General features: G+C 73.3%; 47 protein-coding genes. 22 read left to right on the forward strand and 25 right to left on the reverse strand.

The genetic code is table 11. The features are described from left to right. Window positions 1-116: 116 nt before the first annotated feature. Window positions 117-1,001 (forward strand): IS5 family transposase, encoded by an 885-nt coding sequence (locus ABZW03_RS02510; protein ID WP_355251090.1) that lies wholly within the window; start codon window positions 117-119, stop codon window positions 999-1,001. 30 nt (window positions 1,002-1,031) lie between these two features. On the opposite strand, the gene ABZW03_RS02515 is transcribed toward ABZW03_RS02510, so the two are convergent. From ABZW03_RS02515 to ABZW03_RS02545, 7 genes are all read right to left on the reverse strand, one after another. Continuing rightward, window positions 1,032-2,342, reverse strand: coding sequence for a geranylgeranyl reductase family protein (locus ABZW03_RS02515; protein WP_355250974.1), 1,311 nt, complete (start codon window positions 2,340-2,342; stop codon window positions 1,032-1,034). 264 nt (window positions 2,343-2,606) lie between these two features. Next, window positions 2,607-3,302, reverse strand: a complete 696-nt coding sequence (locus tag ABZW03_RS02520) for a demethylmenaquinone methyltransferase (RefSeq protein ID WP_355250977.1) — start codon at window positions 3,300-3,302, stop codon at window positions 2,607-2,609. A gap of 54 nt (window positions 3,303-3,356) precedes the next feature. Continuing rightward, window positions 3,357-3,944 carry a hypothetical protein gene (locus ABZW03_RS02525; protein WP_355250979.1) on the reverse strand — a complete coding sequence of 196 codons (588 nt, stop codon included), beginning with the start codon at window positions 3,942-3,944 and terminating at the stop codon, window positions 3,357-3,359. 250 nt (window positions 3,945-4,194) lie between these two features. Further along, window positions 4,195-4,920, reverse strand: a complete 726-nt coding sequence (locus ABZW03_RS02530; RefSeq protein WP_355250982.1) for a hypothetical protein — start codon at window positions 4,918-4,920, stop codon at window positions 4,195-4,197. Window positions 4,921-4,969: 49 nt separating this feature from the next. Beyond that, window positions 4,970-6,190, reverse strand: coding sequence for a cyclic dehypoxanthinyl futalosine synthase (gene mqnC / locus ABZW03_RS02535; protein WP_049651178.1), 1,221 nt, complete (start codon window positions 6,188-6,190; stop codon window positions 4,970-4,972). 200 nt (window positions 6,191-6,390) lie between these two features. After that, complete coding sequence (locus ABZW03_RS02540) at window positions 6,391-8,133, reverse strand: serine/threonine-protein kinase (RefSeq protein WP_355250986.1); 1,743 nt, start codon at window positions 8,131-8,133, stop codon at window positions 6,391-6,393. Between the two features lie 273 nt (window positions 8,134-8,406). Then, the gene (locus tag ABZW03_RS02545; protein WP_355251093.1) at window positions 8,407-9,240 is read right to left on the reverse strand and encodes a menaquinone biosynthesis protein; all 834 of its coding nucleotides are present in this window, start codon (window positions 9,238-9,240) and stop codon (window positions 8,407-8,409) included. Window positions 9,241-9,774: 534 nt separating this feature from the next. Here ABZW03_RS02545 and ABZW03_RS02550 point away from each other — a divergent pair. Further along, window positions 9,775-9,978, forward strand: a complete 204-nt coding sequence (locus tag ABZW03_RS02550) for a cold-shock protein (RefSeq protein WP_189920031.1) — start codon at window positions 9,775-9,777, stop codon at window positions 9,976-9,978. 288 nt (window positions 9,979-10,266) lie between these two features. Here the strand turns inward: ABZW03_RS02550 and ABZW03_RS02555 are convergent, their stop codons facing one another. After that, entirely contained in the window at window positions 10,267-11,598 is a 1,332-nt protein-coding gene (locus ABZW03_RS02555) for a dicarboxylate/amino acid:cation symporter (RefSeq protein WP_355250990.1), read from the reverse strand. 480 nt (window positions 11,599-12,078) lie between these two features. Between ABZW03_RS02555 and ABZW03_RS02560 the strand changes: the two genes are divergently transcribed. After that, on the forward strand, window positions 12,079-13,287 hold the full coding sequence (locus ABZW03_RS02560) for an MFS transporter (protein ID WP_355250993.1): 1,209 nt from the start codon (window positions 12,079-12,081) through the stop codon (window positions 13,285-13,287). Window positions 13,288-13,361: 74 nt separating this feature from the next. On the opposite strand, the gene ABZW03_RS02565 is transcribed toward ABZW03_RS02560, so the two are convergent. The 5 genes from ABZW03_RS02565 to ABZW03_RS02585 form a co-directional block, all read right to left on the reverse strand. Continuing rightward, window positions 13,362-16,730: an SdrD B-like domain-containing protein gene (locus ABZW03_RS02565; RefSeq protein ID WP_355250996.1), complete on the reverse strand. Its 3,369-nt coding sequence runs from the start codon at window positions 16,728-16,730 to the stop codon at window positions 13,362-13,364. A 110-nt stretch (window positions 16,731-16,840) separates the two neighbouring features. Continuing rightward, on the reverse strand, window positions 16,841-17,956 hold the full coding sequence (locus tag ABZW03_RS02570) for a LacI family DNA-binding transcriptional regulator (protein ID WP_355250999.1): 1,116 nt from the start codon (window positions 17,954-17,956) through the stop codon (window positions 16,841-16,843). Window positions 17,957-17,991: 35 nt separating this feature from the next. Continuing rightward, window positions 17,992-18,336, reverse strand: coding sequence for a DUF4229 domain-containing protein (locus ABZW03_RS02575; RefSeq protein ID WP_355251002.1), 345 nt, complete (start codon window positions 18,334-18,336; stop codon window positions 17,992-17,994). Between the two features lie 82 nt (window positions 18,337-18,418). Then, on the reverse strand, window positions 18,419-18,946 hold the full coding sequence (locus tag ABZW03_RS02580) for a GNAT family N-acetyltransferase (protein ID WP_355251005.1): 528 nt from the start codon (window positions 18,944-18,946) through the stop codon (window positions 18,419-18,421). A gap of 111 nt (window positions 18,947-19,057) precedes the next feature. After that, a complete protein-coding gene (locus ABZW03_RS02585; RefSeq protein WP_355251008.1) occupies window positions 19,058-20,374 on the reverse strand; it encodes an MFS transporter in 1,317 nt (438 codons plus the stop codon). Between the two features lie 95 nt (window positions 20,375-20,469). Between ABZW03_RS02585 and ABZW03_RS02590 the strand changes: the two genes are divergently transcribed. After that, entirely contained in the window at window positions 20,470-21,513 is a 1,044-nt protein-coding gene (locus ABZW03_RS02590) for a helix-turn-helix domain-containing protein (RefSeq protein ID WP_355251011.1), read from the forward strand. Between the two features lie 404 nt (window positions 21,514-21,917). Here the strand turns inward: ABZW03_RS02590 and ABZW03_RS02595 are convergent, their stop codons facing one another. After that, the gene (locus ABZW03_RS02595; RefSeq protein ID WP_355251015.1) at window positions 21,918-22,391 is read right to left on the reverse strand and encodes an ATP-binding protein; all 474 of its coding nucleotides are present in this window, start codon (window positions 22,389-22,391) and stop codon (window positions 21,918-21,920) included. 617 nt (window positions 22,392-23,008) lie between these two features. Here ABZW03_RS02595 and ABZW03_RS02600 point away from each other — a divergent pair. Then, window positions 23,009-23,575 (forward strand): sigma-70 family RNA polymerase sigma factor, encoded by a 567-nt coding sequence (locus tag ABZW03_RS02600; protein ID WP_355251018.1) that lies wholly within the window; start codon window positions 23,009-23,011, stop codon window positions 23,573-23,575. Then, window positions 23,572-24,777, forward strand: a complete 1,206-nt coding sequence (locus ABZW03_RS02605; protein WP_355251020.1) for a zf-HC2 domain-containing protein — start codon at window positions 23,572-23,574, stop codon at window positions 24,775-24,777. Before ABZW03_RS02600 ends, ABZW03_RS02605 begins: the two co-directional genes overlap by 4 nt. A gap of 16 nt (window positions 24,778-24,793) precedes the next feature. Here the strand turns inward: ABZW03_RS02605 and purU are convergent, their stop codons facing one another. Both purU and ABZW03_RS02615 read right to left on the reverse strand, forming a co-directional pair. Beyond that, window positions 24,794-25,669, reverse strand: coding sequence for a formyltetrahydrofolate deformylase (gene purU / locus ABZW03_RS02610; RefSeq protein ID WP_355251096.1), 876 nt, complete (start codon window positions 25,667-25,669; stop codon window positions 24,794-24,796). Between the two features lie 100 nt (window positions 25,670-25,769). Next, window positions 25,770-26,285, reverse strand: coding sequence for a hypothetical protein (locus ABZW03_RS02615; RefSeq protein WP_355251023.1), 516 nt, complete (start codon window positions 26,283-26,285; stop codon window positions 25,770-25,772). A gap of 173 nt (window positions 26,286-26,458) precedes the next feature. On the opposite strand from ABZW03_RS02615, the gene ABZW03_RS02620 reads away from it, so the two are divergent. Continuing rightward, on the forward strand, window positions 26,459-27,760 hold the full coding sequence (locus ABZW03_RS02620; RefSeq protein WP_355251025.1) for an ABC transporter substrate-binding protein: 1,302 nt from the start codon (window positions 26,459-26,461) through the stop codon (window positions 27,758-27,760). A gap of 106 nt (window positions 27,761-27,866) precedes the next feature. Here ABZW03_RS02620 and ABZW03_RS02625 read toward each other — a convergent pair whose 3' ends face one another. Then, window positions 27,867-29,069 (reverse strand): hypothetical protein, encoded by a 1,203-nt coding sequence (locus tag ABZW03_RS02625; RefSeq protein ID WP_355251027.1) that lies wholly within the window; start codon window positions 29,067-29,069, stop codon window positions 27,867-27,869. Window positions 29,070-29,268: 199 nt separating this feature from the next. Continuing rightward, a complete protein-coding gene (locus ABZW03_RS02630) occupies window positions 29,269-30,645 on the reverse strand; it encodes a transcriptional regulator (protein WP_355251029.1) in 1,377 nt (458 codons plus the stop codon). A gap of 306 nt (window positions 30,646-30,951) precedes the next feature. Between ABZW03_RS02630 and ABZW03_RS02635 the strand changes: the two genes are divergently transcribed. After that, window positions 30,952-31,668, forward strand: a complete 717-nt coding sequence (locus tag ABZW03_RS02635) for a bifunctional DNA primase/polymerase (protein WP_355251031.1) — start codon at window positions 30,952-30,954, stop codon at window positions 31,666-31,668. A gap of 437 nt (window positions 31,669-32,105) precedes the next feature. On the opposite strand, the gene ABZW03_RS02640 is transcribed toward ABZW03_RS02635, so the two are convergent. Further along, complete coding sequence (locus tag ABZW03_RS02640) at window positions 32,106-32,798, reverse strand: metal-dependent transcriptional regulator (protein WP_355251034.1); 693 nt, start codon at window positions 32,796-32,798, stop codon at window positions 32,106-32,108. A gap of 221 nt (window positions 32,799-33,019) precedes the next feature. Here ABZW03_RS02640 and ABZW03_RS02645 point away from each other — a divergent pair, with 221 nt between their 5' ends. From ABZW03_RS02645 to ABZW03_RS02655, 3 genes are all read left to right on the forward strand, one after another. Continuing rightward, window positions 33,020-33,784, forward strand: coding sequence for an SIS domain-containing protein (locus ABZW03_RS02645; protein WP_355251037.1), 765 nt, complete (start codon window positions 33,020-33,022; stop codon window positions 33,782-33,784). Between the two features lie 267 nt (window positions 33,785-34,051). Then, the gene (locus ABZW03_RS02650; protein ID WP_355251040.1) at window positions 34,052-34,999 is read left to right on the forward strand and encodes a DUF4231 domain-containing protein; all 948 of its coding nucleotides are present in this window, start codon (window positions 34,052-34,054) and stop codon (window positions 34,997-34,999) included. Window positions 35,000-35,022: 23 nt separating this feature from the next. Beyond that, window positions 35,023-35,919, forward strand: coding sequence for an alpha/beta fold hydrolase (locus ABZW03_RS02655; RefSeq protein WP_355251043.1), 897 nt, complete (start codon window positions 35,023-35,025; stop codon window positions 35,917-35,919). 91 nt (window positions 35,920-36,010) lie between these two features. Here ABZW03_RS02655 and ABZW03_RS02660 read toward each other — a convergent pair whose 3' ends face one another. The 3 genes from ABZW03_RS02660 to ABZW03_RS02670 all read right to left on the reverse strand — a co-directional run bounded on the left by ABZW03_RS02660 (window position 36,011) and on the right by ABZW03_RS02670 (window position 42,502). Further along, on the reverse strand, window positions 36,011-36,979 hold the full coding sequence (locus ABZW03_RS02660; RefSeq protein ID WP_355251046.1) for a D-glycerate dehydrogenase: 969 nt from the start codon (window positions 36,977-36,979) through the stop codon (window positions 36,011-36,013). A 37-nt stretch (window positions 36,980-37,016) separates the two neighbouring features. After that, on the reverse strand, window positions 37,017-40,871 hold the full coding sequence (gene fxsT, locus ABZW03_RS02665; protein ID WP_355251099.1) for an FxSxx-COOH system tetratricopeptide repeat protein: 3,855 nt from the start codon (window positions 40,869-40,871) through the stop codon (window positions 37,017-37,019). A 149-nt stretch (window positions 40,872-41,020) separates the two neighbouring features. Further along, on the reverse strand, window positions 41,021-42,502 hold the full coding sequence (locus tag ABZW03_RS02670; protein WP_355251049.1) for a TIR-like protein FxsC: 1,482 nt from the start codon (window positions 42,500-42,502) through the stop codon (window positions 41,021-41,023). Between the two features lie 198 nt (window positions 42,503-42,700). Between ABZW03_RS02670 and ABZW03_RS02675 the strand changes: the two genes are divergently transcribed. Continuing rightward, window positions 42,701-42,895 (forward strand): DUF397 domain-containing protein, encoded by a 195-nt coding sequence (locus ABZW03_RS02675; protein ID WP_355251052.1) that lies wholly within the window; start codon window positions 42,701-42,703, stop codon window positions 42,893-42,895. 122 nt (window positions 42,896-43,017) lie between these two features. Here the strand turns inward: ABZW03_RS02675 and ABZW03_RS02680 are convergent, their stop codons facing one another. Beyond that, entirely contained in the window at window positions 43,018-44,661 is a 1,644-nt protein-coding gene (locus tag ABZW03_RS02680; RefSeq protein WP_355251055.1) for an MBL fold metallo-hydrolase, read from the reverse strand. Window positions 44,662-44,739: 78 nt separating this feature from the next. Between ABZW03_RS02680 and ABZW03_RS02685 the strand changes: the two genes are divergently transcribed. The 3 genes from ABZW03_RS02685 (at window position 44,740) to ABZW03_RS02695 (ending at window position 47,409) form a co-directional block, all read left to right on the forward strand. Beyond that, window positions 44,740-45,321 (forward strand): TetR/AcrR family transcriptional regulator, encoded by a 582-nt coding sequence (locus tag ABZW03_RS02685; protein ID WP_355251058.1) that lies wholly within the window; start codon window positions 44,740-44,742, stop codon window positions 45,319-45,321. 202 nt (window positions 45,322-45,523) lie between these two features. Further along, window positions 45,524-46,771, forward strand: coding sequence for a histidine kinase (locus tag ABZW03_RS02690; protein ID WP_355251061.1), 1,248 nt, complete (start codon window positions 45,524-45,526; stop codon window positions 46,769-46,771). Continuing rightward, window positions 46,759-47,409 (forward strand): response regulator transcription factor, encoded by a 651-nt coding sequence (locus tag ABZW03_RS02695; protein WP_355251064.1) that lies wholly within the window; start codon window positions 46,759-46,761, stop codon window positions 47,407-47,409. The genes ABZW03_RS02690 and ABZW03_RS02695 overlap by 13 nt, the downstream gene beginning before the upstream one ends. Before the next feature lie 68 nt (window positions 47,410-47,477). On the opposite strand, the gene ABZW03_RS02700 is transcribed toward ABZW03_RS02695, so the two are convergent. Together ABZW03_RS02700 and ABZW03_RS02705 are read right to left on the reverse strand one after the other, a co-directional pair. Continuing rightward, complete coding sequence (locus tag ABZW03_RS02700) at window positions 47,478-47,981, reverse strand: N-acetyltransferase (RefSeq protein ID WP_355251067.1); 504 nt, start codon at window positions 47,979-47,981, stop codon at window positions 47,478-47,480. A 134-nt stretch (window positions 47,982-48,115) separates the two neighbouring features. Continuing rightward, window positions 48,116-48,595, reverse strand: a complete 480-nt coding sequence (locus ABZW03_RS02705; protein ID WP_355251070.1) for a flavodoxin family protein — start codon at window positions 48,593-48,595, stop codon at window positions 48,116-48,118. Window positions 48,596-48,902: 307 nt separating this feature from the next. Here ABZW03_RS02705 and ABZW03_RS02710 point away from each other — a divergent pair, with 307 nt between their 5' ends. From ABZW03_RS02710 to ABZW03_RS02740, 7 genes are all read left to right on the forward strand, one after another. After that, on the forward strand, window positions 48,903-49,109 hold the full coding sequence (locus ABZW03_RS02710) for a hypothetical protein (protein WP_355251073.1): 207 nt from the start codon (window positions 48,903-48,905) through the stop codon (window positions 49,107-49,109). Next, the gene (locus ABZW03_RS02715; RefSeq protein ID WP_355251075.1) at window positions 49,093-49,614 is read left to right on the forward strand and encodes a DUF6879 family protein; all 522 of its coding nucleotides are present in this window, start codon (window positions 49,093-49,095) and stop codon (window positions 49,612-49,614) included. Before ABZW03_RS02710 ends, ABZW03_RS02715 begins: the two co-directional genes overlap by 17 nt. After that, complete coding sequence (locus ABZW03_RS02720; protein WP_355251078.1) at window positions 49,611-50,444, forward strand: helix-turn-helix transcriptional regulator; 834 nt, start codon at window positions 49,611-49,613, stop codon at window positions 50,442-50,444. Before ABZW03_RS02715 ends, ABZW03_RS02720 begins: the two co-directional genes overlap by 4 nt. Before the next feature lie 64 nt (window positions 50,445-50,508). Further along, window positions 50,509-51,411, forward strand: a complete 903-nt coding sequence (locus tag ABZW03_RS02725) for a phosphotransferase (protein ID WP_355251081.1) — start codon at window positions 50,509-50,511, stop codon at window positions 51,409-51,411. 4 nt (window positions 51,412-51,415) lie between these two features. Then, window positions 51,416-52,441, forward strand: coding sequence for a hypothetical protein (locus tag ABZW03_RS02730; RefSeq protein WP_355251083.1), 1,026 nt, complete (start codon window positions 51,416-51,418; stop codon window positions 52,439-52,441). A 10-nt stretch (window positions 52,442-52,451) separates the two neighbouring features. After that, window positions 52,452-53,126, forward strand: a complete 675-nt coding sequence (locus tag ABZW03_RS02735) for a phosphoglycerate mutase family protein (RefSeq protein WP_355251085.1) — start codon at window positions 52,452-52,454, stop codon at window positions 53,124-53,126. A gap of 9 nt (window positions 53,127-53,135) precedes the next feature. Beyond that, window positions 53,136-54,257 carry a hypothetical protein gene (locus ABZW03_RS02740; RefSeq protein WP_355251087.1) on the forward strand — a complete coding sequence of 374 codons (1,122 nt, stop codon included), beginning with the start codon at window positions 53,136-53,138 and terminating at the stop codon, window positions 54,255-54,257. Window positions 54,258-54,368 lie beyond the last annotated feature (111 nt).

Raw genomic sequence — 54,368 nt, forward strand, 5'->3', positions numbered from 1 at the left:
CCATGGCCCTGTGCGTGGCGATCGTGCGCGGGAAGTAGGACTCGACCACCACCGTCCGACCGGACTCGATGAGTGCCCGGGCGGCCTCGGACTTGGAGTCCGCGAAGATCACCGCCATGTGTGTCTGTGCGTGCAAGCCGTTGTACGACTCGTCGTTGACGGACTCCCAGTGGGCGGTGATCGAGCCGCTGCTTCCGATGCGGGATCCCCGTCGGGCGGGTCGGCGGCTGAAGTTCCCGCGGCGGCTGGTCGTGGACACGGTGCTGTACGTGCTGGTCAGTGGATGCGCGTGGCGGCTGGTGCCGCACGATCTGGCGCCGTGGGACGTGGCCTACCGGTGGTTCCGTGCCTGGACGGCGGACGGGACTTGGGGCCGGGTCCACGATGCGTTGCGCGAGCGGGTCCGGGTGGCGGACGGGCGGGATCCGCAGCCTTCGGCGGCGGTGCTGGACTCGCAGTCGGCCCGCAGCCACCAGGGCGGCGAGGCGATCGGCTACGACGCGGGCAAGCGCGTGCGGGGCCGCAAGCGGCACCTGCTGGTGGACACCTGCGGGCTCGTGCTGCGGGCGGTGGTGCATTCGGCCTCGGTGCAGGACCGGGCGGGCGCGAAGCTGGTCCTCACCGGGATCCGGGAGGAGTTTCCGCAGGTCGGGCTGGTCTGGGTCGACGGCGGCTATGTCAACGTGGTCGACGCCGGACTTGTCGCCTGGGCGGCGGAGCGGGAGGGTGTGGAGATCGTCGCGGTGCCGCGCAACGCGGATGTGAAAGGCTTCCGGGTGCTGCCCCGCAGGTGGGTGGTCGAGCGGACATTCTCCTGGCTGGGACGGTGCAGACGGTTGGCACGGGACTACGAGCGCAAGACCGCGCACGCCGAAGCGATGATCAAGGTCGCCATGATCCGGCTCATGGCCGCGCGCCTCGCCGGCGAGGAGATCGAACCACGCGGCCCCATCGAGACCGAAGCAGCCCGCCGCCTCGCCGACGACCTCAAGCACCAGTAGTCACCCGATTACCCAACACTCTCTCAGGCGTCAGGCGTTCGGGGCGACCCGGGCCAGGCCGTTGATCACGCGGTCCATCGCGTCGCCGCCCTGCGGGTCGGTGAGGTTGGCGAGCAGCTTGAGGGTGAAGCGCATCAGCATCGGGTGGGTGAGGCCGCGCTGGGTGGCGATCTGCATCACCTTGGGGTTGCCGATGAGCTTCACGAAGGCGCGGCCCAGCGTGTAGTAGCCGCCGTACACGTCCTTGAGGATGCGCGGGTAGGCCTGGAGGGCACGCTCGCGGCCGCCGTCGGTGACCCGGGCGAGGGCCTGCACGATGACCCCGGCGGCGATCTGGCCGGATTCCATCGCGTAGGCGATGCCCTCGCCGTTGAACGGGTTGACCATGCCGCCCGCGTCGCCGACGAGCAGCAGCCCGCGGGTGTAGTGCGGCTGCCGGTTGAAGGCCATCGGCAGCGCGGCACCGCGGATCGGCTCGGTCATGTTCTCGGGGGTGTAGCCCCACTCCTCCGGCATGCCGGCGCACCAGGCCTTGAGCACCTCGCGCCAGTCCAGCTCGCCGAACGCGGGCGAGGAGTTGAGGATGCCGAGGCCGACGTTGGAGGTGCCGTCGCCCATGCCGAAGACCCAGCCGTACCCGGGCAGCAGCTTGCGCTGGCCGTCGCGGGTGTCCCACAGCTCCAGCCAGGACTCCAGGTAGTCGTCGTCGTGGCGCGGCGAGGTGAAGTAGGTGCGGTAGGCGACGCCCATCGGGCGGTCCTCGCGCCGGTGCAGGCCCATGGCGAGCGAGAGCCGGGTGGAGTTGCCGTCGGCGGCGACCACCAGCGGGGCCCGGAAGGTGACCGGCCGCTTCTCGTCGCCGAGCTTGGCGGTGACGCCGACGATCCGGCCGGTGCGCTCGTCCAGGACCGGCCCGCTGACGTTGCAGCGCTCGTAGAGCCGCGCGCCGGCCTTCTCGGCCTGACGGGCCAGCAGCTCGTCGAAGTCGGCGCGCTTGCGCACCAGGCCGTAGTCGGGGAAGGAGGACAGCTCGGGCCAGTCCAGCTCCAGCCGGACGCCGCCGCCGATGATGCGCAGGCCCTTGTTGTGCAGCCAGCCGTTCTCGGTGGAGACGTCGATGCCCATGTCCACCAGCTGCTTGGTGGCACGCGGGGTCAGGCCGTCGCCGCAGACCTTCTCGCGCGGGAAGGCGGTCTTCTCCAGCAGCAGCACGTCCAGCCCGGCCTGGGCCAGGTAGTACGCGGTGGTGGAGCCGGCCGGGCCCGCACCGACCACGATGACGTCGGCCGTGCTCTCCACGGGGCTGTCCGGCTTCGTCAGATCGGCTGCGGTCTCGGACACGTGGACACACTCCTGGAACTGCGGCGGGGGGACGGCGGCTCTGTCTCCGGCAGTCTAGTTCCGCTCACGCCACCGGACGCGCCCCCGCCCCCGTCCGCCGGCACCACGCGGCCACCGACCGCCGGAAACACCAACCACCGACCGCCGACACCACCAACCGCCGACAGCACCGACCACCGGACCGAGCCACGGCCCGGGACCGAACCGGGAACCGGGAACCGAACCGATCCGAAAACCGACCGCCCCGCCCCCGCCCCCGCCCGGCTACGCGGTCTTGTACGCCCGGTGCAGCGCGACGATCCCGCCGGTCAGGTTCCGCCAGGCGACCTTCGACCAGCCGTTGTCCTGCAGCTTGGCGGCCAGCCCCGGCTGGTCCGGCCAGGCCCGGATGGACTCGGCGAGGTAGACGTACGCCTCCGGGTTGCTGCTGACGGCGGTGGCCACCGGCGGCAGCGCGCGCATCAGGTACTCGGTGTAGACCGTCCGGAACGGCGTCCAGGTCGGGGTGGAGAACTCGCAGATCACCAGCCTGCCGCCGGGCTTGGTGACCCGCTGCATCTCGCGCAGCGCCGCGTCGGTGTCCTGGACGTTGCGCAGCGCGAAGGAGATCGTCACCGAGTCGAAGGTGTCGTCCGCGAACGGCAGCCGGGTGGCGTCGCCGGCGGTGAGCGCCAGCTCGGGGTGGCGGTGCTTGCCCTCGGTGAGCATGCCGACCGAGAAGTCGCACGGGACGACCCGCGCCCCCGCCTCGACGAAGGGCAGCGAGGAGGTGCCGGTGCCGGCCCCGAGGTCGAGCACGAGGTCCCCCGGTCCGGCGTCCACCGCCTCGGCCACCGCCCGGCGCCAGGCGCGGGCCTGGCCGAGGGAGAGCACGTCGTTGGTGCGGTCGTACTTGGCCGCGACGTCGTCGAACATGGCGGCGACTTCGTGCGGCTGCTTGTCCAGAGAGGCTCGGGTCACGCCCCCATTGTTCACCCTCGCACGGACACCCCGGCCAACGGGGCACGCCCCCCGTCAGTGCTGGGCGCGCCGCCCGCCCGCGCGCCGCCGTCGGCGCGACCGCTTCCCGTGGGTTATCGCGGGCATCCCGTCCGCCAGCGCCCCCGTCGCCAGCGCGAGGTTGGCGGCCAGCTTCCCCTGCCCGCCGCGGACGGCGAGGGCCTTGTGGTGCCGCCGGATGCGCAGCACGCAGATCACGAAGAGCACGACGGCCACCGGCACGCTGAACCGGGCCAGGCCCACGCCGACCGGCTGCGGGTAGGTGTCGCCGCAGATCCGCACCGCGCCGGGGTCGTCGGCGGCGTGCTCCAGGCAGACCCGGTCGCCGACCCTGGCGCCGTCCGAGAGCGGCAGCGCGGCCGCGGTGTGCGGCTCGCCGCCGGCCCGGTAGCTGACGGCGCTGTAGGTGCCGCCGCCGGTCGGGAGCTGGGTGACGACCCCCTCGACTCTCACCGGGTGCGCCTCGATCCGGTCGGCCTGGTCGGCCTGGCGCCAACCGAGCAGGCACATGCCGACGGCCAGCACGGCGCTGAGCACGGCGGCGAGGTACCAACCACGGCCCAACCGCGGGGTGCGCGGCGGGGGAACGGTCGCGGTTCGCATGCTTCCTGTCCTGGCTTGCCTTCGGGGCCGGGGACACGGCCCCGCCGCCCGCGGGCGCGGGCAGTGGTGTGGTGAGGGTACGGAGTGAGCTGTCCGGGATCGTATCCGCTGGCGGCCCCTCAGGTCACGACGAAGGGGCAATCACTCCCCGGGACCGGCACCGGAGTTCGGGTGCACACGAAGGAAGTCCCGTACGTCACAAGGAAATCCGTCTACTGACGAGTACGTCACACCCGCCGTGACGACCGTCTCACCGCCGGCGGTACACCAACCGCCCGCCCAGCACCGTGGCCAGGCACCCGCCCACCACCGGTTCGGCGCGCCCGCCGCCCGCGGCCGCGAACACCGCGAAGTCCGCCCGGCCCCCGGCCGCCACCCGCCCGTGCACGGCCTCCGCCAACGGCAGGACGGCCAGCGGGTCCAGCGGCCCCTCGCCCGCAGCGCACACACCACCCGCGCCGTCCGCGCCACCAGCGCCACCAGCGCCACCAGCACCAACCGCGTCACCCGCGCCGCCGGCCCCCCGGAGCGGCGCGGAACGACCGGGCAGCCCCACGACCCCCGACCGCGCCACCGCCGTCCGCACCGAGGCCCGCTCGAAGGGCCCGGCCACCGCCGTCACCCCGTACCCGAGCATCCGCTGCAGCCCCCGCCGCGCGCTGGCCCCGCACCGCACCTCGTCCGCGGACCCGACCAACCCGTCCGCCACCGGTTCGAGGCCGATCTCCTCCCGCGGATCCGGGTGGTACGCGCGTTCCAGCAGCCAGTGCCCGTACGGGTTGCACAGCCCGGGGGCGAGCACGGCCGCGCCCCAGTCCCGCACCCGCGCGCCCGGGTGCGCGGCCGCCAGCTCCCCGTACGGACCGACCGCCTCCACCAGCTCGCCGCGCACCACCACCGCCCCGTCGGCGATGGACGGGGCGGTGGGATCGGCGGGGTCGGGCAGCACGAACGCCGCCCGGTGCAGAGTCAGCACGACAGCGCCTTCGGCTTCGACGGCAACGACACCGGGAGGGGGGGAGGACTCAGTTGTCCAGGATCTTCAGCTCCGGGTGCGCGGTGCCGCCCTCGATCGCCGTGGAGGCGATGTGCGAGGCGACCCGCGGGTCGACCGGGTCGTTGGCCGGGTCGTCCAGCACCCGCAGGTGCTCGTACGTGGTCGAGCGCTGGGCCGGGACGCGGTCGGCGGCCCGGATGAGGTGGATCAGCTCGGTGAGGTTGGAGCGGTGCTTGGCGCCCGCCGCCGAGACGACGTTCTCCTCCAGCATCACGGAGCCGAGGTCGTCCGCACCGTAGTGCAGCGACAGCTGGCCGGCCTCCTTGCCGGTGGTGAGCCAGGAGCCCTGGATGTGGGCGACGTTGTCGAGGAACAGGCGGGCGATCGCGATCATCCGCAGGTACTCGAAGACGGTGGCCTGGGTCGAGCCCTTCAGGTGGTTGTTCTGCGGCTGGTAGGTGTACGGGATGAAGGCCCGGAAGCCGCCGGTGCGGTCCTGCACGTCACGGATCATCCGCAGGTGCTCGATCCGCTCGGCGTTGGTCTCGCCGGTGCCCATCAGCATGGTGGAGGTGGACTCCACGCCGAGGCCGTGGGCGATCTCCATGATCTCCAGCCAGCGCTCGCCGGACTCCTTCAGCGGGGCGATCGCCTTGCGCGGCCGCTCCGGCAGCAGCTCGGCGCCGGCGCCGGCGAAGGAGTCCAGGCCCGCCTTGTGGATCCGGGTGATGGCCTCCTCCACGGAGACGCCCGAGATCCGCGCCATGTGCTCGACCTCGGAGGCGCCCAGCGAGTGGATCACCAGCTGCGGGAAGTCGGCCTTGATCGCCGAGAACGCGCGCTCGTAGTACTCCACGCCGTAGTCCGGGTGGTGGCCGCCCTGGAACATGATCTGGGTGCCGCCCAGCTCGACCGTCTCGGCGCAGCGGCGCAGGATCTCGTCGAGCTCGCGGGACCAGCCCTTGTCGCTCTTCGGCGGCACGTAGAAGGCGCAGAACTTGCACGCCGTCACGCAGACGTTGGTGTAGTTGATGTTGCGCTCGATGATGTACGTCGCGATGTGCTCGGTACCCGCGTAGCGGCGGCGGCGCACCGCGTCGGCGGCGGAGCCGAGCGCGTGCAGCGGCGCCGAGCGGTAGAGCTCCAGCGCCTCCTCCGGGGTGATCCGGCCACCGGCGGCGGCCCGGTCGAGCACGGCCTTCAGGTCGGTGCTGGACGCATCGAGGGTGGTCGCTGCGAGCTCGGTCACCTGGCGGCCTTCTCTCTCTCAAGTGCTACGGGGGTACGGCCGAACCAGCCTACGCCAGCACATTCCGCCGCCCGCGTCAGCCCGCTGACCCGCGCACGGGCCGCCCGGAACCTCGCCCGGCCTCCTGCCCCGGACCCCGTCCGACGTCCCCACCCGGGCCCGCGTCCGCCGACCCGCCCGGACGTCCCCACCCGGACGTCTCAGCCGTCCGCCCCCTCCGCCTCCCCCGCCCCGTCCACCCGGCGCATCGTGCCGGTCGGGTTCCCGGCCGGCGGGTCGGCGGAGACGAACCGGACCGTCCCGTCGGCCCGGAGGGTGAGCGTCTCGGCGTTGGCGCCGCCGGTGCAGGCGCCGGGGATCGAGGAACGGACCAGCCGGGACCGGAACACCAGCTCGGTGGCGGAGGCCGACGTGAGCGTCCAGGCGCCCTCGCAGCTGATCGGGATCAGCCCGGAGACGGCGTTGCGGCTGGTGGTGCTCTCCTGGCCGATCGCCGCCGGACGGACGGTGATCGTGGTGGTCCCGGCGGGCAGCCCCTTGTTGGTGACCATGTCCCCGCGCCAGGTGCCCAGGAAGGCGGCGGGCACCACGCTCGGCCCGCCGGTCCCGGACGCCGGGGCGGAGGCGGAGGCGGAGGCGGAGGCCGTCGGGCTCCCCGTCCCCGTCGACGCGAAGGCCCCGGGCGACGCGAAGGCCCCGGGCGAGGTGACGGCGTCGCCCGGGTCGACGGACGGCACCGGCAGCGGCCCCACCGTCGGCCCCGACACCACCGGATCGGGCCCGGGGCGGTGCCACCACGCGTACAGCCCGTACCCCGCGCCCCCGAGCACCCCGAGCGCCAGCGCCGCGGCCCCCGCCCGCCGCCGCCACGGATGGGCGGGCTCCGGCGGCTTCCGCCACTCCGGCGGGTAGTAGCCCTGCGGCACGAAGGTCGGCGTCCGCACCGGCTCGTCGTCCGCCACCCCCTCCCCCCGCGCCCCCGGATCCCCCAACGGTCCCGCATCCCCCAACAGCCCCGGCTGCCCCGGCTCCCCCGCATCCCCGTCCAGGTCCAGCAGCTCCACCGCGCTGCGCCCCACCCCCGCCGCCAGCTCCGCCGGCAGCCAGCCGCCCCGCGCCAGCCGGGTGCCGGCCGCGCCGTCCGGGTCCAGCCGGTCGCGCAGCTGCCGCGGGGTGGGCCGGGCGGCCGGGTCCTTGGCCAGGCAGTCGAGCACGATCCCCCGCAGCGGCCCGGGCAGCCCGGCCACGTCCGGTTCCTCGTGCAGCACCCGGTAGAGCAGGACGGCCGCGCTGACCCCCTCGCCGAAGGGGTGCACGCCGGTCGCGGCGAAGGCGAGGACGGCGCCGAGCGAGAAGACGTCCCCGGCCGGCCCGACCGTCTGTCCGTTCGCCTGTTCGGGTGACATGAAGCCGGGCGATCCGACCACGTAACCGGAACGGGTGAGGCCACCGGCGGCGTCCAGTGCCCGGGCGATCCCGAAGTCGATCAGCCGCGGCCCGTCCAGGGTGAGCAGCACGTTGGAGGGTTTGACGTCCCGGTGCACCAGGCCGAGCCCGTGGACGTGGGCGAGCGCCTCGGTGAGCCCGACGCCGAGCGCGCGCACGGCCGGTTCGGGCAGCGGCCCGTACGTCCGGACGGCGTCACCGAGCGCGGGGCCCGCCACGTAGCCGGTGGCGACCCAGGGCCGACCGCCCTCGGTGTCGGCGTCCAGTACGGGCGCGGTCCAGGCGCCGCCGACCCGCCGGGCGGCGGCCACCTCCTGCCGGAACCGGGCGCGGAACTCGGCGTCGTCCGCGAGTTCCGACCGCACCACCTTGACGGCGACGGTGCGCCCGCCGGCCGTCCGGCCGAGGTAGACCCGGCCCATCCCGCCCGAGCCGAGCCGCCGCAGCAGCCGGTAGCCGCCCACCTGGCGCGGATCGTCCGACCCCAGTGCCCGCATCCCCGTACGCTCCCCTCGCCCGCTCGGCCACGCGCCCGGCCGACCGACCGGTCAACCGGTCAACCGAGCCGGTGAACCGGTAGACCCGTCGACCGAGCGGCCGCCGGACGCGCCTCGGGTGCAGACCGTACCGGGCCCGGCCGAGCCCCGCCCGGGCCCGCGCGGGGGCACCACCCCCACGCGGGAGCACCCCCTCGGGCAGGACGAGGCCACGACACGACCCGGGTCGAACACGTGCGGCCCGGCTCGAACGCCTACGGCCCCGACGGCGCCCTACGGCAGCGGCAGCGCCGCCGGCTCCAGCAGCCGCACCGCGACGTCCGGGGCGAACCCGCTGTCGTGCGCGACCCGCCGGGCGAACTCCGTGACACCGGCCAGCTGCCGCTCGCCGAGCGAGAAGTCGAGCGCCTCGCTGAAGTACCGCTCCAGCACGTCCGCCCCGAAGGCCTCCCAGCGGGCGGCCTGCTCGGCGACCTTGGCGGCCTCCACCAGCGACAGGTCGCGGGACTCCAGGAACGCCCGGTGCACCGCGGCGGTCAGCTCGGGGGCGCGCTCGGCGAACTCGCGCCGCACCGCCCAGACGGCGAAGACGAACGGCAGCCCGGTCCACTCCTTCCACATCTCGCCGAGGTCGTGGACGGTCAGCCCGAGGTCGGCGGCCTGCCCGAGGTAGGCGCGCAGGGCCGGGTCGCCGATCAGGACGGCGGCGTCGGCCTCGGCGAGCATCGCGCTGAGGTCCGGCGGGCAGCTGAAGTAGTCCGGCCGCACGCCCTCGCGCTCCTCCAGGAGCAGCCGGGCGAGCCGTACGGACGTACGGCTGGTGGAGCCGAGGGCGACCCGGCGGCCGTCGAGGTCGGCGAGCGGCACCTTGCTCACGATCAGGCAGGACATCACCGGGCCGTCGCTGCCGACCGCGATGTCCGGCAGGACCAGCAGGTCGTCCGCGTTGCGCAGGTACTCCACGGAGGTGATGGGGCCGATGTCCAGGTCGCCGTCGACGAGCTGGTCGCTCAGCTTTTCGGGGGTGTCCTTGGTGAGGTCCAGGTCGAGCAGATTGCCGGTCCTGGCGAGTCCCCAGTAGAGGGGGACGCAGTTCAGGAACTGGATGTGGCCGACCCGCGGCCTGACCGGGGTGTCCTGCCGGGGCTCCCGCGTCCGCGCGTCCGGTGTTCCCGCTTCCGGTGCTGCCACTGCGCCGCTCCCTTGCTGTTCGTGCCTCCACGCAGCGTATGCCTGCTGTTCGCGGCGGCTCGCACCGGCCACCCGACACGCCCTGACACACCGCCGAGGCACCGCCGGAGCACCGCCGGAGCACGGACGACGCACCGCCGGAGCGCCCCCGAAGCACCGCCAACGCGCCACCGGGGAGCCCTTTCCGCGCCCGCTCCCGCCCTTACGACACGCGCCTTCCACGCCGTAAGTGACCTCTGGTCGTCACAGCGGCCGCATGCTAGCGTTGCCCTCAGTTGCAGTTTGATTCCCCTTGCAGTACTTGAAGCCTGCGGAGCATGTAACCGCAGGCTTTTTGTAGTTTTTCAGCAATATCGAAAAATTTCGGACACGTCCGGAGGCAGGGCGATCAGCGCAGCGGACCGGGTGTCACACGGTGTGGCCCCCGACACGCATCGCAAGGAGAACGGCATGGCTCAGGGAACCGTCAAGTGGTTCAACGCTGAGAAGGGCTTCGGCTTCATCGCCCAGGAGGGCGGCGGCCCCGACGTCTTCGTTCACTACTCCGCCATCAACGCGAACGGCTTCCGTTCGCTGGAGGAGAACCAGACGGTCACCTTCGACGTCACCCAGGGCCCGAAGGGCCCGCAGGCGGAGAACGTCACCGCTGTCTGACCATCCTCTGATGATCTGATCGCTCGGGACCCGAACGGGTCCGCCGGCGGCTCCCGACAGCCGCCACCATGAGCACAAGAGCAGTACCCAAGGGGGCCCGCCCATCCGGCGGGCCCCCTGCCTTTTTCCGAAAACCGCGGCCCGGGCCCACGAGTGGGCGGCGGCACGGCGGCATGAGTTCGGGCACGGAACGAGGAAATGCGGAAAGGGCCCCTCCCGTCGCCGGGAGAGGCCCTTTCCTTCATGCCGGTCGAACGCCCCCTCTGACGTCCGCCCGCACGTTCACCCTCAGGCCGCCACCGGGGTCGCTCCGGCGGCCGGCTTCGCGTCCTCGTCGTACAGGTCCGCGGAGGGGTTGTTGTACGCGGTGACGTCCAGGATCTTCTCCCGGGCCGCGACCACGATCGGCACGACGACCTGGCCGGCGACGTTGGTCGCGGTGCGCATCATGTCCAGGATCGGGTCGATGGCGAGCAGCAGGCCGACGCCCTCCAGCGGCAGGCCCAGGGTGGACAGGGTCAGCGTCAGCATGATGATCGCGCCGGTGAGGCCCGCGGTGGCGGCCGAGCCGACCACCGAGACGAAGGCGATCAGGATGTAGTCCTTGACGCCCAGCTCGATGTTGAAGACCTGGGCGACGAAGATCGCGGCGACGGCCGGGTAGATCGAGGCGCAGCCGTCCATCTTCGTGGTGGCGCCGAACGGGACCGAGAAGGACGCGTACTCGCTCGGCACGCCGAGCCGCTCGGTGACGCGGCGGGTGACCGGCAGGGTGCCGACCGAGGAGCGGGAGACGAAGGCCAGCTGGATCGCGGGCCAGGCGCCCTTGAAGAAGTGCAGCGGGTTGAGCCCGGCGGCGAAGCGCAGCACCAGCGAGTAGACGACGAACAGCACCAGGGCGCAGCCGAGGTAGATGTCCAGGGTCAGCGTGGCGAAGGGCTTCAGCAGGTCCCAGCCGTACTTGGCGACGGACTTGCCGATCAGGCCGAGGGTGCCGAGCGGGGAGAGCCGGATGACCCACCAGAGCGCGGTCTGGGTCAGCTCCAGCACGGACTCGCTGAGCTTGAGGACCGGCTCGGCCTTGGCGCCGAGCTTGAGGACCGCCGCGCCGACCACGACCGCCAGGAAGACGATCTGGAGCACGTTCACCTTGGCGAAGGAGTCGACGATGTTGGTCGGGAAGATCCCGGTCAGGAAGTCGATCCAGGTGCCCTTGGAGTCGAGCGCCTTGAGGCCCTCGGTCTTCAGGTCGGTGCCCTCGCCCGGGTTGGTCAGCAGGCCCAGGCCGATGCCGATGCCGACCGAGATCAGCGAGGTGATCATGAACCAGAGCAGCGTGCGGGTGGCCAGGCGGGCCGCGTTGGTCACGTTGCGCAGGTTGGCGACGCTCACCACGATCGCGGTGAACACCAGCGGCGGGACGGCCACCTTGAGCAGCTGGACGAAGATCTTGCCGATGGTCTCCAGGGTGGTGGCCAGCCAGGAGATCTCGGCGGTGCGGGCCAGGTAGCCGAGGCCGACGCCGAGCACCAGGCCGGCGACGATCTGCACCCAGAAGGGCGTCTTGCGGATGCGGGCGAGCACGGACGGCGACGAGGTCGCCTCGGGCGCTGTGGACATGGGGGAGCGTCTCCGGGGGAGGGCGTTGCGACGGTGAGGTGTGGGGCGGAGCGGGCGGCACGGCGCGGGGCCGGGCATGAGGGGCCGGCCCCCGGTCAGGGGCGTGCCGCCGCGGTACAGCTCAGGGCGGTACAGCGCGGGGCGCGACAACGGCGCGGGCTGTCCACAGCGCCGCCCGGAGCACACCGGCGGGCGGCGCCGGGCCGCGGGCCCGAGCCGTTCATCCGCAGTGCGTCCGAGGCTGTCATGGCCGATACGTTAGCAGTAAAGGTTTGAGATGTTCAAAGTACTTGTTTGAGATGGTGCAGGGCTCCCCTCACCCTCGCGCCGACCCCGAGCTCGCCACGGACCCGAACTCCGGACACGAACGAAGCTGACGCCCCATCAGGTCGATGGGCCGGGCCGATTGACCACTGAGCGGTTATACGTATAACTTTGACGGCGTCCCCGCCCCCGCCTGCCCACCCGGAGAGGATCCCGATGGGCTACCTCGCCCTGCTCCGTGCCCCGCACGTCACCCGTCTGCTGCTCGGCACCCTGCTCGGCCGGCTGCCCGCCGGCATGACCGCCCTCGTCATCGCCCTCGCCCTGCGCGACGCCGGGGTGGCGTACGGCCGGGTCGGCCTGGCCACCTCCGCCTACGCGATCGCCGCCGCCGTCGGCGGGCCGGTGCTCGGCCGGATCGTGGACCGCACCGGGCAGCCGCGCGTCCTGATCGCCTCCGCCGTGGTGGCCGGCGGCGGGTACGCGCTGCTCGCCCTCGCCCCCGGCTCCGCGGTCGCCGCACCGGTCGGGGCCGCGATCGCCGGTCTCGCGATGCCCCCGCTGGAGCCCTGCCTGCGCTCGCTCTGGCCGGACGTGGTCGAGGAGGAGCAGCTCGACACCGCGTACGCCTTCGACTCCGCGTCCCAGCAGATCCTCTACGTGGCCGGCCCGCTGGCCGTCGCCGCCATCTCCGGTCTGTTCAGCCCGGTCGCCGCGCTCTGGGTGGCCGCCGGGCTCGGACTGGTCGGCGCGCTGGTCGTGGCCACCGCGGGGCCCGCCCGGGCCTGGCGCGCCCCGGCGCGGGAGCGGTCCGCCGGGCTGCTCGGACCGCTGCGCTCCCCCGGTCTGGTGCTGCTCCTGGTCGGCCTGGCCGGGGCCGGCTGGGCGGTCGGCGCGCAGAACGTGCTGTTCATCGCCTACGCCGAGCGGCACGTCGGCGCGCTGCCCGGCGGCGGGGGCACCCTGCTGGCGCTGGCGGCGCTCGGCGGCCTGCTCGGCGCGCTCGCCTACGGCGCGGTCCGGTGGCGCTGGACCACCGCCACCCGCACCTGGGTGATGGCCCTCGCGATGGCCGTCTCCTACCTGCCGCTGGTGACCCTGCCCGGGCCGTACCCGATGGCCGCGCTGGCCTTCCTCTCCGGGATCATGCTGGCCCCGCTGCTGGCGGCGGCGTTCGTGCTGGTCGCCGAACTGGCGCCGACCGGCACCGTGACCGAGGCCTTCGCCTGGCTGGTGACGCTGTTCGCCACCGGCAACTCGCTCGGCTACGCCGTCTCCGGCAAGCTCGCCGAGGACTCGCTGCGCCCGGTGGCCCTGTGCGCGGCGGGCGGGATCGCGCTCGGCGGGCTGCTGCTGTTCGGCGCCCGCCGCTGGTTCCAGCCGGTGCCGGCCGCCCCGGCCGCGCAGCCCGTCCCGGTGGGTTGACCCACCCCATGAACGACCGCGCCCGCCGGTGGTCTGGCCGGCGGGCGCGGTCTTCTCCTCCTACCTGTGAGTGATCAGCTGTGGCGGCCCCGACGGCGCCGGGCGATCACCGTCAGCAGCACCCCGGAGCCCAGGACGGTGGCGGCGAGCACGGCCGGCAGCAGGCCGGTCCCACCGGTGTGGGGCAGCTCGCCGCCGTGGCTCGGCGACGGGTGCGGCCCGTGCGTCGGCCCGTGCGTGGGGCTGTGCGTCGGGCTGTGGGTCGGACTCCCCGTCGGCGACGGCGAGTTCGTCGGGGACGGCGACCCGGTCGGCGACGGCGAGCTCGTGGGAGACGGCGACGAGGTCGGCGACGGAGACGACGTGGGGGACGGCGAGGACGTCGGCGAAGGCGAGGACGTCGGAGACGGCGACGAGGTCGGCGACGGAGACGACGTCGGAGAGGGCGACGGCGTACCGGCCAGCACCAGCCCCAGGTCCAGGTCCAGGTCGTGCTGCCCGCCCGCCAGCCGCACCGTCTGGGTGAGCCCGGTGGTCGGGTCGGCGTCCGAGTCCCGCGCCGGGTCCGTCCCCGCGTGCTGCAGGGTGACCTTCGCCCCCGCCGGAACGGTCGTCAGGTCGAACCGCACCGCGTACTGCCCGTCCGGCAGCTTCTCGAACAGGTAGTGCCCGTCGGCGTCGGTCACCGCGGTGACCGGCTTGCCCATCCTGTCCCGGACCGGCTGCCCGGTCCCGTCCAGCAGCTCCACCCGGACGCCCGCCACCCCGCTCTCGCCGGGGTCCTGGAGGCCGTTGCCGTTGCTGTCGGCCCAGACGCGGTCGCCGAGCGCGTTGTCCGGCGGCACCGGCGCCTGGACGCCGACCCCGACCTTGGCCGGCTCGGCGGGCAGCAGCGGGCTGCCGGTGGAGTCGGTGGCGGTGTAGGCGAAGCTGTTCCAGGCGAAGTCGGCGTCGCCGGCGTCCACCGAGGCGACCATCGACCAGGTCAGGGTGAACAGCCCGCCCGCCGGCAGGGTGCCCGGGCGGCGGATCCGGAACCAGGTGGCGTTGCCCGGCCCGGGGAAGGCGGTGGTCCACTGCGCGTTCGCGTCGCAGGGCCCGGGCACGGTGATCGCGCCGGTCAGGCAGGGGTTGGGCGAGGTGGTGTACTCGATCACCACCGTCGGGTCGCTGGAGGTCAGCGGCTGGGTCAGCGAGGGCGTCCAGGCGGACCCGCGCGGGACGTCGGGGTTCAGCACGTACGCGTCGCCCGGGGCGGGCAGCTTGTCGTACGCGACGAACTCGGTGACCGGGTCGGGCGAGTCGTTGCGGACGGTCAGCCGGTAGGAGATGCCGCCGCCGGGGGTGGTGCTGCCGGTGCTGCCGTAGTCCTGGTCGAGGTCGCCCTTGACCTCCTTGAAGGAGCGCAGCACGGCCGGCACCTGGACCTCGATCTGGGAGGAGGCGTGGCACACGGTCTCGGCGGTGTCGCCGTTGCCGTTGACGTCGTGGGTGTCCGGCACGCCGCCGTCGCTGCCGAAGTAGAAGCAGCTGACCGGCGCGGTGGCCCCCTCGGTGGTGACGTAGACGTCGTTGGTGAGGGTGCCGGGCTGGGCGCTGCCGGCGACCTGGACGTCGATCAGGGTGCGGTAGGCCCGGTGGTCGTCGACGTACATCATGTCGGGCGCGCCGGCCGGCCAGGTCAGCTTGAGCAGCTGGCGGCCGTCCGGGCCGGGCAGCACCTGGACGGACTGCGGGGCGACGGACTCCGGGTAGGCCGGGTCGCGGCGGGCGCTGCCGTCCTGGTAGACGATGCCGGGCGGCAGCAGGTCGTACAGGACGAGCGGGGTGCCCAGGGTGCGGCCGGTGCGGTTGTACGGGACGACCTGGAAGGTGGCGATGCCGCCGGGGGCGAGGACGGCTCCGGCGGTGGTGGTCTTGGCGGCGCCGAGGTTGGTGGTCGCGGTGACGGTGGTGTCGGCGCAGGCGCTCGCCGAGGCGGTCTCCCCCGCGGCGTCGGTCCCGGTCACGTCCACGCAGTTGTGCAGCGGGGTGGGCGCGGGGCGGCCGTCGTGGCCGGGGGTGACGACCTGGGCGTGCAGCCGGACGGCGCTGCCCGGGCTCCAGCCGGAGGGGATCGGGCCGTTCCAGGCGAGGCGCAGCCCGTCCAGCCAGCGGCCGGCCGGGAGGCCGATCACGTCGTTGACCGGGTCGCCGGCGCCCTCGGCGAAGGTGATCCAGCGGTTCCTGGAGCCGTCGAGCGGGCCGCCGGGGGTGAAGGTCAGCCAGGTCGGGTCGCCGTTCAGCCGGTACTGCAGGGTGAGGACGACGCTGGTGGGGTTCCACGCCGACAGCTGGAGGGCCTGCGGGAACAGCCAGTCGTAGAGGCCGGGGGTGGTGCCGGAGCCGGGGTCGGTCATCACCAGGCTGGTGGCGGGCCCGGCGGTGTTGGTGGGGTACAGGTTGAGCGACGCGATGTCGCCGGAGGCGACCTCGCTCTGCCACTGCTTGCCCGCGGTGACCTGGATGCCGGTGGTGGGCGGCTGGAAGGTGGGGGTCTGCGCGGTGTCGGTGGACAGGTCGCGGATCGGCTCGGGGCCGAGCGGGTCGCCCTGCAGGACCACCGAGTTGGTGGAGGTGGTGCCGCTGGGGAAGGTCGGGTCGGGGTAGTTGACGACCAGCACGCCGGGGCTGCGGCAGCCGGCCTGGCCGTTGCCGGACCGGAACTCGCCGATGTCGTAGATCCAGCGGTCCGGGTTGTCCGGGTCCTGGGTCCAGCCGGGCGAGCGCCCGGTGTCGACGACGGCGCCGGTCGGCAGGGTGTCGACGAGCCGGCTGGCGTCCAGGTCGACGTTGGGGACGCCCGAGGTGGAGCAGGCGCTGAACTGGTAGGTGACCGAGCGGCCGTCCTGGCTGCTGGTCTGGACGCCCTTGGTGACCGTGTAGTCGGGCTGGACGACCGCGGTGGTGGTGGCCGAGCCGGTCTGCGGCGTCTCCCCGTCGGCGGTCAGGGTGGCCGAGTTGACGGTCCGGGTGTTGTTCGGGGTGGTGAAGTTGGGGAACTTGAGCACCACCTTGACGGTCGCGGTGGTCCCGGGGGTGAGCGTGAGCAGCTTGATGTCGAGGGTACCGCCGACCGTGCCCGCGGCCGGCACCGTGGAGCCCCCGACGTCCACGGTGGACGCGTCCGGGACCCAGCCGACGAACTCCATCCCGGCCGGGAGGCTGTCGGTGATCCGGCCGTTGGTGCAGTCGGTCACCGAGCAGGTGTAGCGCAGGGTGTAGGTGACGTTCTCGCCGGGCGCCACCGTGGCCTTGTCCACCGTCTTGGTGAAGGTGACGGCGGCCTCGGCGGGCGGGGCGGTGAGGGTACCGGTGAACAGCGCGCCCGCGAAGAGGCCGAAGGCCGCTGCCGTTCGGGCTGCTCTGGACAGGCGTGGGTTTCGTGGTCGGAGCGTCCGCATGAACGGAATCTCAGCGTCCTATTATCCGTCCAAGCCTGCGCCGCGAGGCGAACCGGCCGGTAATCACCCGTTCGGACCAATCCGATGGGATGAACGTCCTCCCGAACGCGCTACGCCGGCGCCGTGGAGGAGCGCAGCACCAGCGAGGTGGCCAGCGGCGCGACCGGCGCCACCCGCTCCCCGCGCAGCAGCGCCGCCAGCGCGGCCGCGCCCGCCCGGCCCAGCTCCTCGCCGGGCAGGTCGACGGTGGTCAGCGGCGGGGCGAGCAGCGCGGCCACCGTGACGTTGTCCATGCCGACCACCGACAGGTCCTCCGGCACCCGCAGCCCCAGCTCGGCGGCGGCCTGGTAGACCCCGGAGGCGACCACGTCGTCGTCGCAGACCACCGCGCGCGGGTGGTCCGGCCGCTCCAGCAGCCGGCCCGCCACGGTCCGCGCGGCCCGGTGGCCGTCGTTCAGGCTCACGCCCAACTCGACGACTTCCAGGCCGAGTTCACGGACGGCCTGCTCGAAGGCGGCCTGCCGGACGCGGAACGTGTAGGCGGAGTGGCTGGAGCGCAGGCGGCCGATCCGGCGGTGGCCGAGCGCGGCCAGGTGCTCGACCGCGGCGCGCATCCCACCGGCCACGTCGAGCTCGACGGTCGGCCGGGCCCGGTCGGTGCCGGGGTCGGCGTCCAGGAAGACGGCGGGGGTGTCGGCGGGCAGCTCGCCGAGCTGGCTGTCGTCCGGGGAGCAGATCAGCAGGCCGTCGAAGCGGCCGGCGGTGGCGGCCTCGGCGAGGGTGGCGCTGCCCCAGCCGGAGCTGACCACCACGGCCAGGCCGTTGCGGCCGGCCTCCTCGTGGACACCCTCCAGCACCCGGCCGAAGAACGGGCCCTGGAGGTTCGGCACGGCCAGCAGGATCATCCCGCTGCGGCCCAGCCGCAGCTGCCGGCCGGCCGCCTGCGGGCGGTAGCCGAGGCTGCGGGCGGCCTCCCGGACCCGTCCGCGGGTGGCCTCGGAGACCCGTCGGCCGGCCTCGGCGCCGGAGAAGACCAGGGAGACGGTGGCCTGGGAGACCCCGGCGAGCCGGGCCACGTCCCGACCGGTGGGCCGGCGGACGGGGGCGGGCCAGGTGCCGAGCGTCGTCCCGGCGGGCGGCTGCTCGGCGGGCGCCGACCCGGCGGACGACGGCTCGGGCTGCGGCTCGGACGGCGGCTCGGGCACGGATTCCGGGGTGGCGGACACGGCGGCTGCGCTCGTGCTCGGGGGCGGGGCCGGGGTCAGCCCTGGCCGGCGGTGGCCGCGCGGGCGGCCTCGTCGGCGGCGTCCTCCTCGGCGTTCTGCGCGGCGATCCGCTCGGCGGTACGGCTGCGCATCCCGGTGACCTTGCCGCTGATCTGCGCGGACATCTCGTCGCGCTGCTTGCTCAGCAGCGCGTAGCTGAGCGGCGCGGAGGCCACCGCGGCCAGCAGGAACAGGAAGACCATGCCGGCCTCACCGCTGACCGGGATGACCCGGAAGTGCCCGAGCAGCAGGGCGACCAGCAGGCAGCCGAGGAAGATGCTGACCCGCATGGAGGTGTAGCGGAGCGTGGCGTGCGACTTCTCCGGGCCGTTGCTGGTCACTCGACACATCCTTCTTCGTTGCGCTGGGGCGGGTCCTCCAGTCAAGCATGCCTAACGGCCGGAGCGGGTCACGGGGCGGCCGTCAGCGCAGATCGAGCCACATGGTGATGTCGTCCCGGTCGTCCCCGGGAGCGATCCGGATCGCGGCCGGCACCCGGCCGACCTCCCGGTAGCCGCCGCGGGCGTAGAACCGCTCCAGCCCCAGGCCGCCGCGCGCGGTGAGCCGCAGCGACTCCAGGCCCCACTCCCGGGCCACCCGCTCGGCCTCGGCGAGCAGCCGGGCGCCGTGACCACGGCCCTGGCAGTCGGGGTGCACCATGACCCGCTTGAGCATCCGCCAGTGCTCCATCGGGCCGAACCGCATCGACTCGAAGAACAGCACGCCGACCAGCCGGCCGGTCGCGCTCTCGTGCGCGACCAGCAGCCGGTCCGGGCCGTCCGGCGCGACCCCGGCGAACTGGCGGTCGGCGGTGTCCCAGACCTCGTCCTCGGTGACCGGCGCCACGAAGCCGACCGCCCCGCCGGCGTTGGTGACGTCGGCCCACAGCCGGACGATGTCCGTCCGCAGGTCGGGGTCGAGCTTCGGGTCCAGGGTGAAGGTCAGCGCCATGGAGCGGAGCCTAGACCTCCGGTACGACAGTCGATACGACAGTCCTGCCGGGGCCCCGGACACCTCGCGCCGGCACCCCATACCCCGCGCCGGAGCCTCGCCCACGGGAGGTCACGCGACGGCCGGCGCCGCCCCGTCGGCCCGTCCGGTGCGCAGCGCCAGGCAGAGCCCGACCGCGACCGCGCACAGCGCGCCGGCGCCGTACCAGGTGAGGTCGTAGTCGCCGAGCGCGTCCCGGGCCAGGCCGGCCAGGCCCGCCACGACGGCGGCGCCGATCTGGTGGGCGGCGAGCACCCAGCCGAAGACGATCGGGGCGTCCTCGCCGAAGTGCCGGCGGCAGAGCGCGACGGTCGGCGGCACGGTGGCCACCCAGTCCAGGCCGTAGAAGATCACGAAGGCCAGGATCGGCGGCTGGAGCGAGCCGGCCAGCAGCTGCGGCAGCAGGAGCAGGGACAGCCCGCGCAGCCCGTAGTAGACCGTCAGCAGCAGCCGGGAGTCGACCCGGTCGGTGAGCCAGCCGCTGAAGACGGTGCCGAGCACGTCGAACACGCCGATCAGGGCGAGCAGGCTCGCGGCGGTGGTGACCGGCATGCCGTGGTCGTGCGCGGCCGGGATGAAGTGGGTGCCGACCAGGCCGGCGGTGGTGGCGCCGCAGATCGCGAAGGAGCCGGCCAGCAGCCAGAACGCCCGGCTGCGGGCGGCGTCCCGCAGCACCCGCAGCGAGCGGGCCAGGGCGCGGCCGTTCGCGGCCGGCGCGGGCGGGGCCTCGGTCGCGCCGTACGGGAGCAGGCCGATGTCGGCGGGCCGCTCGCGCATCAGCAGCAGGACCGGGACGGCGACCGCGCTGGCGGCGAGCGAGACCACGACCACGGCCGAGCGCCAGCCGTGCTGCTCGACCAGCCAGGCGCCGACCGGCAGGAAGACCAGGTTCCCGGCCGCTCCGGCGGCGGTCAGCACCCCGGTGACCAGCCCCTGGCGGGCCTGGAACCAGCGCCCGGTGACGGTGGTGGCGAAGGCGCCGGCCATCGAGCCGCTGCCGAGGCCGACCAGCACGCCCCAGCAGAGCACCAGTTGCCAGGGCTCGCGCATCAGCATGGTCAGCCCGGAGCCGACCGAGATGGTCAGCAGCGCGCAGACCACCACCAGGCGCACCCCGAAACGGTCCATCAGGGCGGCGGCGAAGGGGGCGGTGAGGCCGTAGAGCGTCAGGTTGACGGAGGTGGCGCTGGAGATCGTCCCGAGCGACCAGCCGAACTCGTTGTGCAGGGCGTCCATCATCAGGCTCGGCGTGGAGCGGAAGCCGGCCGAGCCGAGCAGGACGAGCAGGGCGACGGCGGCCACCACCCAGGCGTAGTGCACCCGGGGGCGCCCGGCCGGGGCGGGAGGTGCGGAGCTGGACGTGGGGGCGAGGGCGCTGCATTCGGTCACCCGCACGAGTGTTCCGGGCCGCCGGGAGCCGGACGAGTGGCCTGAATGACAGCTTTCGCAAGAATCGGGCCACGGCCCGTACTACCCTGGCCCGCATGGCACACCTGGTCGCGGTACTCGCCCTGGAGGGCGTGATCGCCTTCGAACTCGGCATCCCCGCCCGCATCTTCGGCGGCGCCAGGGATGCGGACGGGCGGCCGCTGTACGAGGTGGCCACCTGCACCCTGGACGGGCGGCCGGTCACCACCAGCGCGGACTTCCGGATCATGGTCGACCACGGGCCCGAACTCCTGGAGCGGGCCGACACGGTGCTGATCCCGGCCTCCGCCGACTCCAGCCCGGCCGTCGCCGACGCCTGCTTCACCCCGGCGATCGCCGCCGCGCTGGCCCGGATCCGGCCCGGCACCCGGCTGATGTCGATCTGCACCGGCTCCTTCATCCTGGCCGCGGCCGGGCTGCTGGACGGCCGTCCGGCCACCACCCACTGGCGCTACACCGAGCGCTTCGCCCGGCTGTTCCCCCGGGTGCGGCTGGACCCCGACGTGCTCTACACCGACGACGGCGACCTCCTCACCTCGGGCGGGGTGGCCGCCGGGGTGGACCTGTGCCTGCACGTGGTGCGCCGCGACCACGGCAGCGCGGTGGCCAACGCGGTGGCCCGCAACTGCCTGGTGCCGCCGTGGCGCGAGGGCGGCCAGAAGCAGTACGTGGAGGCCCCGAGCCCGGTGGAGTCCGGCGGCAGCGGCACCGCCGCGGTGCGCGCCTGGGCGCTGGAGCACCTGGACCGGCCGCTGGCACTGCGGCAGCTCGCCGACCGGGCGGGGATGAGCGTACGGACCTTCACCCGGCGCTTCCGCGAGGAGACCGGTGCCAGCCCGGGCCAGTGGATCACCACCCAGCGCACCGAGCGGGCCCGGCAGTTGCTGGAGCGGACCGACCTGACGATCGACCAGGTCGCCCGGGAGTCCGGCTTCGGCACCGCCGCCTCGCTGCGGCTGCAGCTGCGCGGCCGGCTGGACGTCGCGCCGAGCGCCTACCGGCGGACCTTCCGCACCCTGCCCGAGCAGCGCTCCCCCGGCAGCCCCGAAGACCCCGAAGGCCCCGAAGGCCCCGAGAGCCGTGCCGGGCGCGCTTCCTGAGTGCGGCCCGGGAGCCGGGTGGCCGGTGGCCGGATCTCACCGCTCCCGGGCGGCGCATTGGATGGCGGCAGGCCGCGCGCACCCCGAGCGCGGCACGGCAGGCCGCCATCCAACCGCGGCGCGCGAGCCCTGGACCCGCGCCACACCCTCCGCACTCGCCGAGGAGCGGCCCGCGACCGGCCGTCCGCGATCCCCCCTGCTGGCACGAATCCCCTGGACAGCAGCACCGCGGCGGTGGACGGACGTCCCCTCGGCGTCCCCTCGCAACGGAGCGCCGCACCCAAGCGTGATCAGTCGGATACGTCACGTCAATGGGTAGTCCGAAATTCGGAATGGTTGCGTCACCTTTCGGCCGGTGATCAGCACCGGTGATCGGCACGGTCCGACGGCCGCCGCGAAAGCCGCTATTGCGCCAAAGCCGCCCAGTCCACGTCCGCCAACGGATCGGCCGGGCGGGCGTCGCCGCCGATCTCGCACCACACCCGCTTGCCCGAGCCCTCCGGGCACCAGCCCCAGCGCTCGCAGAGCAGCTCGACCAGCTCCAGGCCGCGCCCGTTGGTCGCGTCCTGGTCCGCGCCCGCGTGCCGCGGGGTCGGGGCGGCCCGGCTCGCGTCGGCGACCTCCACCCGCAGCGGGACGGCCGGCCCGCCCTCCTCCGGGCCCTCGGCCACCGGCAGGCAGAGCCGCAGGACGGCCGGACAGCCGGTGTGCACCACGGCGTTGGTCACCAGCTCCGAGACCACCAGCACCACCGACTCGGCCATCGGCGCGTCCGGGTCCACCCCGTGGTTCAGCAGCCGCGAGCGCACCCACCGGCGGGCCCGGCCGACCTCGGCGGGGTCGGCCTGCACCGCCAGCTGTACCTGAAGAACCTGCACCGCTCCACCACCCGCACTCGCAGTTCGGCCATAGTCCCGATCGGGCCGGACCGGCCGGCGGTCCCGGCACGTCGCCCGGCGCCACCCGAGCCGTACCCCGGGCACCCGCCCGATCCGTCCGTCCGCGCCCACTCGTCCGCGCCCACTCCTCCGCGCCGGCTCGTCGGTCGGGTACCGGCCGCGACACGAATACGCCTCAGGATGGGCGGGGGGACGGACCGCAGCAAGCGCTTCGGGCATATTCCGGCGATCGGGCGACAGGGCAGTGCATACTGTCCCGCTCACGCTCGCGAGCCTCGTACCGGTGATCGTCCGGCCCGGGCCGATCCGCCGGTCCCGCAGTCGGGAACCTACCGCCGCGCGCCCCGCGCGCCCCGTCCGCCACTCGCGAACCACCCGTGCGACATATGTCCACCGGCGCTCGAACAGCGGCACCGCGGGCGGGCCCACCGGCCGGCCGTCGCACATCGAGGAGGACGGCGATCCGCGCGGACCGGTTCCCGTTCCCGCCGATCCGCGAGGAACGGTTCCGTTCTTGCCGGAATCGCCCCCGGCGCCGCCCGGCCGCAAGATACCGTTGGGTACGCCAGCGAACCCGGTCAGGAGGGTGGTTCCCGATGGCCACCCCGGAGCGGACCCCGCGCTGGGACGAGCAGTTGCAGCGCCGCCTCGCCCGCGGCGAGGAGACGGCGCTCGGCGAACTCTACGACCAGCTCGCGCCGATGGTGCACGGCCTGGCCGGGCGGATACTGGCCGACCAGGCCGCCGCCACCCAGCTCACCCGGGAGGTCTTCGCCCATGTCTGGGAGCACCCCGAGGACTTCGACCCCGCCCGGGGCTCACTGCGCTCCTGGCTCGGCGCGCTGACCCACCGCCGCGCGGTCGAACGGCTGCGGGCGCGGCGGGCCGCCGAGCGCGCGCCGGCCGCGGAGGCCGAGATCCGCGCCGTGGCCACCGCCGCGCGGATGCAGTACGTGGTCGACTCCCTGCCCCAACCCCTGCGTGAGACCATCGCGGTGACCTACTACGACGGCCGCACCTACCGCGAGACGGCCCGGCTGCTCGGCATCAGCGAGCAGGCCGCGAAGCAGCGGATGCGGCTCGGTCTGGAGCTGCTGGCCACCGAACTGGCCGACGAACGCGCCTGCCAGGACGGAGCCGCGGACGGGAACGGGGAGACGTGAGCAGCACTGAGGAGCAGCACGACGCCCTGCGCTCGCTGCTCGGCGCGTGGGCCCTCGGCGCCTGCCCGGCCTACGAGGCCGCCGAGTTGGAGCAGCACCTGCGCGACTGCCGGGAGTGCGCCGAGGAGGCGGCCCGGCTGCGCGAGGCGGCCGGCTGGCTCTCCCTGGACGAACCGCTGGACCAGCCCGGCTCGCTGCGCCAGCAGGTGCTCGACTGGTGCCTGGCCCGCCGCCCGGCCGAACTGCCCGTCCCCGCCTGGGGCATGCCGTACACGGCGGAGACCGCCAAGCTCGACGCGCTGCTGCGCGACCTCGGCCCGGAGGAGTGGCAGGAGGTGGCCGAACTGCCGTGGCACGGCGGCACCGAACGGCTGCGCCCGGCCGAGGTGCTGGGCCACCTGACCGCGGTGGACGGCTTCCTGGCGCTGGCGCTCGGCCTGCCCGACCCGGTGCCGGCCGCCCCGGGCCCGCCCGCCGCGCCGTCCGGACGGCGGGTGCCGCCGCAGGAGCCGGCCGTCGGACCGGCCGTGCCGCGGGTGCCGCCGCAGGGCGGTCCGTACGCGGCGATCACCGCGCGCACCGCCCGGCTGATCGCCGACCAGGACGGCCTGGCCCCGCAGGCGGTGCGCTCCCGCTGGCGGCGGCAGGCCCACGACCTGGTGCGCAGCGCCGCGCTCGCGCCGCAGGGCAACACCCCGGTCGACTACGGCTTCGCGGTGCTGCCGCTGCGCGACGCCTTCGTGGACCGGGCCTTCGAGTGCTTCGTGCACGGCGAGGACGTGGCCCGGGCGGTCGCCTACCCGTACGACCCGCCGGCGCCGCAGCACCTGCGGCAGATGGTGGAGCTGGTGGTCCGGCTGCTCCCCCGGGCGCTGGCCGGGCTGCGCGCCGCCCGCCCCGAGCACGCCGGGGCGCCCGGTGCGCCGGCCGGCGGGGTCCGGACGGCCCGGCGGGTGCGGCTGATGGTCGACGGCCCGGCGGGCGGCGAGTGGCTGGTCGCCCTGGACGGCGAGGACCACGCCGACGGCCCCGGCGGCCGGCCCGGCGGGGAGCCGGTGGCCTCGATGGTGCTGGACGGACTGGAGCTGTGCCAGCTGGCCGCCGCGCACCGCGACCCGGACCGGCTGCCGGTCGGCGAGCACGGGGACCGCGCCGCGGTCCGCGAGGTGCTGCACGCGCTCCCGCTGCTCTCCCGGCCGTAAACGGCGTCTACACCCTTCAGGCGAAGACGACCGTACGGGTCCCGTCCAGCAGCACCCGGTGCTCGCTGTGCCACTTCACCGCGCGGGCCAGCGCCTGGCACTCGACGTCCCGGCCGAGCGCGACCAGCTGGTCGGGGCTGACGTCGTGGGTGACCCGGGCGACCTCCTGCTCGATGATCGGGCCCTCGTCCAGGTCGGCGGTGACGTAGTGCGCGGTGGCGCCGATCAGCTTCACGCCGCGCGCGTGCGCCTGGTGGTACGGCTTGGCGCCCTTGAAGCTCGGCAGGAAGGAGTGGTGGATGTTGATCACGCGGCCGGACAGCTCGGTGCACAGCTGGTCGGAGAGCACCTGCATGTAGCGGGCCAGCACGACCAGTTCGACGTTCTCCTCGGCGACCAGGTCGAGCAGCCGCTGCTCGGCCTCCGCCTTGGTGTCCTTGGTGACCGGGATGTGGTGGAAGGGGATGCCGTAGCTCTCGGTCAGGTCCCGCAGGTCGGTGTGGTTGGAGACCACCGCGACGATCTCCACCTGCAGGGCGCCGATCCGGGTGCGGTACAGCAGGTCGTTCAGGCAGTGCCCGAACTTGCTGACCATGAGCACGATCCGCATCCGCTCCTCGGTCGGGTGGATCTGCCAGTCCATCCCGAAGGAGGCGCCGATCGCGGCGAAGCTGGCCCGCAGCTTGTCGGCGGTGACCGGCTCGGGGGCGGAGAAGTGCACCCGCATGAAGAAGAGCCCGCTGTCGCCGTCCCCGAACTGCTGGCTGTCGATGATGTTGCAGCCGGTCATGAAGAGGTAGCTGGAGACAGCGTGGACGATGCCCTGCTTGTCGGGGCAGGACAGCGTGAGGACGTACTGGGCGCTGGCCGGCTGCTGTTCCACTGCGGGTATCCCGTTCTGAGGTCGTGACGTGCGTGAATGGTCCAGCGTGTCACATCCCGGACATCCGCCGCCCCGCTGCCCGTACTGCGGGACGGCCGGTGTCCGGCGGTCAGACCTGGGTGAGGATGCGCAGCACGTCCAGCGACTTCGGGGCCGCGTCCGGGTCGTCCCCGTCGCCGACGGCCAGCGCGACGTGCGCCTCGCGGGCGGCCCGGACGGTCTCCGGCCAGCCGGGGTGGCCGAGGTAGGCGGAGGCCGGCGCGTCCGCACCGACCTCGTGCAGCATCTGCACGGCCCGCAGCACCGCGACGTCCACCAGCGCGGCCTCGGCGGAGTCCCGGAAGATCGTCCCGACGTACTTCTCCGCCGACCAGCGGTCCAGCCAGGTGTCCTCGACCAGCCGGTAGACGGCGTCGGTCACGTCGCCGTACCCCGCTCTCCCGGTCAGCCAGGTCTCCTGCTGGAAACCGGGGTCGGACAGCATGTGCAGCGCCGAGCGCAGTCGGGCTCGCCAGCGCCACCAGGGCAGGTCGTTGAGCGGCATGCCGCCCATCGTGCTGGAGCGGTGGCCCGGACGAGAAGGGTTTCGGGCGGACCGGTGCGAAGAATCTGTGCTGGCGGACATGGTGAACGATCGTACGTTCCCCGTCTGTTCGTGCTCCACTCGCGATCTACACGCGTACCGCCCCGGATTTCGGCCGCCGTTCGCCATCCGTTCGCATTTCGGCCCTCTCGGCTTGCGGCGCCGGGGCTTGGCTTGCTCCGGTGCGCCGGAGTGCGCCCAGAGAGGGATGACCGATGACCAGCCGAAGGGACCCGTTCCAGGCCCGTCCGCAGACCGGGCGGCGCCGCCGCCGTCGCCCGATCGCAGCCGCGGTGACCGCCGCGGCCCTGCTCCCCACCCTCTTCTCGGCCTCCGCGTGCGGCGGACCGGCCGATGCCTCCACCAGCGGCGACGATCTCACCGTGATGACCTGGGCGCCGGCCGGCACGGGCTCCGCCGACCGCCCGGGCATGACCGCGCTGGCCTCCGCCATCGGCCAGGACGTCAACACCAAGGGCGGCCTGAACGGCCACCGGCTGCGGGTGATCACCTGCAACGAGCACAACACCGCGGACGGTGCCCGCGCCTGTGCCCAGCAGGCGGTGGACGCCAAGGTGGTCGCCGTGATCGGCTCCTACAGCCAGTGGGGCGAGGCGTTCATGCCGGTGCTGGAGCGCGCCGGCATCCCGCTGCTCGGCGGCTACGGGCTCTCCCAGCCGGAGTTCAGCAGCCCGCTGTCCTACCCGGTGGACGGCGGCATGCCGGCCCTGATCGCGGGCAACGGCCGCCAGCTGGTCGACGCCGGCTGCCGGTCCGTCTCCCTGGTCCGCCCGGACACCCCGGCCGGCGACAACCTGCTCGGCTACCTGGGCACCGCGCTGCGCCCGGCCGGGATCAAGCTGACGGACGTCAAGGCGCCGGAGCAGTCCTCCGACTACACCCCGGTGATCCGCAAGGCGATCGGCAAGGACGAGCCGGGCAACTGCGTCACCAGCGCCCTGGCCGCCGAGCCGACCGGCAACCTGCTGGACTCCTACCGGCGGCTGGCCCCGAAGAACACCCGGATCGCCTCGGTGATCGGCAGCGTCCAGCAGTCGGTGGTGGACTCCACCGGCGGCGACACCGGCCCGCTCGGCGGCGCCTACGTCACCAGCTGGTACCCGCCGGAGTCGGCGAAGATCTGGGACGGGCTGCGCGGAGTGGTGCGCACCGACACCACCGGCGGGCACCCCATCGACGTGGCCGACCCGGGCGTGCAGACCACCTGGGTCGCGTACGAGGTGTTCCGGACGGTGGTGCAGAAGCTCGCGGAGGCCGGGAAGCCGGTCACCCCGAAGACGGTCTCCTCGCTGCTGGACAGCGGCGAGGGCATCGACGTCGGGATCACCCCGCCGCTGAACTGGGGCACCACCAACATGCTGCCCAGCAGCGGGTCGCCGCGGCTGGTGAACACCTGGGTCACCTACCAGGTGGTCCGGAACGGCCGGATGACCCTGCAGCAGCCGGGGTTCGTCGACATCCGCTGGGCGCTCACCGGGGGGCGGCCGCCGGCCTGAGCGCCGGCGGCGAGGGACGGGGGACGGACCGAGGCGGCCCGTCCCCCGCCGTCGCTCAGAGGTCGCCGACGCTCACAGGCCACCGACGCTCACAGGCCACCGACGCTCACAGGTCGCCGTCGCTCCGGTTGGGCAGTCCGGTCTGGCCGGCGATCGCGTTCCAGAGCGCGGCGGCCTGCTTCTTCGCGGTGGTCGCGGTGCCGCTCGCCTGGACGGCGTTCTTGTAGTGCTGGTTGTCCTGCTTCTTCGCGTCGCAGGCGCCCTGCGCGTCCTGCGCCCAGGCCGCGTACTCGTCGTCGGCCTGGGCCGAGGCCGTCCAGGCCGCGTTGAGCTGGTCGACCAGCTGCTGGCCGCCGGGCAGCTTGTCGGTCTTCAGCTGGCCGAGCTTGCCCTGCAGCTCGCGCCGCTTGCCGGCCGCGGCGGTCAGCGCCTGCTGGGACTCGGGCAGCTTGTCGCACTTCTGCACCGCGGCGACCGCGGAGACCACCGAGCTGCGGCTGTCGCTCGCGGTGCCCAGCAGGTCCGACAGCGGCTGCGCCTGGGCCTTGACCTCCGGGTCCACGGCCGCGCCGGAGCCGCTCGCGCTCGGCGTCCCGGGGGTGGTGGCGGCGGTGGTGCCGGCGGTGGCGGCGACCGGGGTCTTCTTGCCGTCCTCGGGCTTGTCGCCGCCGTTCATCAGGACGGCGACCAGGATGCCGGCCACCGCGCAGCCGGCCACCACGCCGCCGATGATCAGCTTGTTGGACGGGCGGCCGCCGCGCCCCGAGCCGCCCGCGCGGGTCGCGTCGTGTCCCTGGTCGTACCCGGGGTCGAAGCCCTGGCCGTAGGACTGGCCCTGCTCCGGGGCGTAGCCCTGGTGGTAGTCCTGCGCCGGGTAGGCCGGCTGCGGCTGCCCGGCCGGCGGGTAGGCCTGGTAGCCGGGCGCGGGCTGCGGCTGCGGGTAGCCGGGCTGGGCGTGCGCCGCCGGGTGGCCGGCCGCGTGCGGGTCGCCGACCGGGTACGGCGGCAGGTGCTGGGTCTCCGGGGCCGGATCGGCCTGCGGGGCGCCGTACCCGGGCTGCGGCGCGCCCCACGGGGCGCCCTGGCCCGGCATCGGCTGCGCGGGCACGGCCTGGGTCGGCAGCGCGTGCGCGCCCTCGCCGCCGAGGTACTCCGGCTGCCCGGACGGCTGCCCCACCGGCGGCACGGCCGAGTGGCCCTGCGGCGCGCCCGGCTGTCCCGGCTGCCCCTGCGGCTGGCCGGGCTCGGGGCGGAACAGGTCGTCCAGGTTGAAGTCACCGGAGTTCGGGTACGAGCGGCGCTGACTCAACGCGATTCCTCACCTGTGCAGGACCGCGCACTGACGGCGGACCACATCTCGTCGGTTCTTGGGGGCATCACAGTTCCTTGGACGTCGCGCCCACGCTACCGGTTCGCCTCACCGGGTGACCACGTGGGCGGGACATCCGTCACGCTCCCTGCACAGACGATCCGCGGCCCGCCTCCGCCGTCCCGCCGTCCGCCCCCCGTCAGGCCGCCTCGGCGTCCGCCCGGGCGTGGAACTCGCGGACCACCCGCTGCTCCCGGTAGGGCTCCAGCCGGCGCCGGAACTCGTCCAGGTACTCCACGCCCCGGTTGGAGCGCAGCCCGCTCAGCAGCCGGACCGCCTGGGCGCCCGTCTCGCAGGCGCGTTCCAGGTCCCGCTGCTGGAGCTGGGCGGTGGCCAGCAGGACGAGGTCCACCGCGCGTCGCCGGACCCTGGTCGGCGGGTGCAGGTCGAGCGCCCGGCGGGCGTAGTGCTCGGCCTGGCCGGCCTGTTCCAGGTCCCGGTGGCAGTGAGCCAGTTCGTCTGCGAGATAGGCGTCGTCGAAGTGGGCGATCCAGTCCGGGTCGTCCTCCGGGCGGCGCTTCTCCATCATCTCCAGCGCCCTGGCCGACACCGTCTCGCAGGAGCGGGCGTCGCCGAGCAGGGCGTGGCCGCGGGCCTCGGCGGCGTAGAACATCGCCATCGCCGTCGGGGTGGCCACCGAGCGGGCGCCCTCCTGCGCGGCGCGGGCGAGTTGGGCGATCTCCCGCGGGTTGCCGAGGGTGGCCGCCAGGTGGCTCATCGAGGCGGCCAGCACGTAGCCGCCGTAGCCGCGGTCGTCGGCGGCCTGGGCCAGCCGCAGCGCCTGGATGTAGTAGCGCTGGGCGAGCCCGGGCTGCCCGGTGTCCACCGCCATGTAGCCGGCCAGTTCGGTCAACCTGGCCACGGCGGCGAAGAGTTGGCGCCCGGTCTCCTCCCGGTAGGCGCCGCCGAGCAGGCCGGAGACCACCGAGTTGAGGTAGTGCACCACCACCGGGCGCACGTGGCCGCTGCCGAAGCGGTGGTCCAGGTCGACCAGCATCGCGGTGGTCGCCCTGATCGCGGCCACGTCGGTCGGGCCGACCCGGGGGCCGCCGGCCCGCGCCACCACCGGGTCCGGCGGGGTGATCAGCCAGTCCCGGCTGGGCTCCACCAGCGCGGAGGCGGCGACCGTCGCCCCGGTCAGGAAGTCCCGCCGGCCGACGTCGCTGCGCCACAGCTCGCAGACCTGCTCCAGGGCGGCACCGATGGTGGGCGCGAACTGGAGCCCGATGCCGGAGCTCAGGTTCTTGCCGTCCGCCATGCCGATCTCCTCGACCGACACGCTGCGGCCGAGCTTGCGGCCGAGCGCCTCGGCGATCACGGCCGGCGCCTGCCCGCGCGGCTGCTGCCCGCGCAGCCAGCGGGCGACGGAGGTCTTGTCGTACCGAAGGTCCAGCCCGTGCTCGGCGCCGCAGAGGTTGACCCTCCGGGCCAGGCCGGCGTTGGAGCAGCTGGCCTCCTGGATCAGTTGCTGCAGACGCTCGTTGGGCTGTCGTGCGACGAGTGGTCTCGCGGCCATTGGGCTTCGCCTCCCCACACCCTCCGGTCCCGGCCGGCGGGCGACGATTCTGCTGATCTGTTGCCGACTGTCCGACCGTCCAAGGAATCTGACACCAGGTTAGCGATCAGCAACGCCAGCGGGATACCCACGGTGACGAACCGCACCCCCCTTGCGCCCTGGGAAATGCTCCCGTGCGCCCCCGCTGCGCCTGCCCTCGGCCGCGCCAAATCGGTCGACTAACCGGAACGGGTGACATTGCCGGGATGCACCCAACCGGGCGCCATCGGGCCGTAACCAGCCTCACACACGGTAGTTGAGCACCCCGTGGAAGACATCGCCGACGACCCGGGCCGGAACGAGACGGCTGCCCCGCGCCCGCTACTCCTCGAAGCCGTCGGCTACGCCGAGACCTGCCACTGGGAGGTGGCCCCGGGCGCCTGGCTGATCGACGACGGCGACGGCGGCGTCCGCTGCTCCTGCGGGGACCGCCGCTGCACCCTGCCGGGCGCCCACCCGCTGGACCCGGACTGGGCGCGGCAGGCGAGCGCCGGCCCCGGCGCGGTGCGGGCCTGGTGGACCGAGCAGCCGCAGGCCTCGGTCCTGCTGCCCACCGGGCGCTCGTTCGACGTGCTGGACGTGCCGGAGACGGCCGGCTGCCTGGCGCTCGCCCGGATGGAGCGGATGGACCTCCAGCTCGGCCCGGTGGTGGTCCAGCCCGCCGCGCCCGGGCGGATCGGGCGGCGGCTGCACTTCCTGGTGCTGCCCGGGGTCGCGGCCCGGCTCCCGGAGATGCTCCGCCGGCTCGGTCGGCCACCCGGCCGGCTGGACCTGGTCGCCCGCGGCGAGGGGGACTGGACGGTCGCCCCGCCGTCCCGGATCGGCTCGCTGGGGTACGCCCAGTGGGCCCGCTCCCCCTCCGCGCTCAACCGCTGGCTGCCGGACGCCGCCGAACTGATCGGCCCGCTCGCCTACGCCTGCGGGCGCGAGGCGCCCTCGGTCCGCGCCGCCCGGGCCGCCGCCCAGCCGGCGCCGGTGGGCTGAGGCCCGCCCCCTGGATCCGCCGCCCTCCGCCGATCGGGTGAGGGCGCGCACCGCGCGACACAACGCGCGCGAGTGACGGGCCTTGTCTCCCACCGGGGACGGGGCCCGTCATACGCATGTCCGGATAAGGCTTCCGTGTACCCGCTGGTCACCCGTAGAAGCCCCTCGTACGAGTGACAGCGCTCAAGGATTGCCATGATCGGCCGAGGGGAGGAATGGCGATGTATGGGGACGCCGGCAGGGGCGCTCGGACGGGGAAGCCGGGCGGCGGCGACGGAGGGGAAGCGGGAGGGAGCAGGGAGGGGCGGAGGGGAACGGGAGGGACGGGGAGGGCGAGGGGCCCGCTGCACGTGGGGTACCTCCCGGCCGGAGGCTGGGAGAGAGCAGCGGGCCCTCATCGTCATGGCCGGCGGGGTGTCGTGCCCGGCGGGCAGGCCTCAGGCCTGGGCGACGAAGACGTGCTGGGCGATGTCCTTGCCCAGCTCCGCAGCGTTGTCGCCGGTGCCGACCAGCACGCCGCCGACGCCGACGCTGACCTTGACCGTGGAGCCCGGCCGGACGCCGGCCCGGCGCAGGGTGCTCATCAGCGCGCTGTCGGTCTGGATCGGCTCGCCGATCCGGCGGACCACCACGTCGGCCCCGGCGTCGCCCGGCCGGACGGTGTCCAGCGGGACGAGCCCGGCGTCGAAGCCCTCGCCCTCGGCCTTGGTGTCACCCAGCTCGTCCAGGCCCGGGATCGGGTTGCCGTACGGGGACTGGGTGGGGTGGCCGAGCATGGCGAGCACCTTGCGCTCGACCGTCTCGCTCATCACGTGCTCCCAGCGGCAGGCCTCCTCGTGCACCTGCTCCCACTCCAGGCCGATCACGTCGACGAGCAGGCACTCGGCGATGCGGTGCTTGCGCATGACGCGCACCGCGAGCCGGCGGCCCTCCTCGGTCAGCTCGAGGTGGCGGTCCCCGGCGACCTGGAGCAGCCCGTCGCGCTCCATCCGGCCGACCGTCTGGCTGACCGTGGGGCCGCTCTGTTCCAGGCGCTCCGCGATCCGGGCGCGCATCGGGACGATGCCTTCCTCCTCCAGCTCCAGGATGGTGCGAAGGTACATCTCAGTGGTGTCGATCAGCCCAGACATCGCCGCTGGCTCCGTTCTTCGGTGTCCTCACCGCCAATTCTGACGTACCGGACCGACAACCGGGCCCGCCCCGGGGCTCCGGAGGCCCGTTTTGTTCCTGTTGACAACGATGCCGCCGGGGCGCGACCGTGCTCGCCGGAGCTTTCTCCCCCGGCGGTCTGGACCACCCGGACCACCCCACCCGGCCGGATCCCCCACCCGGCAGAGAGCGAAGGCAGCAGATGAACGACCTGGTCGGCCGGTACTTCGACGCCGCGATCGCCCACCTCCAGCGGGTCCGCGAGGAGGAGGCCGACACCATCGAGGCCGCCGCCGCGCTGCTGGCGGAGGCGATGACCGGGGGCCGCCGGGTCTTCACCTTCGGCGCCGGGCACTCCGCGCTGGCGGCCCAGGACGTGGTCTACCGGGCCGGCGGGCTGGTCCCGATGAACCTGCTGAACGTCCCCGGGATCACCGGGGTGACGGTGATGCCGGCACCGCTGTCCAGCGCGCTGGAGCGGGTCTCCGGCCTGGCCACCGCCACCCTGGACCTGACCCCGGCGACCACCGGGGACCTGCTGTTCGTGATCTCGCTCTCCGGCCGCCAGGTCATGCCGGTCGAGCTGGCCCGGTACGCCCGGGACCGCGGCCTCAAGGTGGTCGGCGTGACCTCGCTGGCGTACCCGGCGGAGGTGCCCTCGGCGCACCCGACCGGCACCTACCTGAAGGACCACTGCGACGTGGTGCTGGACAGCAAGATCGCGGTCGGCGACGGCGAGCTGACCCACCCCGGCGCCGAGACCACCTTCGGCCCGGTCTCCACCATCGTCACCAGCGCGCTGATGCAGGCCGTGGTCGCCTCGGCGGTCGGCCGACTGGCCGACCGGGCGGCCGCCGGGGAGTGCCCCGCGCCGCCGCTGTTCCGCTCCGGCAACGTCCCGGGCGGCACCGAGTGGAACGCGAAGCAGATGGCCGAGAACGCCGAGCGGGTCTTCTACACCTACTGACCCGCTCCACCGACCGGCCTCCTGCACCGACCGGCCCCCGCCCGCGCCGGCCCGGTCCGCACCGGCCGGTCGCCCGCGCACGCCCGCCGACCGTCGCGCGCCCCCGCCACCTCCCCGCACGCTGGGTACCGGGCCGAACACGGGGAGTACCGGACAACCACCGGGTCTTCCCGGCCACATCCGGCCGCCCCGGGCGTCACCAGGCGTACCGGCGAGCCGCCCGGGGCAGGAGAGCGGTGCGACCGGAGCGACTGGTGGGGGCCGAACATGGCGTCTGTTGCGGGACGGACCGGGTGGGTGCGGGAGCGGGACCTGCTGCCGGAGTTCTTCTGGGCCGCCGACGCGGCCTCGCTGCGCGGGCAGCGCCGCTCGGTGCTGCTCTGCGCCTGGGAGCTGGTCCTGCTGGTGGTCGCCGCGGCGACCGGCTCGGCCGACGGCGAGCCCTGGGCCTGGCCGGCGGCCGTGGCCTACCTCGGCGCGATCGCGCTGGCGGTGGTGGTCAGCCGGCAGAACCCGCAGGGCCTCTGGTACGAGGGCCGGGCGGCCGCCGAGTCGGTGAAGACGCTGGTCTGGAAGTACGCCGTCCGGGCCGACGCCTACCAGCCGCCGCCGCGCGCCCTGCCGGACGCCGAGGGCCTGTACCGCTTCCAGCTCGCCCGGGTGCTCGGCGCGTTCCGGGACAGCCCGGTGGCCGTCCCGGAGGGCGGGGTGGGGATCACCCCGGCCATGCGCGACCTGCGCGGGCAGCCGCTGGCGGTGCGCCGCGAGGTGTACCTGGGCGAGCGGATCCAGCTGCAGCACGACTGGTACCGCGCCAAGGCCCGCTACTGCGCCCGCGCGGGGTACTGGGCCGGGGTGCTCGGCGTGCTGCTGCCCGCGCTCGGCCTGGTGCTCGCCCTGCTGCGGGCGCTCGGCGCGTTCGGCTACGACGCGCTGGGCACCGTCTCGGCGGTGGCCGCCTCGGTCGCCGCCTGGGCGCAGCTGCGCCAGTACCGGCCGCTGGCCGCCGCGTACGCCCTGGCCGCCGAGGAGCTGGCGCAGATCCAGCGCCAGCTCGCCGAACTGGACCTGGAGTCGGTGGAGGCCGAGGAGGTCTGGGCCCGGCTGGCCCGGGACGCCGAGGACGCGATCTCCCGCGAGCACACCACCTGGCAGGCCCGCCGGGAGGTGCGCACCACCACCGACCGGGAGCACGCAACCGACCCGGAGCACTGAGGAGGCCGCAGGTGTCGTTACGGATGGTCAAAACGGCGGACCACCGCGCGCTCGCCGTCGAGTCCCTCGGCGACCCGCGCGGCCGTCCGGTGTTCCTGCTGCACGGCATGCCCGGCAGCCGGGTCGGCCCGCACCCGCGCAGCACCGTGCTGTACCGGCTGGGCGTCCGGCTGATCTCGTACGACCGGCCCGGCTACGGCGACTCCACCCGGCTGTTCGGGCGCCGGGTGAGCGCGGCCGCCGCGGACGTGCGGACCATCGCGGACGAGTTCGGGCTGGAGAGCTTCGCCGTGCTCGGCCGCTCCGGCGGCGGCCCGCACGCGCTGGCCTGCGCGGCGCTGCTGCCGGAGCGGGTCAGCCGGGCGGCGGTGCTGGTCGGCCTCGCGCCGCGCGACGCGGCCGGCCTGGACTGGTACGCGGGGATGACCCCGTCCAACGTCCGCGCCTACCAGGAGGCCGAGCGCGGGCACGGCCGGATCGCCGACGCGATGGAGTTCCGCTCCCGGCAGATCAAGGACGACCCGGTCCGGCTGCTGAACGGGCTGCGCACCGAACTCTCCGCCGCCGACCGGGAGGTGGTGGCCGACAGCGGGCTGCGGCGGATGCTCCAGAGCAACTACCGGGAGGCGTTCCGGCACGGCGCGGACGGCTGGATCGACGACGTGCTGGCCTTCACCGCCGACTGGGGGTTCGACGTCGGCTCGATCCGGGTGCCGACCTGGCTCTGGCACGGCGCGGACGACCAGTTCTCGCCGGTCGACCACTCGCGCTGGCTGGCCGACCACATCCCGGACGCCGAGCTGTTCCTGGAGCCCGGCGCCGCGCACTTCGGGGCGTTCCGGGTGATGACCACCGCACTGGCCTGGGCGGCCGGCTGGGGCGGCCCGGGGTCGAGCCCGTACCGGCGCCCGGCGCGCTGAAACGGTCCGGCACCGGTCCGGCACCGGGCGGCGCCGGGGCAGGGTCCAGGCCTGCACCCGGGGCGGCGCCGGAGGCCGGGGACGGCCGGGGTCAGGCCCGCACCGGCGTCAGGGGCGCCGAACCGCCCAGCACCGCCAGCACGTTGTCCACCGCCAGGCCGCCCATCGCCTGCCGGGTGCGGACGGTGGCGCTGCCCAGGTGCGGGGCGAGCACCGCGCGCTCCTGGGCGAGCAGCGCGGACGGGACGGCCGGCTCGTGCTCGAAGTTGTCCACGGCGGCGGCGAACAGCGCGCCGGACTCCAGCGCGGCGGCCAGCGCCTCCTCGTCCACCACGCCGGCGGTCATGCTGACCACCACCGCGCCGCGCGGCAGCAGCGCGAGCCGGCGGGCGTCCAGCAGGTGCCGGGTCTCGGCGGTGAGCGGGCAGGTGACGACCAGCACGGTGGAGCTGGCGAGCAGCTCCTCCAGCGGCTTCCAGTCGGCGCCCTCGGCCTGCTCGGACGGCAGTTCGGCGCGGTTGTGGTAGCTGACCGGCATGTCGAAGGCACGGGCCCGGCGGGCCACCGCCCGGCCGATCCGGCCCATGCCGAGCACGCCCAGCGGGGTGCCGGCCAGCTCCAGGCCGAGCAGGAAGTTCGGCGCCCAGGTCCAGGGCGTGCCGGAGCGCAGCAGCCGCTCGCCCTCGCCGAGCCGGCGGGTGGCGGCCAGCAGCAGCGCCCAGGCCATGTCGGCGGTGGCGGTGGTGAGCACGCCGGGGGTGTTGGTGACCGGCACGCCGCGTTCGGCGCAGGCCGCCACGTCCACGTTGTGGTACCCGACGGCGTGGTTGGCGACGACGGCCAGCTGCGGTCCGGCCGCGTCGAGGAACTCGGCGTCCACCCGGTCGTCCAGGGTGGTGATCACGGCCCGCCGGCCGCGGACGGCCGCCAGCAGCTCGGCCCGGTCCATCGCCAGGTCGGAGTCGTGGCAGGTGACGGCGTGGTGCGCGGTGAGCCGTTCCAGGACGCCGGGGGCGAGGCGCCGGGTGACCAGGACCGGGGGCGGGGTCTGCGTGCTCATGGATGTGGAGCGTACCCCGCCCCCTTCCGTCGACCGATCAGACCGGCTGCGGCTCCAGGTCGCGGTTGATCCGCTTCCAGCCCCGCGCGGAGACCGTGTTGGGGTGCTCCTCGCCGAACTGCCGGATCAGCTCGGAGATCGCCCGCGCCCGCAGCTCGGCCGCCTGGGTGTGCCGCCCGCCCGCCCGGAGGGTTATCGCCAGGTTGGCCTCGCAGGCCACCGCGTCCGGGTGCTGGGCGCTGTAGCGGTCGCACAGCCCCTGGTACGCGGCCCGGCCGAGCCGCTCGGCCCGGTCGGTCTGCCCGTCGTCGCCGTAGGCGTTGGCCAGGTTGATCATCGCGTTGAGGGTGTATGGGTGCTCCGGCCCGACCGAGCGGGTCAGCCCCTCGACGGTGAGCCGGCCGCGCTCGATGGCGCCCTGGACGTCGCCGCTGCCCCGCAGGTAGATGCCGAGGTTGTTGGCGCAGGCCAGGGTGAACGGGTGCTCGTCGCCGAACAGCCGCCGGTGGCCCTCGAAGACGGTGGAGCAGAGGTCCCGGGCGGCCTCCTTGTCGCCGGAGGCGCTGTGGTCGGCGGCCAGGTTGAGCGCGCAGGCGAGCGCGTCGGGGGCGTCGGCGCCGTAGCGCTCCAGGTAGCGCTCGTAGGTCTCCTTGGTGATCCGGCGGGCCTCGGCGAGCTGGCCGATCCGGCGCAGCGAGACGGCCAGCGACTTGGCGTTGCGCAGGTTCTCCGGCAGGTCCGGGTCGAGCACGTCGCCGAGGTCGGAGGTGACCTCCTGGAGCAGGTCCACCGAGCCCCGGTAGTCGCCGAGTTCGCGCAGGTCCCGGGCCAGGTTGGACTTGGTGGACAGGGTGTAGGGGTGCTTGGGGCCGAGCACGGCGGTGCGCCGGTCGAGCGTCTCCTGGTCGAGTTCGCGGGCCGCCTCGCTGTCGCCGACCAGCCGGTAGTCGATCGCCAGGTTGTTCGCCATGGAGAGCGTGCGCGGATTGTCGTCGCCGAACAACTCGCGGAACTGGTCGAGGATTTCGCGGTCGAGGTCGAGCGCGGCCTGGAACCGGCCGAGCGCCCGGCGGTCGGCGCCGAGCGAGCCGGCCGTCATCAGGGTGTACGGGTGGTGCTCGCCGAGCAGGGCCCGCTGGCGCTCCAGGGTGTCCTCGTCCAGCGCCAGCGCCTCCCCGTAATTGCCCTGGGAGCGCAGCACGTTGGCGAGCTGGAAGCGCAGCAGCAGGGTCTGCCGGTCGTCCTCGCCGAGCTTGCCGGTCCACTCCACGTCCAGGGCGTGGCCGAGGTCGCGGGCGCGGTCGAGCTCGCCGCGCTTCCACAGGTAGCGGACCCGGTCGATGAGCAGCTGGCGGGTGTCCGCCTCGTCGCAGTTGTGCGCCTTGGAGGGCGACAGGTGCGGCCAGATCTCGTCGAAGGCGGGCCAGTTGGCCGGGTCGTCGGTGTCGCCGAGGACGGGCCGGGCGCCGGTGAGGATGCGGTGCACCTCGTGGACGGCGACCTCCTGCTCGTCGTCGGTCATCCCGGCCCGGATCACCGCCTGGACGAGGCGGTGCACCTGGAAGCTGTTGCTGCCGGCGTCGACCTTGGCCAGCGCGTACCGGCCGATCGCCTGGATCACCTTGCCCAGCATGAACTTGTCGCTGAGGTCGGCGTCGAACCGCACCAGCGCCCGGATCATCTGGTCGCTGTAGAAGAGGTTCATCGAGATCGGCTCGGGCGCGAAGAACGCGCACAGCTGGAGCAGCCGGACGGCCGCCGGGGACTGCTGGCGCAGTCGGCCGATCGACACGTTCCAGGTCGCGGCGACCGGGGTCGGGTAGTCGGCCGGGCGGCCGACCGCCAGCGCGCGGGCGGCCTCGGCGTGCAGCTGGGAGACGTAGGTCTCCACCGGGGTGCCGGTGGTGTCCAGCCAGGCGGCGGCCACCTCGACGGCGAGCGGAAGGTCGCCGACGGCCTCGGCGACCCGGTCGGCGTCCGGACGGGAGAGGCTGCGGGCGCGCCGGCACAGGTGCTCGACGCTCTCCCCACGGGTGAAGACGTCGACCTCCAGCGCCTCGGCGTGCCCGGTCCAGGCCTGGTTGCGGGAGGTGACCAGGATGTGGCCGGAGCCGCCGGGGAAGAACCGGCGGATCTCGGCGGGCTCGTCGGCGTTGTCGAAGATCAGCAGCCAGCGCGAGGTGGGCACGCCGCGCCGCAGCGCCTCCCGGGCCGCCTCGGCGGCCTCGGTCACCGAGTCGCCGACCCGCAGGCCGAGCCGGCGGGCGAGTTCGGCGAGCGCCGGGGCGACCAGCTCGGTCTGCTCGGCGTCGATCCACCAGACCAGGTCGTAGTCGGACATGAAGCGGTGGGCGTACTCCAGCGCCACCTGGGTCTTGCCGACGCCGCCGAGCCCGTACAGGGTCTGCGGGGTGGGCAGCACGGCCGCCATGCCGCCGCGCAGCTGGTTGCGCAGCTGCTCCAGGACGGCGGCGCGGCCGGTGAAGGAGGGGTTGCGCGGCGGGACGTCCCACACCGAGGGCTTGCTGCCGGGGAAGCGCGGGCCGCCGCTGGGCGCGTCGTCGAGCGGGGTGTCGCCGCGGCCGAGCGCGCGCAGCAGGCTCTGGATCGACTGGGCCTCGTCGCGGCCGACCAGGTCGACCGGGTTGCGGTTGCTGAACGGCGCGGTGAGCCGCACGTCGCCGACCCGGACCGGCAGCAGCTGGCGGCGGGTGCCGGAGGGGTCGGAGCTGACCACCGACTCCCACAGCGCCCGCGCCTGCGGGGAGCGCTGGTAGGCGGGCGAGAGCACGGCGACCGTCCGGTACGCGGAGTCGATGCCGCGCTCGGTCTCCTCGCGCGGGTCGGTGCCGGCGCTGAGGTCGCGCGGCAGCACCCGGAAGCCGGCCCTGGTCAGGACGGACTCGATCCAGTCCGCCCACATCCGGTCCTCGGGGACGTAGGAGAGGTAGAGGTCGGCGGGCACGGACGGGCGGCGGCGGGTGAACGCGTCCACGTAGCGCAGCCGCACCTCCTCGTCCACCGGGGGCAGGCCGGCCGCCCGCCCCTCGGTGATCATCGAGGTGAGCCGCTCGCAGGCGGCCAGCATCGAGGTGGGCGTGCCGGTCTGGTCGCCGAAGGTGGCGAGGATCTCCTCGTAGGCGTAGAACGGCCGGTACGGGATCTCCACCGAGCCCCAGTACTGGGCGAGTTCCTCGCCGTTCAGGCCGGCCGGCAGCCCGTCGAAGCGGACCCGGGCGAGGGCGCGGCCGGCGTCCGCCTTCTCCTTCTCGCCCTCGTCGATGCGCATCGGGACGGGCAGGATGCGGATGCCGCGCTCGCGGTAGCGGTCGTGGATGTGCTGGGCGATCCGGGAGGCGCCGTCGATGGACTGGTCGCTGAGGGTGAAGCAGACCACCAGGTCGTCGGGCATCTGGACGGTGCAGATCTCGGCGATGTCGGACAGGCCGGTGCGGGAGTCGATCAGCACGTAGTCGTACCGCTTGGCCATGTCGGCCTTGAGGGCGTCGAAGAACTGCCCGCCGTCGAAGCGGTCGTAGAAGATGTCCCAGTCGAGGTGGGTGACGGCCTCGGAGTAGTCGCGGTTGAACTGGCCCGCGGAGAGGAAGTCCAGGCTGCCGCCGGGCGGGAAGTACGGCCAGGTGAGCGAGAGCGCGTGCGGGTGCACCCGGGCGAAGTCCAGGTGCCAGCCCTCGGCGTGCTCGACCGGGCGCAGCGCCTCCTCGCGGTACTCGGCGATCAGGTCCATCATGCCGGTGGTGCCGGCCAGCGACGCCGGGTCGAGGAACGGGTGGAAGAACTTGGCGAGGCCGGGCGCCTCCAGGTCCCAGTCCACGGTGAGCACCCGGAAGCCGTTGGCGGCCAGGATCCAGGCGGTGTTGGCCAGCGCCATGGTCCGGCCGGTGCCGCCCTTGTACGAGTAGAAGGTGATGATCCGGCCGTTGCGGTCCTGTTCCGCCGCCTGCCGCTCGGCCTCCCGCTGGGCGGCCAGGTCGGCGGGGGTGAGCCCGCCGATGCGGAGGTTCCTGGTGCGGTTGTCAGTCATCGCGGTCCTCGTCCTCCCAGGGGCGCCATCCCGTCATCGGGTTCATCGCCGTCGTCGCGGTGCGGGTCGTGCGCGCGGTACGGGTCCTGCTCGCGGTGCGGGTTCGGCTCGCGGTACGGGTCGTCGCCGTTGTTCCGACTCCTGCGGGTGGTGCGGCCGTTGCCGTCGGGTTCCGGCGGCTCGTCCTCGAAGGGACCCTCCGGGGCCCCGTCCGGTCCGTACCCGCCCCCGCCGCGCCGGAACGCCTCCCGCAGGCTCGGCCGGGGCGCCGGCGGTTCCTCCGGTTCGGCCCTGGTGCGGCCCTCGAAGGCGTACTTGGCCTTCATCGCCGCCCGGGGCAGCGCGTCGTCGAAGTCCTCCAGGGTGTGCAGCCCGGTCGGGCCGGTCGCGCCGAGGAAGCTGGGCCGGCTCGCCCGCCGGGTGATCCGCAGCGTCTCGTCGCTCAGGTCGCCCAGCTCGTCGGCGCGTTCGGCGCACTCCGGGTCGTCGCCGTTGAACGGCTCCAGGATGCTCACCCAGGCGGCGTCCGAGCGGTCGAAGCGCCGGACCAGCTCGCGCCGGCGCGGGTCGCGCAGCGCCCAGCGGTCGAGCAGCAGCAGGCCGGGCGCCTCGGCGTTGCCGCCGATGATCGACTCGACCTCGTCGTCGAACTCGTGCACGGTCGGCTGGAACCCCAACTGTCGGGCCAGCCGCACCGCGTGCTGCGCGATCGGCGACCCGACCGGCCGGTACGGGTGCCAGTCGGTGCGCCGCTCGCCGTAGTAGTCGGGGTTGCGGTCGGCGGGCAGCTCGTTCTGGTGGTAGGCGAGGACGGAGATCCGCAGCTGCTTGGTCGGGGCGGTGACGTTGAACGCGCTCGGGAGGCCGTTGAACTCCAGCCGCCGCCCGACCGGGATCACCGTCTCCTCCGCGACCTGCACGATCCGGGCCGCCAGCCGGTGCACGGCCAGCTCGTAGGAGGCCCGGAAGTAGCTGAGCTTCATCAGCGCGTACAGGCCCTCGGTGGCGTACTCGGGCCCGAAACTCGCGTGGTTGAACTGGAGTTCACTGGCCACGTTCGGCAGCCGGTAGCGGCTCATCGGCGCCCAGAGCACCGGGACGATGCCGCTGGTGCGCTCGGAGTCGAGGTTCGCCGGGTAGACCGGCCGACGGGTGAAGGCGTGCCACTCCTGGCCGCACGGAACGCTGTTGAAGTACCGCGGCGAGTAGAGCGGTACGAACACCCGGCAGGTCGCCAGCTCGTCGGACAGCCGCTCGGCCCACAACTCGCCCTGGTGCATGGACTCGTCCATGAAGCCGACCGCGACCCCGTCCGGGACGGTGGTGATCTGCAGCACCGCCTCGCAGAGGTCCCGGTACAGCTGCCGGACCCAGTGGTTCGGATCGCCCGCGCCACGCGCACCGGCCTTGGGGGTGTGCGCGTAGGAGAGGAAGAAGTACGGCCGGGCGTCGTCCTCGTCCCAGCCCCGGTCAGTCACACGCGCCTCCCCCGGGCCCGTCGGCAAACCTGCCTCCCGCAGCCCCCGTGCGGCGGGGCTTCAGTGTAGGAACGACTGACACCCCAATGGAATAGCACAACGTCTCGCACGAATTGACATGACCGAAACGATGCCGCTGTCCTCTTCGCCGGAGCAGTACCCTCGTTCCGGCCACCGCACACGATCAGGAGGGCGCCCGTGGACCACCTCGACTGGCAGAGGTCCAGCACCAGCAGCGGCAAGGACGAGTGGATCGAGATCGCCTCCGAGGGCGACAAGGTCTACATCCGGCAGTCCAACGACCCGGCCACCGTCGTCACCACCACCCGCGTCAAGTTCAACGCCTGGGTCCGCGGCGCCAAGGCCGGGGAGTTCGACCACTTCGTCGCCTGACGGGGGCGGGCCGGGCCGCACCGGGGCCGGGCCGTCCCGCGCCGGACCGTCCCGCGCCGGGCCGACGTGCGCGGGAGGTCGGCCGGGCCGACGTCCCGCGCGGCCGCCCCCCGGCGCGTCCGCTACCGGCTCACCCCGTTCGCGCCGCTCACACCACGCGCCCCATGCGCGACGCGCGCCCCGCTCGCGCCACGCGCGCCACGCGCGCCGTTCACCCGGCCCGCCCCGCTTGCCCCGCCCGTCCCGCCCGCCTCGCTCGCCCCGGCGAGCCAGTCGTCGAGCGGGACCCGGCAGGTGTTGAGGATGCCCGCCACCATCCCGTAGATCCCGACCAGGGCCAGGAGTTCCAGCAGCTGCGGCGCGGAGCGGCGGTCGGCCAGCGCCTGCCAGGTGGCATCGGTGAGCACGTGCCCGTCGTGCAGTTCGTCGACGGCCCGCAGCAGGGTGCGGTCCTCCTCGCTCCAGTCGGGGTGGTCCGGGCCGTCCTGGACCCGGGCGATCTCGGCCCCGGCCAGCCCGGCGAGCCCGGCCAGCCGGACGTGGTGCCGCCACTCGTACCCGGAGCCGGTCCGGTGCGCGGTGCGCAGGATCGCCAACTCCCGCTCGCGGGGCGCGATCGCGCCCTGGTTGAGCAGGGCGAGCAGCGGCGCCAGGCTGGTCAGCAGGTCGGGGTGGTGCCCGATGGTGGCCAGCACGTTGGGCACCGGGAAGCCCTCCAGCGGCCCGGAGCCCTCGGCCGGGAACAGCCGCCGCACCACGCCCGGCAGGCCCGCGGCCAGCGCGGTGACCTCGGCGGCGACCTCGGCCCCCGGGCGCGGCTCCAGCCGGGACGCCGGGGCGAACTCGTCGAGCCCGGCCAGCAGTTCCTCCTCCCCCGGGGTTCCGTCGCCGTTCAGCTCGCGGTACACCGCGCCGACGTTGAGCAGCAGCCGCTCGCGGTCGTCCCAGTCCTCGAAGCCGTCCAGGTCCATCTCCCGCGCGGCGCGCAGGACGGGCGTGCCCGCCCGGTGGGCGCGCCCGGCGTGGTCGCGGACCCGCTCCAGGTACGTGCGGAAGGTGCGGACCTCGGCCTTGCCGACCACCGGGCCGTGGCCGGGAACGATCGTCTCGACGCCGTCCAGGCCGAGGATCAGGTCGCAGGCGGCGATCCAGCGCCCCACCGGGCCGCTGTGGATCACCGGGTGGCCGCCGACGAACAGGATGTCCCCGGCGAACAGCACGCCGGCGTCGGGCACGTGGACCAGGACGTCGCCGTGGGTGTGGGCGGGGCCGACCTCGATCAGCCGGACGGTGCGCCGTCCGACGGCGACCTCCAGCTTGCCGCTGAAGGTCCGGTTCGGCAGGGTGGGCGCGATGCCGGTGAAGTCGAAGGCCCGCCGCAGGTCCTGGACGACGCGGGGCAGCGGCACGCCGATCCCGTCGTCCGGCTTCGCCAGCAGTTCGTGCAGGTGGTCGCGGCCCATGTCGGCCGCGGCGGCCGCGGAGGCGATGACGGTGGCGTGCGGGAGCAGCTGGTTGCCCCACCAGTGGTCGCCGTCGCTGTGGCTGTTGACCAGGGTGCCGACGGTGACGTGCGGCAGGGTCGTCGTGATCGCGGTCAGCAGGTCCCGGGTCTGCGGGACGGTGAACAGGGTGTCGACGAGCAGCGCCTCGCCGCCGGAGACGATCAGACCGGCGTTGCTGAGCCCCCAGGAGCCGTTCGGCTGCAGGTAGGCGTGGGTGTCCGGGGCGATCTCGTGCAGGCCGAGGGTGTACGGGACGGCCATGGCTGGGCCTCCTCGCTAGGTGGACTGGAGTCTCAACATGTACTCCAGTCCACCAATGGATTCAAGTACACTTTTGCGGTGACCTCTCCGACCAACCGACGCGACCAGCGCCGCACCGCGACCCGGGAACGGCTGCTGACGGCGGCCCTGGAGCTGTTCGCCGCCCAGGGGTACGCGGCGACCACCTACGACCACATCGCCGAACGCGCGGACGTGGGACGCCAGACGGCCTTCAACCACTTCCGCCGCAAGGAGGACTTCGTCACGGCGTGGGTCCGGCAGCGGCACGAGGCGCTGGAGCAGCGGGGCGAGGCGGGCACCTCCACCACCGGGGCGCTCGCCGACGCCCTGCGCACCCTCGCCGACCTCAACGAGCGGGAGTACGCGCTCGCGAAGGAGCTGCACGACAGCGGGGTCCTGCACGCCGCCTTCGCCCTCGGCGCCGCGACGCCTCAGGCGTTCGTCGCCGCCGCCGCACGGGGGCACGAACGGGGCGAGATCCGCGCGGAGTTGGAGCCTGTCGCCGTCGCCGACCTGGTGTTCGACGCGTACGTCACGGCCCTGAGCCGCTGGCTGTCCGCCGACGCGTCCCACCCGCTCGCCGACGCCCTGCTCGCCAGGCTCGACCTGCTCGCCGCCGGCTTCGGGGCTTCCGGCTGAAACGGCGCGGGCCCACGCCGTGCCCCGGCAACGGGCCGGGGCAGCGCGCCGATCCACGCCACCGGCCGCCCGGCTCCGACCGGGGCATGCGGGCCGTCCGCCCACGGGCCACGATCGAGATCGACACCTGGTACTAGGTTCACCATGAGACCGGGTACGGCTTTCATGGCGCCGCCCTCCTGCGGTGCCCTAGCGTCGTGCCATGACGATTCCAGCCGGACTGCGACGCACGGTCCTCCGGGCGCAGCGGGACACCGGCCTCCTTGCCGCCGGTGTGCTGCCGCACCTGGCGCTGGTACCCGTGTGGGCCTGGGCGGCGACGACCACCGCCAGGACGGGGAACTGGCTCCTCACGGTCTCCGTGTCGGCCGCCCTGGTCCTGCTCGGCACCCCGGTGCTGACGGCCGTCCAGCGGGCCCGCTACCGGGTGCTCATCGGTGTGGACGTCCCCCGGCTCACCCGCACCGCGCCGGAGCGACGGACCTGGGCCTCGACCGCCCGGTGGCTCGCGGCGACGCGGCCCTGGCGCCGGATCGGCTACCACCTCCTGCTGGGCCCGCTGCTCGCGCTGCTGGAGCTGCTGGTGCTCGCGGCGGCAGCGGCGAGCCTGGCGGGCGTCACCGCCTACGCCTGGGCGTGGACGCTGCCGACCGGAATCCGCCCGGACCGGTTCGGCTACCTGACCCAGCTGCCGGTCTACACAGCGGCGGGAATCCTCCTCCTGTGCGCCCTGCCCTGGACCGCGCGGGCGGTGGCCCGGGCCGAGGCGCGGCTGGCGCTGGGCCTGCTCGGGCCCAGCCGGGCGCAGCAGCTCCAGGAGCGGGTCGACCAGCTGGCCGTGAGCCGGACCGACCTGATCGAGGCCGTCGACGCGGAGCGCCGCCGGATCGAGCGGGACCTGCACGACGGCACCCAGCAGCGGCTGGTGTCGCTCGCGGTCAACCTGGGCCTGGCCATGGCCACCCGCCCGGACCTGCCGAGTGACGCCCGCGAGCTGATCGCGAGCGCGCACCTGGAGGCGAAGGAGGCGATCACCGAACTCAACGACCTGGTGCGGGGGCTGCACCCGGCCGTGCTCGAAGACCGCGGCCTGGACGCGGCGTTGTCCGGGCTGGCCGCCCGCACGCCGCTGCCGGTGCGGCTGCAGGTCAGTCTGGAGGAGAGGGTGGCACCCAGCGTGGAGTCGGTCGCGTACTTCGTGGTCTCGGAGGCACTGACCAATGCGACGAAGCACGCCAACGCGATGCGTGCCGAGGTGACGGTCCGCCAGGTCGGCGAGGTGCTGCGCGTGCGCGTCACCGACGACGGACTGGGCGGGGCCGACGCCGCCGCCGGCACGGGGCTGACCGGGCTGGCCAAGCGGGTCGGCTCCCTCGACGGGGCCTTCCACGTCAGCAGCCCCGTCGGCGGACCCACCACCGTCACCGCGGAGCTGCCGTGCGCGCGGTGATCGCCGAGGATTCGGTGCTGTTGCGGGTCGGCCTGATCAAGGTGCTGGAGATGGGCGGGTTCCAGGTCGCCGCGGAAGCCGGCGACGCGGAGGGGCTGTTGGCGGCAGTGGCCGAGCACCGGCCCGACCTCGCCTTGATCGACGTCCGGATGCCGCCCGGCTTCACCGACGAGGGGGTGCGGGCGGCGGTGGAGATCCGTCGGCGCTGGCCGGGGACGGCGGTGGTGCTGCTCTCGCAGTACGTGGAGGAGCGGTACGCGGCTGACCTGCTGTCCGCGAACACCAGCGGGGTGGGCTACCTGCTCAAGCAGCGGGTCGCCGATGTCGCCGACTTCGTGGCGGCGGTCCGGCGGGTGGTGGACGGGGGCACGGCCCTGGACCCGCAGGTCGTCGCCCAGCTGCTGCTGCGGCGCGACAACGACCCGCTCGCGCGGCTGACCCCCCGCGAACGGGAGGTGCTCGCCCTGATGGCCGAGGGGCGCTCCAACGCCGGCATCGCGCAGGCGCTGGTGGTCAGCGAGAGCGCCGTGGCGAAGCACATCAACAACATCTTCCCCAAGCTCGACCTGCCAGTGGTCGACGCGGACCACCGCCGCGTCCTGGCCGTCCTGCGGTTCCTCGGAGCGTCCCGGGCCTGACCGTCCCGTCCGTGGTCGCGATCCACGGCTGGAGCACCGACCGCTGCCCGTGGCGGGCCGTGGTCGGCTCAGGCGCCGGGGTGCTCGGGCAGGGCGAGCCAGTCCGACCAGGAGATCTCCCGGCCGAGGAAACGGGGCTGCTCGAACGGCCAGTCGGCGGCGATCCACCGCGGCACCAGCGCGTCCACGGCCCGCTCGACCTCGCTGCCCACCAGCTCGTCCACCACCCACCAGGAGATCTCACCGTCCGCGCCGGCCTTCGCGGGCGGGTCGATGTAGACGCAGCCGAGCAGCTTCGTCTCCGCCGCGTCCAGCAGCGCGTAGTTGAAGGACTCGTGCGCGGCGATCTCCTTCTCGTGCCGCAGCAGGTCGGCCTGGTTGGCCTCGTACGTCATGGTGGCCGCGGGCCAGCCCCAGGCCGGACCGAAGACGGTCCACAGCCGCTCGCGCGAGCCCATCACGGCCGGGTAGTCCATCGGCGCGTCCGCCTCCCGGACCGGCCGCAGGTGGTGGGCCCCGCCCGGCAGCGGCACCTGGACGGGATGGACGAAGTCATCGGGAAGCCAAGTCATGGCGCCCGACCGTAGCACCGCTCCACCGCCCGCTCCCCTGGTTTTTCCCCGCACCGACCGGCCGCCCCCCTTGCACAGGAAGTCGGCCCAGCCGACTTCCTGTGCATGCACGGCGCCGGGCGGGGCGTCGCCGCTCAGTACTCCAGCCGTGGATCCCCTCGCCCGTCCCGCAGCCGCGCGGCGAACGCCCGCGCGGCGGCCAGGTCCCCCGCGTTCGGCCGCTGCTTGTTGATACCGCCGACGAGCTTGAAGGGCGCCCACGTGTCGAACGCCCGGCACGAGAAGCTCTCCTCCACCTGGAAGCCCTTGCCTTCGAGGATGCGGACCAGGGGGCGAGTGAAAGGCGCCGGAGGGATCTCGGGGAGCCCGCTGGTGGCGAACACGAACGCCCGGCCCCGCCCGGCGGGAAGTGTCTTGACGAAGTCGGTCAGGCCCGGGTGGAGCCTGCCGTGGAAGACCCCCGAGCCGAATCCCACGAGGTCGGCGTCGGCCAGCTCCGCCAGGTCGGCCTGCTCGGGGGAGACGACCTCGGCGCCCAGCACCTGGGCCATGCTGTCGGCGACGCGACGCGTGTTGCCGTGCGACACCGAGACGCACACGATGACGGTCTTCATCCTCACGGTCCCTTCTCTCGCTTCTGCAGCGAGGACCGCGCAGCGGCACCGGACGTGACATCCCTCGGGTATGACGGCGGTCACGCCGCATGGGGCAGACGCGAGTCGGCCACCCCGGAACGTCGTAAGTCCGGCAGTCCTCCCGGCGGCCTCTTGCTCTCCGCAAGAGGCCGCCGAGGAAGGACCACCCGATCCAGTGATCTCCAAGCGGTTTCTTGTTCCCTCAACTGCTATGCCTTGACCGGCGAGCCACGGCTTCGTCAGCATCGGACCGAACGCAGGCCCCGCCGAGGAGGAAGGCACCGCCGTGAAGCTGACACGCCTTGCTGGAGAGTGCGAGAAGGGCACGTGCCCGACGGTGTACGCCGTTGACGGCACGGGGGACCTCATCATCCAGGGCTATGTCGTGGACGACACGGAGGCACTGACGACCATCCGGCTCCCCGCGGGAGAGGCCGCGGTCCGCATTCCCGCTTCGCTGATTCGGAGGATTTCCAGTGACCATCTCGGGTGAGGACTTCGAGCGCCTCTTCTCGACATTCCAGCGGGAGGCGTTCCGACTGGAGACGTTGGACGACTACAGCGGATCATCGAACGCGGCAAGCATTCGCGCCTTCCTCGGCGGCGAACCGCAGCCGGCCGACTACAACCAGGACTGGGTGGAGGAGGTCAGGACGAACACCGCCAGCGGAAAGCGCATGTACCGGGTCCACATCCTGTCGCGTCCGCTGACCCCCTACCTCCGGTTCGAGCTCGGCTGGGGATACACCAAGAACGCCACCGCCGGGGAGGAGTTCTTCATCCTCGACACCACCGAACAGCCGAACCCGCTCGACGGCGTTCCCGACTTCTGGGCTTTCGACGAGTCCACCGTCGTCACCATGCGCTACGGCGACGGCGGGGCGTTCCTCGACGCCGACGAGGAACCAACCGTCGGGAAGTGGCTGGGCTACCGCGACATCGCCCTGAGCCACGCAGTGCCCTTCCCCGAATGGTGGGAGCAGTACGGAAGCCGGTGAGAGGAACCGACCTCGGGAAGGCGTTGCGGGACCTGCGACTGGCCGGCGGAAAGCCGGCCAAGACAGTGGCCCGCCACGCCGCCATGTCTCCGAGCAAACTGAGCAAGATCGAGAACGGGCGGCTCGCCCCCAGCGTCATCGACGTGGAGCGCATCCTGGCCGCCCTCGACGTCCCTGAGGGCGTCAGGTCCCACCTGACCGAGGCTGCACGCGCGATCGCCACAGAGACCACCGCATGGCGCATCTACCGCCGTGCCGGACTCCACAAACACCAGGACGAGATCCGGGCGGTAGAGGCGCAGACACAGGAACTCCGCGTCTTCCAGCACTCCTGTGTTCCCGGCCTGCTGCAATCACCTGAGTACGTCCGGGCGGTCCAACAGCACTCCCAGCTCACCGCCGACGCGCTGGAGAGGATGATCAGCGCCCGAATCCGCCGCCAGGAGGTCCTCTTCGACCAGTCCCGGCGATTCCGATTTCTGATCACCGAGCCCGTATTGAGATGGGCCCTCGTTCCGCCCCTCATGATGGCAGCACAGCTGGACAAGCTTCTGGCGATTTCACGACTTCCCAATATCGCGCTCGGAGTGACCCCGCTCGCAACACCGAAATCCCACCTTCCGACGTGCTCCTTCGCCCTTTTCGACACCCGACTGGTCATTGTGGAGATTCCGCACGCCGAAATCACCACGAGCGAGCCCCGGGATATCGAACATTACGTGACCAAGTTCCAAGCATTCGAACATTCAGCCATCACAGGTGACCGCATGCGGAGCCTGATCGAGAACATTCGGAACGAGTTCTTGAGGGAACAGGAAATCGCCCCCTAGAAATCCCCGGCCAGCGCTATGTTGCTCACCGGACAGCGCGGGAGCAGCACGAGAGGCCGACCGGATGAACGACTGGGAATTCGTCAAACACAGAACGGCTGCCCAGGGCACGGTCTGGAAGTCGGCCGATGGCCTGCTCTACAAGCGGACCGGTGGCGCGGATCTCCGAGCGGAGGCCGAGTTCCAGCAGCTGATCGTCGACCTCGGCTACCCCGTGCCGGAGATCGTCGGCATCGGCTCCGAGGACGGAAGGTACTTCGCCATCGAGCGGGCCATCGGCAAGGCCTCGCTGCACGAAGAGGCACTGGCCGACGCCAGGCGAGAGGGTCAGGTCGGCTGTCAGGTGATCAGCACGGCGGCCGCTGTCGCGTCGAAACTCCTCCAGGCGCAGACGAGGCACCCCCTGCCCGCGATGCCGTGGTTCGCTAAGGCCGCTTTCGCAACTGAAGTCCTGACGGAGAACCCGGACTTCGACACCCCGCGCGTCCATGCGGCGGTCGAGCACGCCCTCGACCGGCTGGGCCGGCTCCCGATGGCGCACGGGCACTTGGACTACGGCCTGCCCAACATCCTCCCGGCCGGGGTCATCGACTGGCAGCACCACGGACCGGTCCCGCTCGGCTACGACGTCTACCCCGCGCTCGACATCGTGGCCTTCAAGGGTGGTGGCAAGGGCTACCGCATCACCCCGGAACAGCGCGCCGCCTACACAGGCGCACTCGACGAGACCACCGCTTCCCTGATCGGGCAGCGGGTGAGCGAGCACCTGGGCGACTTCCTCCTCGTCAAGTGCTTCTTCTTCCTCGCCCTCATGCGGCCCACCGACCCCGCCCGGCACGACAAGCACACCAAGTGGCAGTACCGCCGTGCCCTGTTCACGATGGGACTCGATCAGTATGAGTCGTCCGGCACGATCGACACCGGCACCTTCCCCACCCTCGAACGGTTCACCGCCGAACACCGGTAGTCCGTTGCCCTCCGTCCGTGACCGCGACTACCTGATGGACCACCACGGAGTCGTCTTCAAGGTCATCGGAGACAGCCACCCGGGCAGCCACTACCTCGGTTACGTCAAGTACCACCCCGACGAGAAGGGCGACCGCCGGCTCCTCGGCCGGACCTACCGGCAGAACAGCGTGGTGTCGAAGTCCTTCGGCATCCTGGCTGGCCGACCGGAGTGCTACGTCTACTCCGACACCCTCGGCTGCGTCATCACCGGCATCCCGCGCGAGGACGTGGCCGTCCACTACCCCTGCCGCCAGGCCCTCGCCGCCATCCACGAGGCGCCCGGTACGGTCGCCGACAACCCGGCGGGCAAGGACCTCCTGGCGATCACCGAGTGGATCACCTCGACCGACGCCCGGGGTCTGATCGGCGTCACCGGCTCCTTCCTCGTCGGCTGCTTCAACGAACGCTCGGACATCGACCTCGTCTGCTACGGACCGGAGGGCTACCAGGCCGCCCAGGAGCTCTTCCAGCGGACCGACCTGATCCGGCCGTACGACGGAGAGGACCTGACCAGACTGTACATCCGCCGGGCCAAGTACCTGGAGGGCAGCTCCTTCGACACGCTCATCAAGCAGGAACGCCGAAAGCTCCAAGGGCTCACCGCGGGAACTGGCGCGCACGTCAACTGCGAGCCCCTCCGCTCCGACCACGACCGGACCTTCGCCCGCGTGTCCTCCAAGGAGATCGGCGAGATCTCCCTCCTCGCAGAGATCACGGACCACACCGAGGGCCTCACCACCCCTGCCGTCTACGGGATCAAGGTTAGGACCATCCTCAGCTCGACCATCGACGAGCCCGACTCCTTCGCCCGCCGTATCACCCACATGCGCTCGTACCTCGGCGCCTACACCGGTGCCTTCCGGTCCGGCGACACCGTGCACCTGGCCGGCAAGCTCGTCCACACCCAGGACGGCGACCACAGCGGCTTCGGCATCGAACTCACCCCCTGGACCGTCAGCAGCTCCTACGTCGCCAACCTCGCCGGATAGGACCCGCACCGTGACTCTGCTCGTCATCCGGCACGCCGAGTCCGTCGAGAACGCCGACAAGTACCGCGGCTTCTACCAGGACCCCCGCCCATACAGCGGAGCTGCCGCACACACCATCTCCCGCACCGTCGTCGGCCTGACCCCGCGCGGCTTCCGCCAGGCCCAGTGGCTGGCCGACGTCCTACCGCAGATCGCCGGCCCGGAACCGCACGTCTACACCTCGACCTACCGCAGGGCGATCGACACCGCCGCGATCGCCCTGCCCGGCCTCCCCGACGGGTGGCCTCGGCGGACCGCGCTACTGGACGAACAGCACTACGGCGACGCCACCTACATGACCAAGCGCGAGCTCTACGACAGCTACCCCGAGCTCGCAGAGGACCGCCGCCTGCGCAAGCACATCTGGACCGCGCCGGGCGGAGGGGAGTCGCTCGCCACGGGTGTACTCGACCGCGCCGCCGAGTTCGCCGCCCTCGCCCGGGCCGAGCTCCAGGAACCACGCACCGTCGTCGCCTTCACCCACCAGACCGCCGTGGTGGCGCTCCGTTCCCTGCTCGAAACCCGCACACTGCCCGAGATCCTCGCCGAGGAGCGGAAGGGCAAGCTGCTCAACGCCGCGATCCTCCACTACGCGCTACGGGGCGGCCGGTTCAACCGGACGGGCACCACCACCCCGCCGATCTAGGAGGCACCCGTGCGGCACCTGTTCCTCAACGGGCCCGTCCAGAGCGGACCCTTCACCTTCGACACCCGCCCCGGCAAGGCCGTGGGCATCCACCTGGCCGCCGCCCTCAACGTTATCCTCGGCTCGCCGCCCGCGCCCCACCTGTGGAACACCGTCACCCTCGCCGGAGACCTCCGCCACCGCGAAGCCACCGGACCGAGGATCCCCCGTCAGCGGTTCGAAGCCGACCTGATCGAAGCCAAGTACAGTCACGGTCGATCCCCGGCCGGCGGGATCATGACCGATGCCGACGCCGAAGTCGCCGCCCTCGCACTGGAAATGATCGAGAACAACCTTCGCGCAGGCACTCTGGCCATCAGCCCCGAGACCGTCCCCGTCTGTCGCACCTGCGGACACATGACCGGCAGCGGCAGCCACCCCTGCAAGGCCTGCGGCGGCGCCGACACCCTGAAGCGCACCGGTCTCCACCTCGTCGCCGAGGCCGCCAAAAACCACCCCGTCCTCGACCGCTCGGACATCCACGCCAACCACCGCCAGCAGCCCAGGCACCTCCTGCACACCGCCGCCAACCTCCCCGAGCGGCTGGTCCTCTCCCGAACCCGCGACCACGGCATCGACCTCTCGCCCCTCGGCCTCGACGGCCTGATCCTCGACCCACGGGTCGGCGTCCACGCCACCGTCCTCGCCGCAGCCCGAAGGCACCGGGCAGAGGTGGCCGTCATGACCATCACCCAGAACGCCGCCAACCACATCGCCGCCCACGGCCAGCACTTCCGCCAGCACGACGGCACCCGCCTCCAATATGCCCTCCACGGCCACCTCCCGTACGACCACATGGCGAGTCTCCAACCGCTGCACGAGGCGTACCGATCCACGCGAGCGCTCAGGGAGGGCTTCGAATCGTGGTTCCTCCCGCTCTTCTCCCTCCGGGCCAAGACAGCGACCCGGCCGGACCAGCTCCCGGCGCTCTTCAAGCACTACATGCGCGCGCACCTGGCCCTGCCCGTGGACGTCGACGAGGAGATCATCAGGGCCGTACGGCGCTCGGTGGAGACCGGTAACACGGAATGGATCACTCGCAGGCCCTCACTGGCCACCGCGATGGCCACCGTCGCAGGGCCATACGGGTAGAGCACGGGCTCCTGCAGCCCTTCATCGTGTGCGTGAGAAGTCGGCCGGGCCGACTTCTCACGCACACGGGCTTGGTGTAACGTGGGCGGGTTGGGGGAAGCCAAGACGGGG

The sequence above is a fragment of the Kitasatospora sp. NPDC004799 genome (assembly GCF_040609095.1).
Taxonomy (GTDB): domain Bacteria; phylum Actinomycetota; class Actinomycetes; order Streptomycetales; family Streptomycetaceae; genus Kitasatospora.

Coding starts and splice junctions, on each gene's coding strand:
- ABZW03_RS02510 (WP_355251090.1), top strand. CDS start 117: ATGTGTGTCTGTGCGTGCAAGCCGTTGTACGACTCGTCGTTGACGGAC.
- ABZW03_RS02525 (WP_355250979.1), bottom strand. CDS start 3,944: ATGCGAACCGCGACCGTTCCCCCGCCGCGCACCCCGCGGTTGGGCCGT.
- ABZW03_RS02540 (WP_355250986.1), bottom strand. CDS start 8,133: ATGCGGGCACTGGGGTCGGACGATCCGCGCCAGGTGGGCGGCTACCGG.
- ABZW03_RS02550 (WP_189920031.1), top strand. CDS start 9,775: ATGGCTCAGGGAACCGTCAAGTGGTTCAACGCTGAGAAGGGCTTCGGC.
- ABZW03_RS02555 (WP_355250990.1), bottom strand. CDS start 11,598: ATGTCCACAGCGCCCGAGGCGACCTCGTCGCCGTCCGTGCTCGCCCGC.
- ABZW03_RS02560 (WP_355250993.1), top strand. CDS start 12,079: ATGGGCTACCTCGCCCTGCTCCGTGCCCCGCACGTCACCCGTCTGCTG.
- ABZW03_RS02565 (WP_355250996.1), bottom strand. CDS start 16,730: ATGCGGACGCTCCGACCACGAAACCCACGCCTGTCCAGAGCAGCCCGA.
- ABZW03_RS02580 (WP_355251005.1), bottom strand. CDS start 18,946: ATGGCGCTGACCTTCACCCTGGACCCGAAGCTCGACCCCGACCTGCGG.
- ABZW03_RS02590 (WP_355251011.1), top strand. CDS start 20,470: ATGGCACACCTGGTCGCGGTACTCGCCCTGGAGGGCGTGATCGCCTTC.
- ABZW03_RS02600 (WP_355251018.1), top strand. CDS start 23,009: ATGGCCACCCCGGAGCGGACCCCGCGCTGGGACGAGCAGTTGCAGCGC.
- ABZW03_RS02615 (WP_355251023.1), bottom strand. CDS start 26,285: ATGTCCGCCAGCACAGATTCTTCGCACCGGTCCGCCCGAAACCCTTCT.
- ABZW03_RS02620 (WP_355251025.1), top strand. CDS start 26,459: ATGACCAGCCGAAGGGACCCGTTCCAGGCCCGTCCGCAGACCGGGCGG.
- ABZW03_RS02630 (WP_355251029.1), bottom strand. CDS start 30,645: ATGGCCGCGAGACCACTCGTCGCACGACAGCCCAACGAGCGTCTGCAG.
- ABZW03_RS02640 (WP_355251034.1), bottom strand. CDS start 32,798: ATGTCTGGGCTGATCGACACCACTGAGATGTACCTTCGCACCATCCTG.
- ABZW03_RS02645 (WP_355251037.1), top strand. CDS start 33,020: ATGAACGACCTGGTCGGCCGGTACTTCGACGCCGCGATCGCCCACCTC.
- ABZW03_RS02650 (WP_355251040.1), top strand. CDS start 34,052: ATGGCGTCTGTTGCGGGACGGACCGGGTGGGTGCGGGAGCGGGACCTG.
- ABZW03_RS02655 (WP_355251043.1), top strand. CDS start 35,023: ATGGTCAAAACGGCGGACCACCGCGCGCTCGCCGTCGAGTCCCTCGGC.
- ABZW03_RS02660 (WP_355251046.1), bottom strand. CDS start 36,979: ATGAGCACGCAGACCCCGCCCCCGGTCCTGGTCACCCGGCGCCTCGCC.
- fxsT (WP_355251099.1), bottom strand. CDS start 40,871: ATGGCGCTGGCCAACACCGCCTGGATCCTGGCCGCCAACGGCTTCCGG.
- ABZW03_RS02680 (WP_355251055.1), bottom strand. CDS start 44,661: ATGGCCGTCCCGTACACCCTCGGCCTGCACGAGATCGCCCCGGACACC.
- ABZW03_RS02690 (WP_355251061.1), top strand. CDS start 45,524: ATGACGATTCCAGCCGGACTGCGACGCACGGTCCTCCGGGCGCAGCGG.
- ABZW03_RS02700 (WP_355251067.1), bottom strand. CDS start 47,981: ATGACTTGGCTTCCCGATGACTTCGTCCATCCCGTCCAGGTGCCGCTG.
- ABZW03_RS02705 (WP_355251070.1), bottom strand. CDS start 48,595: ATGAAGACCGTCATCGTGTGCGTCTCGGTGTCGCACGGCAACACGCGT.
- ABZW03_RS02725 (WP_355251081.1), top strand. CDS start 50,509: ATGAACGACTGGGAATTCGTCAAACACAGAACGGCTGCCCAGGGCACG.